Below are 57,671 nucleotides of genomic sequence, written 5' to 3'. Positions count from 1 at the left end.
CGGTGTGCTGACCAACCCGGAACTGCGTGCGATGTGGGAGCAGGAGCTGACCGAGATGCGCGAACGCATCCACGCGCTGCGCCAGGGCCTGGTCGAGAAGCTGGCGGCCGCCGGTGCCCCGCAGTTCGGCTTCATCAACGAGCAGGCGGGCATGTTCTCCTACTCCGGCCTGAGCCGTGAGCAGGTCGAGCGCCTGCGCGACGAGTTCGGCATCTACGCCGTCGGCACTGGCCGCATCTGCGTGGCCGCGCTGAACCAGAACAACCTGGAGTATGTCGCCAAGGCCGTGGCTACCGTCGCCAAGGGCTGAACCCACGCTCCAGTGGCTTGAAGACAAAGGCGCCGGAAGGCGCCTTTGTTTTTGCAGCGTGTCCTGCATCGCCTCCCCTTCCCACGAGCCTCGACAAAAGGAAGGCGCTACGAGCGCATCTGGAAACGATTACGCCTTCCCGCGCTCACGCACGCAGCGGCCAGACGGGCGACAATAGGCGTTTTCCCGCTGCCGAGACCTGTCCGCCCATGTCCCGTACCTCGTTGACCCGCTTCCTGATCCAGGAACAGCACGCCGGCCGCATCAATGCCGACCTGCGTCAGCTGATCGCGGTCGTCGCCCGCGCCTGCACCAGCATCTCCATCGCCGTCAGCAAGGGCGCCCTCGGCGGCGTGCTCGGCGACGCCGGTACCGGCAACGTGCAGGGCGAGGCGCAGAAGAAGCTGGATGTCATCAGCAACGAGATCCTGCTCGAAGCCAACGCCTGGGGTGGCCACCTCGCCGCCTGCGCCTCGGAGGAAATGGACCACAGCCAGCCGGTGCCGGACATCTACCCGCGTGGCGATTTCCTGCTGCTGTTCGATCCCCTCGATGGCAGCTCCAACATCGACGTCAACGTCTCCGTCGGCACCATCTTCTCGGTGCTGCGCTGCCCGACCAACGTCGAACTGCCGGGCGATGACGCGTTCCTGCAGCCGGGCAGCAAGCAGATCGCGGCCGGCTACTGCATCTACGGGCCGAGCACCCAGCTGGTGCTTACCGTGGGCCACGGAACGCATGCCTTCACCCTGGATCGCGAGAAGGGCGAGTTCGTGCTGACCACCGAGAACATGCAGATTCCGGCGGCCACCCAGGAATTCGCCATCAACATGTCCAACCAGCGCCACTGGGAAGCACCGATGCAGGCCTATGTCGGCGATCTGCTGGCCGGCAAGGAAGGTGCGCGTGGCAAGAACTTCAACATGCGCTGGATCGCCAGCATGGTGGCCGATGTGCATCGCATCCTGACGCGCGGTGGCATCTTCATCTATCCGTGGGACCGGAAGGATCCGTCCAAGGCCGGCAAGCTGCGCCTGATGTACGAAGCCAACCCGATGGGCCTGCTGGTCGAGCAGGCCGGCGGTGCCGCCTGGACCGGCCGCGAGCGCATTCTCGACATCCAGCCCGACCAGCTGCACCAGCGCGTGCCGGTGTTTCTCGGCTCGCGCGAGGAAGTGGCCGAGGCGGTGCGCTACCACCACCAGCACGACGCCGCACAGGCCTGAGCGGCGCACTGCGGACGCGCTCATGGCAGTTCGATGACATGACCGTGGGGTGACACCGACGGCGGCAAACGGCACCATCAAGCCCTTGCCGCCGAAGGAATGCACGCATGCACGAGCAGGGCCCGGTCGATTTCATCGAAGTCATCCACAACGCGGTCCCCACGGAGGTCTGCGCTGCCATCGTCGAGCGCCTCCGTGCCACCCGCGGGCTGATGCCAGGTGCCGTCGGCAGCGGCGTGTTCCCGGAACTCAAGCACAGCAAGGACCTGCGCATCAGCGGCCTGGAGGGCTGGCAGGACGTCGACGTACAGCTGCAGCAGGCCGTGTTCAAGGGCCTGCTGACTTATCTACGCCGTTATCCACAGGCGCTGATCGCACCGTTGATGTTGCAGATCCAGGACAGCGACGGCCAGCCGCGACGCTTGTCGGCCGAGGACTTCCCCGACATGCCGGAGCAGCAGCTGGCCGACCTGGCGCGCACCTGCCTGCGCCCGGGCGCGATCAACCTGCAGTGGTATGCCGCAGGCGAGGGCGGTTACCCGTACTGGCACTGCGAGCTGTACCCGAAGGATGCGCAGGCCGAAACGCTGCACCGGCATGTACTGTGGACGCTGTACCTCAACGATGGATTCGACGAAGGCGAAACCGAGTTCCTGTTCCAGGGCCGCAAGATCGCACCGCGTACCGGCAGCCTGCTGATCGCCCCGACCGCCTTCACCCACACCCATCGCGGCAATCGGCCGCAGGGCGGCGACAAGTTCATCGCGACGAGCTGGATCCTGTTCCAGAGTGCGCAGAAGTTGTTTGGGGGTGGGTGAGGCATCACTGATTTATTACCCCATCAGACGGTCATCCCACACCATATGGTGTGGAGTTCCAGTCGCAGCACCGACCGCAGTCCTGCCATGTTGGCAATCAATGCCCGGCGGCGGCAGATTCATCGCAACGAACTGGACCCCGCCCGGAATACGCAGAAGCTGTCAGTGGGGGGGCACCACCAGGAGCTACGTGCTTGGCGTGTGCGTTCGCCCATATCGCTCCGGTCGCCTGTCGGCGATGGGCACTTTGGCATTCCGCGAATGGAAAAGCATGGTCGGCGTCCAAATGAGGCTGGCAAGGATGAGTGCTGCAGCTACCCATAGCCACTGTGCGGTCAAAATTCCCGCAACAAGGACAATACCAATGGGCGCCACAGAAACCAAAGCGATTACGTAGCAGATTGCATATCTAACGTGGCCCAGCTCCGAAACGATTTCGGTTCCGCAGCTACTGCATTCGGTCCTTACCTTCTTCTCGATCGAACGGCGAAGCGGAAAGCCCTGCCTCGGAGCACCACAACTGGGGCATGAAAATTTGAATGGGGATTTCAATTGCATATCTCCTCTCCCACTACAGCCGCAGCCGCCAATGCGCCAGAATTGTTGTGTGCTGCTTTGATTGCAGATCCATATGCCGCAAGACCTGCGACCTTGAGTCCAGTTTGGCGACCGAACGCCGAACCAACAGCGTAGGCAACTGCAGTACGGGAAGCTAGCTGTAACGGGTATGCTCGCAACTGCAGCCGCCATGGCAGCGTGGAAGCAACAAGAACGTCAATGGTTTGCTGCGCCAGTCTCTGCCCAAGGGCGCGGATCTGTCCATGGCCAGCCAGGAATATCTCAACCTTGTAGCGTGGTTGATGAATACCCGACCGCGTCAGACGCTGGGCTGGAAGACACCTGCAGAGGCCATTAATACCGAACTGCAGGCATTCAGATCACCTGTTGCACTTAAAAGTTGAGACCGCCGATTTCGGTGCCGTATTTTCTATATTTGACCATTATCTTCTTCTCGATCGAACTGAAAGATTTGAAACTCGGGCAAAGAGTTAACAGTAACGGCACGGACTGCGAACTTCTGTTTACCTGCAACTCACAAGAAAATTATTTGCATTCAGAATTTTCTTCATCGGCTGGATATCGACGGCCATGAACATGACGTAACTCGGACCTTCAGGGTCACCGCGATTATATGCGTACAGCATTCTTTCCACGCCATCGCCGGACTCCTGGCCCAAAAGCTCGAATCCATCTGTAGCGGTTACGCCCCTCTTGATGACGCGATGAGAGAACTTCGGGTGACGTCCGATGAAGACTTCCGCGTAATGCCCCTCGGACTCTAGAACCCCAAGATCAAAGTCAGGTCCGGGTGGGACCTTTCGAAACTCAACACCGGCTGGGAGGTTGGCGCATATCCCATATCGTTGGCTGAGTGTGGTGTTACCTTCGGTCGCCTGACAGCCGAGCATCGCCATCAGAACCATGGAGAATGAAATTCTAGTTACTACATTGACAGACACGGATTATGGCCTCATTTGAAGGGTCGAGGAGATCCTGTATGTTCTGCTCGGACACCGGAACACTGAGATCTCTGCCCATGATTCCGGTCCCATAGTCAGCCAAACCCAACAAGTGACCTGCCTCGTGAGCCAATGTCGCGTCGCCCCACTGGCCGGGCATATACCAGACTCCCTCATTGGCCCAAGGCATCTGCACATACGACTCGCGTGTTCCGGATCGGATGGCGATTCCGTTAGTCGTGGCGGTGTGCCAAACCGGAATGGACTTCACTGTTGTCTTTACGTTGTAGGCCCCGATCTTGCCACTCCAGGCGCTTTCGATCGCCCTCGTTGCCTGCGATATCTGTGCGGAGTTTGCACCCTGGAAGTTGATTGGAATCGAGATACCGACATTGTTTCCCTTTTGACACAGGTACCCGATCAAACCAAGTGGATCGATCATGCTGATCGGGTTCCCCTCGACATAGGCATACGTATTGATCCCCCCCGCCAACCCAATCGGATCACTCTGCACATAACGCCCAGCGCTCGCGTCATAGTCACGGAATCCGTTGTACCAGAGCCCACTCTCACTGTCGTAGTACTGCCCCGGGAAACCAATGTTGAGCCCACCGATATCGTCCTTCAGGACGCTGCGCCCGTAGGCATAGTTGTACGCTTTCCACACCACCTGCTGCGCCTTGTTGGTCGCATATTCCGGCCGCCCCAGATGGTCGTTGTGAACGAAGTTCACCGACCCCTTCCTGTCGATGCCAACCAGCTCACCACCGAACCACAGGTAGTTCGTCCAGGTGTTCCCGGTCTGTTCGGCCAGAAGCTGGTTCTGACCTGCATAGAAGTAGCGACTGGTCGAGCTCGCGCTGCTCTTGCCCACGCGCTGCCCTTGGGCATTGAGCAGATAGTCCGTTCGTTGCCCGCCTACGTTGCTTTGAATCATCCGGTTGAACGGGCCGTAGGTGAACGTCGAGATGCGGCTGCCCGATGTTTCGCTGATCCTGTTGCCGAGCGCATCGTACTGATACGTACGGGTGCCATCCTGGTTGATGAACTGCAGCATCCGGTTGCTGCTTGCGTCGATGACGTAGCGGGTTGCCTCTGTTTTTGCGTTGAGCGCGGTGTAGTTCCCACCCGCGTCATGGGAAAGCGTATAGGCAATGCCAGCTCGTGTCAGCGTACTCAGGCGTCCCAGTGCGTCATAGCCCAGGACCTGGCTGAGGTTGCTCGTCACATCGTCGTTGATCTTGATGATCTCGTTGTCGCCGTTGTAGCGGTATGACGTGCGGCTGAGAGCGGTGGTCTGCTGATTCCGCACCGCCTGGGCCTCCAGGCGGCCGCCCTGATCGAACGCGTAGCTGCGCGCCAGGCCGTTGCCAAAGGGCATGCGTTGCCGCGCTCCCAGGGCCGAGTAGACGCTGGATCCAATAATCTGTTGCGTCACCGTGCCCTTGGTAAGGGTCATGGACTGCGGAAAGCCTCTACTGTTGTAGACGTACTTCGCGAGCGTGCCATCGGGATAGGTGACGGTGCTGTTCCTCCCGATACTGTCATAGGTGTAGCTGACAGTTCCCTCACTCAGGGTGTTCGCCTGCGAAAGCTGGTCAGTCCGGCTTACCAGCTGTCCTGCGGCGTTGTACGTGAAGCGCGCGCTTGCACCTGGAGCCGAATGGGCACACAGACGCCCCTTGCCGTTCACGCAGTTGTCGTACGTATAGGTCTGCTGCTGACCCTCAGCATTCTGGCTGGTCAAGCGGCCCAGCCCGTCGTACCCGTAACCGACGGTGCTGCCGTCGTTCAACACCGTCGCAATGCGCTGGCCCGCCGCGTTGTACTCGTGGTCTGTGCGACCCGTGTCCGGACTGGTCTGCGTCCATAGCTGTCCAAATCCATCGGTCTGGTAGGTCGTTACCAGGCCGCGGGGATCGGTCACAGATGCCAGCCGGTCACCCTTGTCGTAGGCAAAGCGTGTCGTTCCGCCATTCGCATCCGTCTGTACGAGCAATCGACCCAGCGGATCATAGGAGTATCGGCTCACCCGGTTCTGGGAATCGGTGGTCTGCACCAGCCGATCCTCCAGATCATAGGCATAGCGCACATTGCGCCCCTGATCATTCCGCTCGGCGACAAGCCTTCCCAGCTCGTCGTAGTCGTAGTTCACGGCCGAGACGATGGTGTTGAGCCCCATCATGGCCAAAGCAATTGTGGACATGGTCTTGGCTTTCCTTAGCGGGGTTGTTCACAGAAGATCAGGTTGCAGCTTCCTGTATGGTTCTCGGCTCTGATCGTTATCTGTCCCTTAGGTCCCCAGGCGGTTGCACCGGATGCGAGCTGCCCGAAGTACTGGAACTGGGCAACTCCGCTGCCACTGTTGACCGGCGAGACGTTGATGGTGAAGGTCGCGACGGCACCAGGAGCCACCGTATTGTTGAGCCCCACGGATTGACTCGTCCGCAACGTCGTCAGCGCCAAGTAGGTGTCACCGGGGTTCCAGACAACGTTGCCGGTGTTCCGGAACTGGAATGTCACCGTGGACGTTTCACCATTGAAGATGTGCTCTGGGCCGGCTGACGCCTGCACCAGCTCAGCAGTACGCGAGATGGTTGGAACGGTGAACGTGCCGGACCGATTGATGGCCAGGTTGGGGCCGCCCCAGGGAGAGATGCCATGAACATAAAGCGGCTTTCCGCCATGAACGCTTCGTGTATTTGCATCCAATGCAAGTCCGAACCAGTAAGAGCCTTGTGATTGGCAAGCCTCTTTCACATCGTCATTCGGGATCAACATACCGGTCACACTGCCGAGGTAGGTGCCGCTCCCTGCAGGTCCACCTGCGTAGACATGAACCGTGGTCGCGGCGTTGACTCCTACCGAGCAGGCCCATCCCTGCACGGAATAGTTCCAGTTCCCATCATTCATGATCCCTGCAACATCACCGATGATGTGCGCGGTGGGAATGGAGAAGGTGCTGGAGTTGTCCAGAGCTCGGTTGTACTGCGCGCCCAGCGGAGAGTGGCCGTAGAGCGTGATCTTTTTCCCACCCAGCTGCTGGCGCTGTTCCAGCGTGAGGGGGAGCTGGAATCGATATGCGTTTCCTGTTGCCTGGCACGCGGATGCTACCTGGCTCTCGCTGGCAAGGTTCGCCTGTGCGCTGCCGAGATAGGTTCCGCCCTCCGCATAGCCATCAACCTGGATGGACGACGCCGAACCCGAGGAGCAGGCCCAGCCTCGCACGAACCAGTTCCATTGTGCGTCGTGGGTGACCTCGTCGATTACACCCCTGACAACGCTCTCGCTGGAATAGTCCGTCTGCGCGATTTCAGTGCGTGTGCGATTGGATGCGGTGTCATACGTGTGACGCGTCCACAGCCAGTTGCCGTCCCCAATCGGCTGCACTTCGCTCATCAGGCGCCGGCCAGCGTCGTAGCTGTATAGCGTCTTGATTCCCACAGGTGTGGTGATGCTGGCAATGTCGCCCGTCGCGTTGTACGTCGTTGTGGTCGTTGCCCAACCGGACCCTGTGTTGATCCGGTCTACCAGAACACGGCCGCGAGCGTCATAGGTGATTTCACGGACATCGCCATTGGGTCCGGTGATACGGCCCGGCTGCCCCAGTTCGTTGTAGGCGGCGTACGTCACCCTGTGCCCCAACGCGTTGGTGACACTGGACAGATCTCCCTTCGCATTGAAGGTGGACGTGATGTCGTCCTGCGCCAAGGGGCCATCTTCCTTGACGGAAGCCGTCAGCCCATTGGCGTGGTAGGTATAGGTGTACTGAGTGGTTCTGGCCTGACCATTGACGCCGGCAGCACTGAGATTTCGTGTCGTGACCGAGCTGACGTTACCGCGGCTGTCATAGCTGAAGCTGGTCTCGCGATCACCAACCCGCGTTTCCTTCAGCAGATGCCGTCCCGCCGCATCCCACTGATAGAGCGTGACACGTTCCGCAGCGCTGCCAACGGCCTCGGCCTTCCTCAGCAGATTGCCATCAGGGCTGTAATCAAAATCAGTGACGTTGTCGACAAAGTCGTGAACAAGGTCAGGATTGCCATTGGCATCGTAGGTGCGTTCCTTGTAGCTGGCGGGACAGGTCGTTGATCGGTTGCCGGTCACCGACACCTGGCGTCCGTCCTCATAGGCATACGTTGTGGTGCGACCGAGTGGATTGGTCTCGCTGACCTTCAGTTTGACCGGACGGGTCCGCTCCCCGGCGGCGGCCAACAGCACGCCTTGGGCGCTCGGGTCGGCGGCGATTTGAACTGGGCCGCCGGGCAAGGACCGGGGCTGGATGCAGATATTGCCCTGGCCCGGTCTGTACTCACACCAGCCCGTCTCTTCGTTGCCCCGGATGCCGCCTGGATGCACTGGCGCTGGAGGGACCGCCACCGGCGCGCTGCTCTCGATGGCGTAACTGAAGGTGTGCCGCTCGATACCACCGGCATGTTCCGAGAGCGTTGCTCGCCTGTTGGCATCGTAGGCGAAAGTAGAGTAGCGCACGCCGTTGTAGGACTTGCCGGTGAAGCCACCTGGATATCGCGCGTCCTCGTAGTGGTAGCTGATCGTGGTCTGCGGCGAGCCCGGTAGGGTTGCGCTGGCAAGACGCGCACGTCCCGTGCCGAACGCATTCGGGGTATAGGTGTACTGGTAGACGTTGCCCGCAGGATCCTTGACCTGTGTCAGCGATCCGTTGGACCAGACGAACTGGATGCTGCGGCCGGAGGAATGCGTAACCTTCTGCAGATACTTGTCACTGTACGTGAATGTCCAGAAGACGCCCTGCTCATTGCGAAGCTCGGTAATGTATCCAGCAGCGTCGTACCGCTCGCTGCCCAGCTCCTCGTTGTACAGGGTGAAGCTGCCATCGCTGTTCTTTGTCAGGTAGGCGATCGGCTTGGCGCGATCCTCGTTCCAGCGCCCGTTCGCTTCGCTCCAGACGAACTTGAGCCTGCGTCCGTCCGGCCGCTGTGCCCAGGCCGTCTTCTGCGCGTTCGAGAATGCGATGCTGTAGTCGAAGTTGCTGATCCAGTGGTTGCCAAACAGGCCCGCAGCACTCCAGTGATGGTTGTAGGTGCGCTCCAGGTACAGGCCCATCTCCCCACCGACGGTGAAGTCCCGTTCGATTTCGACCTTGTTGCCGGTGTAGAGCACGACGGGGTTGCCCTTGCGCTCGCCGCAGTCATCACGACGATCGTCGGTTTCCTGTTCCACCGCTGTCCTGGCGGGCATCGACGCGTCCGAGTGGTAGGACACCCCTATGCCAATCGAGATGACACCTGAAGTGCCAACTGATGGACCACGCATACGGGTAACGGTGATCTTGTCCAGATCCTTGATTCCGGAGTCCCCGTTGTTGTTCTGATAGAAGATCCTGGTTGCCTTTTTCGCGGACGCAGGAGGTGCCAGGAGAAAGCCCGACATCAGCACGGGCAGCAGAAGTGCGGCGGTGGTAGACACGCCTTTCGTACGGAGCTTCATGCTCGCTTTTATTCCTTGTGTTGCCAGATCTGAAGTCGCTTTCGCCTGAACCGTGAGTTCAGGAGGAAGTGGATAGTAATCTGGAGTTCACACAGTTGAACAGAGCGATGTGCGCAGTCGCGATGTCGTATCCGTCGCCGAGGCGCAGATCGTGATCACGGTTTTCCATACGCGTTCCGCAGTAGCCAGTGCCACTACTTCAGAACAACGACCCCTGAGGCGAATCCACCTTCGGCGGCAGCGGCTTCTGGAAGCGGCTGCAATCCAGTTTCGGCCAGTGGCTGTTCTGGGCGTCGAAGCCCAGGCGCTTGCGCGCCAGCTTGAAGCGGTTGTTCAACAGATCCGCATAGACCCCCTGGCCACGCATGCGCGTGCCGAAGCGGCTGTCATAGTCCTTGCCACCGCGCAGCTGCTGGATGGTGCTCATAACGTGCGCCGCGCGATCCGGATGGTGGGCGTCCAGCCAGTCGCGGAACAGCGGTGCAACTTCCAGAGGCAGGCGCAGAAGCACATAGCCGGCAGTACGCGCACCCGCCTCGTGCGCCGCTTCGAGCACGCCTTCCAGTTCACTGTCGTTGATCCACGGAATCACCGGCGCGACCATCACGCCAACCGGAATGCCCGCCTCGTGCAGACGCTTCATCGCGCGCAGGCGCGCGTGCGGTGCAGAGGCGCGCGGCTCGAGCTTCGCCGACAGGCGTGGATCCAGCGAAGTCACCGAGAAATGCACGCTGACCAAGTTCTCTGCCGCCAGTGGCGCAAGCAGGTCGATATCGCGCTCGACCAGCGCGTTCTTGGTGATCAGCGAGAACGGATGCTTCGTCTCCAGCATCACCTCGATCAACTGACGGGTCAGCTTGAACTTGCGCTCGATCGGCTGGTACGCATCGGTGTTGATGCCGAGCGCGATCGGTTGCGGCGCGTAGCCTGGCCGGGACAGCTCCTTGCGCAGCAGCTGCGGCGCATTGGTCTTGGCAAACAGCTTGGTCTCGAAATCCAGGCCCGGCGACAGGTTCAGATAGGCATGCGACGGGCGCGCGAAGCAGTAGGAACAACCGTGCTCACAGCCACGATACGGATTGACCGACTGGCTGAAGCCTACGTCCGGGGACGTATTGCGGCTGATGATGCTGCGCGCGGTTTCAGCGCGTACCTCGGTGCGCAGGCGGGGGGCCGCGAACTCGTCGCTTTCATCCACGTCCCAGCCGTCGTCCACCGCCTCGCTGACGGTGCTCTCGAAGCGCCCGGCAAGGTGGGAGGTGGACCCTCGGCCTTTGATCGCGATACCCATGTGGGTAGCCTACGCCGCTGCCGTCTCAGCGGCTGCGACAACAGTATTGGCCCCGCCGGGCAGGGTCCGGCGCTACCTCAGAGCAGCGCCAGATAGCCCCGAACGGTCGCATCCAGCCCGTCATACAGGGCCTCGCCGATCAGCGCATGCCCGATCGAGACCTCCAGCACCTCCGGCACGTTCGCCAGGAAGTCACGCAGGTTGTCCTGCGACAGGTCATGGCCGGCATTCACGCCAAGCCCCACGGCCTGCGCGCGGCGCGCGGCCGTGGCGAACAACGCCAGCATCGCTGCGGCGTCGCCTGCGGCGTGCGCTTCGGCATAGGGTCCGGTGTACAGCTCGATGCGATCGGCGCCGACCTCGGCCGCCTGTTCCAGCAGCGGGTTGCCGGCATCGACGAACAGGCTGACCCGGCAGCCCATCGCCTTCAGCTCGGCCACCAGCGGACGCAGGCGCTCGCCGTCGCGCTCGAAGTCGAAACCGTGGTCGGAGGTGATCTGGCCATCGCCGTCCGGCACCAGGGTGGCCTGCGCCGGACGCGTCTGCGCGCACAGCGGCAGCAGCCCCGGGTAGCCGTCGCGTGGCGGTGCGAAGGGATTGCCTTCGATGTTGAATTCGACGCCACGGACGCGGGTCAGCGTGGACAGCGCCATTACGTCCTCGGCGGTGATATGACGTCGATCGGGTCGCGGATGCACGGTGATGCCATGGGCGCCGGCATCCAGGCAGGCCTGAGCGGCACGCACCACATCGGGTTCGGCACCACCGCGCGAATTGCGCAGGACGGCGATCTTGTTGACGTTGACACTGAGCTGGGTCATCGAACGGTACTACTTGGAAAGAGGGGACGGATCGTGTTCGTCGCGTTGATCCGCGCCACGGGCCTCGGCCTGCTCACGCAGGCGGCGCAGCTCGTCGGCATCGATCAGGGTTGAGGGATCACTCTGCAGATCACCGAACCGGGCCACGTAGCGGCCACGCACCCAGGCCAGCAGGAAGGCGAGGGCCGCCAGCAGCGCCAGCGCCATCAGCCCCGGGCTTGGGGTTTTCAGCGCGAAGGCGAAACAGCCCAGCGCCGGCAGCAGGTACAACCAGTACATAGTCAGGCTCCCCGGATGATCGCCGCAGTGTAGCGCCGCCTTACAGCAGCGGCGAGGCCAGGCGCGCGAAGGCCTCGGGCAGGCGTTGCAGCCACAGCGAGCGGGCCGCGGCCTGGTCGTGCACGCGGGTAGCGCGCTCGAACTCGGCCTCCAGCAGGCCCGCCAGGGCGGCCACCCGCTCGCGGTCGCTGATCATCATGGACAGCTCGAAGTTCAGGCGGAAACTGCGATGGTCGAAGTTGGCGCTGCCGACGATGCAGACGTCGTCGTCGGCGATGAAGGCCTTGGTATGCAGCATGCGGGGGCCGTACTCGTAGATCTTCACCCCGGCGTGCAGCAGCTCGTCGAAGTAGGACCGTGCGGCCTGGGTCACGAACCAGGAATCGCTCATCTTCGGCACCAGCAGGCGCACGTCCAGTCCCCCCAGCGCGGCCGAGGTCAGCGCCATCCGCGCGGCTTCGCCCGGCACGAAGTAGGGCGTGACCAGCCACACGCGCTCCTGCGCTTCCTGGATGGCCGCCACGTGGAGCCGGTGGATGGTCTCCCAGCCCGAGTCCGGGCCGGACACCAGCACCTGTGCGTTGATCGAGCCTTCGCCGCGGAGCGGCATGTCCGCCGGCCACATCCGCGCGATGTCGAAATGCGAGTGGTCCTGACCGCTGGCGTAGAGCCAGTCCTCGGCAAACACCAGTTGCAGGCTGCGGACCACGTGACCGCGGATGCGCATGTGCAGGTCGCGATAGGCGTTGGCGTTGCGGCTCTCATCCTCGTCATCGGTGATGTTGATGCCGCCGGTGAACGCGAGGCGGCCATCGACGATCACCAGCTTGCGGTGGGTGCGCAGGTTCAGCCACGGTCGCTTGAAGGGCTTCAGCAGCTGGCGGGGATGAAACCAGACCGCTTCACCGCCGGCGTCGAGCAGCGGCTGCAGGAAGCGTCGCGGCACCGCGGACGAGCCCACTGCATCGAGCAGCAGCCGCACCTGCACGCCGGCGCGGGCACGTTCGACCAGGGCATCACGCAGTGCGGTTCCGGCATGGTCGGGATTGAAGATGTAGTACTCCAGATGCACGTGGTCACGCGCCTGCGCCACCGCTTCCAGCAGCGCGGCATAGGTCGCCGCGCCATCGACCAGCCAGGTCACTTCGGTGGCACTGCTCGGCGCCAGTCCGGTGGTGGCCTGGGCGATCTTGGCCAGCTCGGTGCAATCGGCATCGGGCGGGCAGACGTCGCTGTAATGCTCCATCCCCGATCGCGCGCGGCCACGACGCAGGCGCTGCCGCTTCACCTTCTGCGGACCGAGCAGGTAATAGATGAAAAGGCCGAGGTAGGGCAGCAGGGCCAGCGACAGGATCCAGCTCAGCGTGGCTACCGGTTCGCGCTTCTGCAGCATGATCCAGCCCGCCAGCGCGAGCAGGTACAGCAGGTAGGCCACGGCCAGGATCGAACCCAGGTGGGCAATGCCATCAAGCCAGTGGCGGAGGGAGTCGAAGAGGGCGAGCATGCGCCGATCATAGCGGGCGCGTGAAGTCAGAGGGGGTCAGATCCCTTTTCCGCAGGGAAAGGGATCTGACCCCGTCGGGCTTCGCAGGCACAAAAAAAGACGCCCCTGTCTCCAGGGGCGTCTGCAGTCGCGTCATGACTGTTGTGTTGCGGTATTGCGTTTACTGCTGTACGAAGCCGATCTTCTTCATCTGAGCATTCTTCGCGGCAGCCAGAACCTTGGCCATCACGTCGTACTCGGAATCCGGGCTTGCATCGATCCGCAGTTCCGGCTGGTTGGTCGGGTCACGCTGGACCTCCTGTTCCATCCGCTGCTGCAGCTCGCTGGTACTGATCGGGCTGTTGTTCCACGAGACCTGGTTGCTGGCGTCGATCTTCAGTTCGATCGGCGGCGGCGGTTCGACCAGCTGCGGCGGTGGGTTGAGCACGCGCTGCGGCAGGTCCACGGCGATCGGGTAGGTCATGATCGGCGCGGTCACGATGAAGATGATCAGCAGCACCAGCATCACGTCCACGAGGGGCGTGACGTTGATGTCGGCCATGGGGCCCTTGCCACCACCACTACTGAATGCCATGGCTTATTGCCCCTTTTCTTTGGTCGCGACGAAGCCGACGTCCAGCATGCCCTGCTCCTGCGCGACCTTGGTCAGGTCGTTGATGACGCGCATCTTGGTGGTGCGGTCACCACGCAGGTTCAGCGGCGGCTGCGGGGTCTGCTGGGCGGCGGTCGCCAAGCGCGACTCGAGCGTCTGCTTGGTGATTTCTTCGTCGTTCCAGTAGATCGAGCCGTCTTCCTTGACTGCCAGGGTGATCGGACCGGAGCGCTTTTCGGCGTCATCCGGATTCTGGATCAGGTTGGCTTCCGGCAGATCCACCTTGACCTTGTGGGACATCAGGGGCGCCGTGATGATGAAGATGATCAGCAGCACCAGCATCACGTCCACGAGGGGCGTAACGTTGATGTCGGCCATGGGGCCGCCGCTGTTACCACTACTGAAAGCCATAACGGGCTCCGTCTAGATCTTGATGACTACTTGCTTCGTCGCGGGTGGAAGCGCGCCGCAATCAGCGGACGCGCGAACCGGTGGCGAAGAAGTCGTGCAGGTCGTGCGCGAAGGTATCGAACTTGCTGATGGTCGCGCTGTTGATCTTGCTGAAGAAGTTGAAGGCGAACACGGCCGGGATCGCGACGAACAGACCGATCGCGGTCATGATCAGCGCTTCACCCACCGGGCCGGCAACGGCGTCGATCGAAGCGGAGCCGGTGGCACCGATCTTGATCAGCGCGCCGTAGATGCCCCACACGGTACCCAGCAGACCGACGAACGGAGCGGTCGCGCCGACGGTGGCCAGCAGGGTCATGCCCGACTGCAGCTTGTTGCTTTCGCGGGTGACGGCCTGACGCAGGGCGCGGTCGACGAATTCCGAACGGCTCAGGTTCTCACCCAGGCCACCGGTACCGCCGCCTTCAGCGCGCTGGTGGTGGGCAGCTGCCTGGGCAGCGTCCAGGGCGATCTTCGAGAACGGCTCCGAAGCCGGCTGCTCTTCCATCGCACGGATGGCGTCCTGCGCGTTCGGGGTGTCCCAGAACAGGCTGACGACGCGATCGGCAGCGCTCTTCAGGCGGGTGGCGCGGAAGATGTTGATGACGGTCCAGTACCAGGACATGGCCGACATGATCACCAGGGTCAGCAGCACGACCCAGGAAACAGCGAAATCACCCGGCTTGGTGGTCATTTCGTGGATCAGGTGCTCGAAGCCCATCTGCGACAGGGCGTTGGACGGATTGCCCCCGGCAGCAGCGGCGATGAAAATTTCCTGCAGCATGACGCTTACCTTTGTTGTGTGTGGTGATAAAGGGTGTAGCTAAGCTAAACAATCGAACCGGAGCGGGGGTGGCCCGAAGCCACCCGAACGCATCAGTTCAGCGCAAAGTTGACCGGGACGCGAACGCGACCTGCCGTCTTCTTACCGCCAGATTCAGCGGCGTTGAAGCGCCACTTGCGTGCTGCTTCCATCGCAGCACGGTCCAGGTCGCGGTTACGGCTGGACTTTTCCACCGTGACATTGGTGACGTTGCCGCTGGCATCGACATCAATGATCAGGATCACTTCACCCTGGATACCAGCGCGGAATGCTGCCGGCGGATAACGCGGGGGATTCATCGCCTTGGACGAGATGTCCACGCTGGCCTCGATCGACGCCGGCGGGGTCGGCGGCGACGGCGGGGTCGGCGGAGTGACGATATCGTTCGGACGCGGTTCCGGCACGTCCACGACCGGCGCCTGCGGCGGCGGCGGGACCGGCGACGGCTTCGGCGGCGACAGATTCTTCACCGGCGGCGGCGGAGTATCTGTCGGCGGCGGCGGCGGCGGCGGCGGAGGCGGCGGCGGCGGTGCGTCGACGATGGTCACCATCACATTGCGTTCCTTCTCCGCAGCGGCCTTGGGAGCCACGGCAGGGATCAGAAGCATCATGAAGGCGGCCAGATGCAGGGCGATTACAAACGCGATGCCGACGATGCGAGGCCAGCTCAGCCCCTTGTCATCGGGTTGTTCGTACCGGTGAACGACTAGTTGTTCCGTCATGCGCCAAGAGCTCAATAGTGGGGCCGGGATGCCGGGGGCGGAATCCCTGATCAGCGGTGCATGACACCGCAGGAACCTCCAAGCTTATACCAATCCTGAGCGCCTGCGCATCAACTGAGCAGGCGTTCAGGCGTTATTCCTACTTACTTCAGGTTGATGATTTTCTTGGCATCAGCCTGGTTCTTCACGCCCTTCGCCAGCGCCTGCTGGGCGGCCTGCTTGGCCTCGGGGACGCGACCTTCGGCATGCAGGACGCGTGCCAGGTTCAGGTAGGTCTCACCGTCCTTGGACAGCGGGGCGGCCTTCTGCCACGCATCGATCGCCTGCGGCACCTGGTCGGAGTAGTAGTAGGACTGGGCCAGCGCCAGGTAGACCTGGTAATCCGGCTTCAGGATGCCCTTCTGCAACCCTTCGTTGATGACCGCGATGACGTCCTTTTCCTTGTTCTCGGTGTTGGCATAGATCGAGTACAGCTGCTTGTACTCGCGCTCTTCGGTGAGCTGGCCGCTGCTGCGCAGCTTGTCCATCACCGCGGCGGCCTTGGGCATCTGGTCGGCCTGCATGTACATGTTGGCCAGGTTCAGCTGCGCCTTCTTGTCGTTCGGGTTCTTCGCCGCCAGGGCCTCGGCGGCCTGCACGGCTTCACCGGTCTGGCCGGCCTCGGACAGGGCGGCCATCAGCAGCTGGTTCCAGCTGTCCTTCGGCTCGGTGGAGCCGGCGATGGCCTGCTTCAGCACCGGGATCGCTTCCTGGTAGCGCTCCAGCTGGTACAGCGCCTGGCCCTTGGCGATCAGCTCTTCCGGCTTGGTCGACTTGCTCTCGGCGAAGTACTTGTCCAGGGTGGCCAGGCCTTCGGCGGTCTGGTCTTCCTGCAGCTGCAGCTGGCCCAGCATCAGCATCGACTGGAAGTGGCCGTTGTTGTCCAGGCCGTTGAACTGCAGCACCTGCTTCAGGTAGGCGATGGCGGCGGCAACGTCGTCGGTCTGGTAGGCGGCCTGCGAAGCCAGCTGCGCGGCCAGCGACTTGTCGTACTCGTTCGCGGAGCTGTCAGCCAGGATCGCGTCGGCCTGGGTGCGGGTCTCCGGGAACTTTTCCTTGTTGTAGCTGTCTACCAGTTTCTGCAGCTTGCCACCCATCTTGGCCGAGGACTTGGCCGCCGGCTCCTGGCGGGTCGCATTGGGGTACAGCGGTTCGGCCTTGGCCTGCTTGCTGCTGCCGCCGCGGTTGCCACGGTCGGAGGAACGCGAGGACTGCGCGAGCGCATCGGTGACCACGGCGCCGGTCAGGGCGGTCGCGACGAGGACGGAAAGCACAGCTTTGTGTTTACGGAAAATCATCGTTCACCTCGATCGAACCGCCGGATAGCGGCAAAGTCGGACTGTCAGAAAAATCTGAGCCGCCAAACGTATCAGAAACAGATGGCGTGAGAAATCGTTTTATGTGCTGCAATACAGCATGAAACTGCGCACTCATCCGCACTTTGGTCGCAGTCCGGCCGCCTGCGCCTGCTGGTAGACCGGCATCAGGGCAGGGGAATCACGTCGCAGCTCCTGGATCCGGTTGGCCGGATCGGGGTGGGTGGACAGCCATTGCGGGCTGCGTCCGCCGCTGGCGGCCATCATGTTCTGCCACAGGTCCACCGCCTGCGCCGGGTTGAAGCCGGCCTGCGCCATCAGCCGCTGGCCGATCACGTCCGCCTCGCTTTCCTGGGTCCGCGAGCCCGGCAGCAGGAACGCCGTCTGTGCCCCCATGCCGCCGAGCTGGTTGACCGTGCTGGCCGCGCCTTCGCCGTAGGCAGCGCCGGCCAGTGCGCCGAGTACCGCCAGGCCGGTCTGCGCGCCCATCTGCCGGGTGATGCGCTCCTCGTGGTGGCGGGCGATGACATGGCCGATCTCGTGGCCGATCACGGCCGCCAGCTGGTCCTGGTTCCTGGCTACGGTGAAGATGCCGGTGTTCACGCCCACCTTGCCGCCAGGCAGGGCGAAAGCGTTGGGTTCCTTGTCGACGAACACGGCGGTTTCCCACCGTACGCCACGGTATTGTGGAGGCAGCTGGGCGACCAGCGCGTTGACCACGCACTGCACGTAGCCGTTCTGCCGGCCGTCCGTGCTGATCTTTTCCTTCTGCTTCGTCTCGGCGAACGCCTGCGCGCCGAGCTGGTCAAGCTGTGCCTGCGAGACGCCACCGATCATCTGCCGCCGTCCGGTCGGCGATGTGGTGGTCGCGCAGGCGCTGACCAGGGTGGTGATGACAAGGGCCAGCAGCAGTTGTTTCATGGGTCCACCCCCGTGTTCATGAGCGCAGTGTGTATCGTCGCTGCTTAATCTTTCGTCAAGCGGACAGCCGTTACGTCGCGCCGAAGAACACCAGCGCCACCAGTGCCACGGCATTGTTCAGGGCATGTGCGGCGATGGCCGCCCACAGCGTTCCGGTACGGCGGTACAGCCAGCAGAATGCAGCGCCCATGCCGCCGTAGACCAGCCACAGCTGGGCGATCTCGGCCGGGCCGTTGGCGCTGGTGCCGGGAATTTCATGGATCAGGGCGAAGGCAAGGCTGCTCAGTATCATGCCCAGCCAGGGGCGACCGGCCTGCCACAAGCGCCCGAACAGGACGCGCCGGAACAGCAGTTCCTCGTAGGCCGGCGCCAGCACCACCGCGAACAGCATCAGGAACAGCGGAAAGCGCGCGACCGCGTTCTGCATCAGTTCCACGTTGGTCGGCACCGGTTCGATGCCGAACTGCCGGGACAGGAAGGCGATGCCGTTGCTGCCCACTACGATCAACGTGGCCACCAGCAGCGTCCAGCCCCAGGTGGAGGGCCGGCGCAGCGCGTCACGCGACGCCTGGCGTTCGGCCGCATTGGCCGGTCGTCGCCAGAAATACAGCAGCAGGGCCGCGCCGCCGGTAGCGAACAGCGCCATCAGGATCTGCGCCAGGGCCCCCGGCTGGCCCAGTGCTTCGGTCAGGGTGCCGGGATCGGGTGCGGCGCCGTTGGCCTTCGCGTTTGCGTAGCCGACCATCATTCCGCGGTACAGGCCCCAGAACAGGCCACTGATCAGGCTCAGGCCGAACAGGGTGACGGCGGCGATGCCCAGATCGATGAAGAATCCCGCCAGCGGCGAAGCGGCGCGGGGGGCGGCGGTCGCCGGCGGAACCGGCGGCGGTGCGGAAACCGGAGCGGAAGCGGACATCAGATACCTGCGATCAAGGGGCAAGGGCCGGCGCGCCTCCCCGCGCACCGGCCACGTCCCGATTGTGTCAGATATCCAGGTTGGCGACCTTCAGTGCGTTGTCTTCGATGAAGTCGCGACGCGGCTCGACGACATCGCCCATCAGGGTGCTGAAGATCTGATCGGCGGCCACGGCGTCTTCGATGCGTACCTGCAGCAGGCGGCGGGTATCCGGATTCACGGTGGTATCCCACAGCTGTTCCGGGTTCATTTCACCCAGGCCCTTGAAGCGCTGGATCTGGCGACCGCGCTTGGCTTCATCCAGCAACCAGTTCTGCGCCTTGACGAACGAATCGACCTCGATCGACTTGGCACCGCGGGTGATGGTCGCCCCCTCGCGTACCAGGCCATGCAGCAGCTTGGCTGCCTGGTGGATCGCGCGCAGTTCGCCGGTTTCCAGGGCCGAAAGCGGCAGCACCTGGATGTGCTCCTCGCCCATGTGACGTCGGGTCACCAGCACGGCCGCGGGGCGCTGTTCATTGGCCTCCTGCAGTTCCAGGCTGAAACGCGGGCTGCCCAGGCTGCCCTGGTTCAGGCGCCTGGCCAGCGCGTCCAGGCCTTCGCCTTGTCCGGCATTGCGCAGGGTGTCCGGTTCCAGCGGCATGAAGTCGACCAGCGCTTCGAGCAGGTTGCGATCATAGCGATGCGCATTGCGTTCGATCGCGTCCTGCGCGGACGCGTAGGCCAGCAGCAGCTTCTCCAGGGCAACGCCTTCGATGCCGGGCTCGCCGGCGGCCGGCACCAGCGACGCGTTCTCCACCGCGCTGCTGGCCAGATAGCTGTCCAGCGCCGGATCATCCTTCAGGTACAGCTCCTGCTTGCCCTGCTTGATCTTGTACAGCGGCGGCAGGCCGATGTAGACGTAGCCGCGCTCGATCAGCTCCGGCATCTGACGGTAGAAGAACGTCAGCAGCAGCGTGCGGATATGGGCGCCGTCGACGTCGGCGTCGGTCATGATGATGATCTTGTGGTAGCGCAGCTTGTCCGGGTTGTACTCATCACGGCCGATGCCGGTACCGAGCGCGGTGATCAGCGTGCCGACCTGGTCGGACGACAGCATGCGGTCGAAGCGCGCACGTTCCACGTTGAGGATCTTGCCGCGCAGCGGCAGTACCGCCTGGTTCTTGCGGTTGCGACCCTGCTTGGCCGAACCACCTGCCGAGTCACCCTCGACGATGAACAGCTCGGACAGCGCCGGATCCTTCTCCTGGCAGTCGGCCAGCTTGCCCGGCAGGCCGGCGATATCCAACGCGCCCTTGCGGCGCGTCAGGTCACGGGCCTTGCGGGCCGCTTCGCGCGCGCGCGCGGCATCGACGATCTTGCCGGCGATCGCCTTCGCTTCGTTCGGATTCTCCTGCAGGAATTCTTCCAGACGCTGGCCGAAGGCACTTTCCACGGCCGGACGCACGTCCGAGCTGACCAGCTTTTCCTTGGTCTGGCTGGAGAAGCTGGGATCGGGCACCTTCACCGACAGCACCGCGATCATGCCCTCTCGCATGTCATCGCCGGTCAGGTTGATCTTTGCCTGCTTGGCGATGCCGTTCTGCTCGATGTAGTTGTTGAGCACACGGGTCAACGCACCGCGGAAACCGGCCAGATGGGTGCCGCCGTCCTTCTGCGGAATATTGTTGGTGAAGCAGTACATCGTTTCCTGGTAGGAATCGGTCCACTGCAGCGCCACTTCCACGGTGATGCCGTTGGATTCGCCGCTGACCGCGATGACGTTCGGATGCAGCGGCGTCTTCAGCTGGGCCAGATGCTCGACGAAACTGCGGATGCCGCCTTCATAGTGGAAGTCGTCGCGCCGGCCATCGCCGCGTTCGTCCGCCAGCACGATCTTGACGCCGGAGTTCAGGAACGACAGTTCACGCAGGCGACGGGCCAGGATGTCGTAGTGGAATTCGACGTTGTCGTGGAACGCGACGGTCGACGGCCAGAAGCGCACGGTCGTGCCGCGCTTGGTGGTGCTTTCCAGCTTGGCCAGCGGGCTGACGGCAGCGCCGTTGCTGAATTCCTGCTGGTAATGGAAGCCGCCCTGGAATACGTCCACCAGCAGCTTCTGCGACAGCGCATTGACCACGCTGACACCCACACCATGCAGGCCGCCGGAAACCTTGTAGCTGTTGTCGTCGAACTTGCCACCGGCGTGCAGGACCGTCATCACCACTTCGGCTGCCGAGACTTCGCGGCCCAGCTTGGCGCTCATCTGCTCATGCTTGCCGACCGGAATACCACGACCGTTGTCGGAGACCGACACCGAACCGTCGGCGTGGATCGTCACCGCGACATGGTCAGCATGACCGGCCAGCGCCTCATCGATGGAGTTGTCGACCACCTCGAACACCATGTGGTGCAGGCCGGTACCGTCATGGACGTCGCCGATGTACATACCGGGACGCTTGCGGACAGCCTCCAGGCCTTCCAGGGCGGTGATGCTGTTGGCGTCGTAGTTGCCATTGTTTACCGGGGTGTTCTGTTCGTCGCTCATTGCGCTTGCCGTAGGCTCCGCAGGTCGGGCACCACAGGAAGCGGTGCGCCGAGAATGAAAGGATTGCAACCCGAATTATACCAGCCAGGGTCGAGCGGCCCTGTTGTACGCACTATGGCACAGCCACGATCTGTCCATGTTCCACGTGGAACCGGGTGATGTCGGTCAGCGCCTGCAGCGCGGCCGGCGTTTCGGTTGCCGTGACGAAGATCTGCGCCGGGCCGGCAAGCAGGCGCTCCAGCACCCGCGCCTGGTGGGTGCGATCCAGTTCGGAGGCCAGATCGTCCAGAGCAATGACCGGCCATTCCCCGCGCTGTTCCGCATAGTCTTCGGCCTGGGCCAGCAGACACGCCAAGGCCGTGAGTTTGGCCTGGCCGCGCGACAGCGCGTCCCGCCCTGGAATATGGCTGAAGTCCACGCTCCAGTCCGCCCGATGGGGCCCAACGGATGTATAGCCCGCCTGCCGGTCCCGCTCGCGTGCCAACAGCAGTGCATCGGCCAGCGGCAGTTCGTGGCGGCGCCATCCCGGACTCAGGTCCAGCGCCTGGATACCCAGCTGGGGGGCAAGACTGGCCGCCAGCGCGATGGTGCGCTCCTGCAGCCGCTCCAGATAACGCTGACGTCGGCTGGTCAACGGTTCGCCGGCCTCAGCCAGTTCGTGATCCCACGTATCGAGCATCCTCGCCGGCCCTCCCTGCTTGAGCAGGGCGTTGCGCTGCTTGAGCGCCCGTGAGTAGCGGCGCCACAGGGACAGAAAATCCGGTTCCACGTGGAACAATCCCCAATCGAGGAAACGCCGACGGGGCTCACCACCACCGCTGACCAGAGCATGGCTGCCCGGCTCGAACGTCACCACCGCCAGTGCAGCACATAGATTGCCAAGCTGGCTGACATCTTCACCATCCAGACGCCCCTTCCAGTCCTGTCCGCTATGGCGGAGACCGGCCTTGCGGCGGTGCGGCGATGACTGGCCGCGCTGTTCGTCCCATTCCACAAAGATGTCCAGCGCATCCTGGCCCTGGCGCACCAGGCCGTCGCGCACCCGACCACGGAAGCTGCGCCCGTAAGCCATCAGATGCAACGCCTCCAGCACACTGGTCTTGCCGGCCCCATTGTCGCCCGTCAGCAAATTCAATCCCGGTTGTGGCGACAGATCCACCACGTCGAAGCGGCGCAGCTGGTGCAGGACGAGGCGACGGATCTGCATGGGGTGCGAAGGACCATCCGCACGAAGCGGTAGAGGGGCAGGGAATCCATCAGCTTACTGCATCGGTCAAGTCCGCCGTTGGCGTCAGGCTATCGCCCTGCAGACCATGGCGCGGTTGCGAACGTGTCCTGACCGGCTTACGGACGACGGCCCGCAAAAAACCTGCCGCATTTCCTTGAAATCTGCGCACCAACACCCGTGGCGGTTCCACAGATTTCAAGAATTTCAAGCCAGCGGTTTCGCGCTATGCACAGCGGCCCAGTATTACTTACACACAAGGTATGGGCAATCTGTGGATAAAAAAGCCGCTTTGGCCCTGCCTGAAATCTATCCACAGGTTCCCCCCCAGCCCCAGGCGCCGATATGCAGGGGGTTTCAGCACATTAAAAGCCAATAAAATCAATGAGATGACCCTGTTTTCCACGAAATCTGGCTCTACCATCACCACCAGGCTTTAGATTTATACCCAGATTTAGAAGCTAGGAAAGGCAGACAGCGCCTGCAACGACGTCTGTGGATAGTCGCGTCAGCAACAGGAGCAACCACGCGGATCCAGCACGATGGAGAAACGGGATGCTCCACGTGGAACCACCCAAAAAAAACGCCCGGAACGTTCCGGGCGTCTTCTGGTTCCACGTGGAACAGCGCAACCGTCAGAGACGCAGCGGCATCACCACATGGCGGGACTTCTCGCTGCTGGACTCGCGCACCAGCGCCGACGAATTGGAGTCGCGCAGCTGGATGATGACCTCTTCGTCGCGCAATGCGGACAGGGCGTCCAGCAGGTAATTCACATTGAAGCCGATGGCCAGATCGCTGACGGTGGTATCGGCTTCGATCTCTTCCTGCGCTTCTTCCTGTTCCGGGTTATGCGCGCTGATCTTCAGGTTGCCCGGCGAAACTTCCACGCGGATGCCGCGGTACTTCTCGTTGGACAGGATGGCCGCACGCTGCAGCGAGGCGCGCAGTGCCTCACGGTCGACCTTTACCTCGCGGTCGGCACCAATCGGAATCACGGCTTCATAGTCCGGGAAACGACCGTCAATCAGCTTCGAGGTGAACGTGACATCGTCCCGCTTCACGCGCACGTGGCTGCGGCCTACCTCCAGCTCGATCTCCCGGTCGCCGCTCTCCAGAAGGCGCTGCAGCTCGGTCACGCCCTTGCGCGGCACGATGATCTGTCGCTTGGAGCCGCTGGGCTTGGCCAGATCCGTTTCACACAGGGCGAGGCGGTGTCCGTCGGTGGCCACCGTACGCAGCGCATCGCCACGCAGGTCGAACAGCAGGCCGTTGAGGTAGTAGCGCACGTCCTGCTGGGCCATCGCGAACGCAGTGCGTTCAATCAGCTCCTTCAGGGTCGCTTCGCCGATCGCCACGCGCTCGGTGGCCTCCACCTCGTCTACCGACGGGAAGTCGTTGGACGGCAGCGTTGCCAGGGTGAAGCGGCTGCGACCCGCCTGCACGGTGATCTTGTCACCGGTCTGCGAGACGGTGATCCGGCTGCCATCGGGCAGGGCGCGGATGATCTCGAACAGCTTGCGCGCCGGAATGGTGGTTTCGCCGTCCTGGGCATCTTCAACCGCGATCCGCGACACCATCTCCACTTCCAGGTCGGTACCGGTCAGCGAAAGCTGGCCGTTCTGCACCTGGACCAGGAAATTGGCCAGAACCGGAAGGGTCTGGCGGCGTTCGACCACGTTGACGACCTGTGCCAACGGCTTGAGAAAGGCTTCGCGCTGCAGTGTGAAACGCATGTGGTTCCGTGCCCCTATGCTTTAAAAAATGTGGAATAAATCAAAAGCTTGGTGGTGCTGGTAGAGACAGAATCGCTGGAAAACAACGTTAAGTCTTTGTAATAAAAAGGATTTCTGGCCTCGAAACCCTCTGTATTACCGCCCCCCAGAGGGTGGGGAAAGCTGTGGATAAATTCCGCGCGTTGTCAGGCGCCTTTTTTATCCACAACTCATCCCGCGCTTGCTACCGGATTCTGCACCGTTTTGTGCGATGACGCCTCATCGGCGTCCGTGCATCATTCGCTCAGCTTCCGGATCAGCTTGTCCCAGTCTTCGCGGAGCTTGCCGTCGGTTTCCATCAACGTCCGGATCTGACGGCAGGCATGCAGCACCGTGGTGTGATCGCGACCGGCGAATGCGTCGCCGATCTCGGGCAGGCTGTGCTCGGTCAACTCCTTGGTCAGGGCCATGGCGACCTGGCGCGGACGGGCCAGCGAGCGGGTGCGGCGCTTGGACAGCAGATCCTTGATCTGCAGCCCGTAGTAGTCGGCAACGGTTTTCTGGATGTTGGGAATGCTGATCGCCTGCTGCTGGGCGCGCAGCAGGTCACGCAGGGTTTCCTGCGCGAACTCGGTGGTGATCGCACGGCCGGTGAAGTTGGCGCGGGCGGTCAGGGTATTCAGCGCGCCCTCGAGGTCGCGCACATTGGAGCGCATCTTCTTGGCGATCAGGAACGCAACATCATCGGGAATCTCCGCACCGCGTTCGCGCGCCTTGGCCAGCACGATCGCCGCACGGGTCTCGAAGTCAGGCGGTTCGATTGCGACCGACAGTCCCCAGGCAAGCCGCGACTTGAGGCGCGCTTCCAGCCCTTCGACCTCACGCGGGTACCGGTCACAGGTCAGGATGATCTGCTGCTTGCCGTCGAACAGGGCGTTGAAGGTGTGGAAGAACTCTTCCTGGGTGCGATCCTTGCCGGCGAAGAACTGGATGTCGTCGATCAGCAGCGCGTCGACCTGCTGGAACTGGCGCTTGAACTGATCCATGGTCTTTTCCTGCAAGGCCCGGATCATCGCGCTGAAGAACTGTTCCGAGCGCAGGTACAGCACCTTCGCACCCGGATTGGCCTGGCGCATGGCGTTGCCGGCGGCGAACATCAGGTGGGTCTTGCCCAGTCCGGTGCCTCCGTACAGCAGCAGCGGATTGTGTGCGCGATCGCCCGGTTTCTGCGCTGCCTGGAACGCAGCGGCGAGGCCGAGCTGGTTGCTGCGGCCTTCGACGAAGTTGGCGAAGGTGTAATGGCTGTCCAGATTGCCGGCGAACGGCACCTGGGGTTCGCTGGCTGCGTGCGCCGAATGCGTGGAAACCGGCGCGGTCTGCGCCTCTACCGGGCGCGGACGGGAGCCGATTTCAAGAAAAACGTCGCTGAAACCAGCGAAATGCGCCAGCAGCTCGCGGATGCGCGGCAGGTACAGCTCGCGCACCTGGTCGACGATGAAGGCATTCGGTGCATACAGCACCAGGCTGTCCACGCGCAGATCGGCCTGCAGCGGCTTCAACCAGGTGTGAACGTCTTCAGGCGGGAACTCCGCTTCGAGGCGTTCGAGACTACGGGACCAGGCATCCATCAGCAATAATCGTCCGATGGCCGGGGTGGGGGCGCGACAAGGCGCCCAAACACAGGCCGGAAAGGGGGGAAATGGATGGCTCAGACTACCACCGAGCGCCCGCCTTCGGAATGCTTGTCCCCTACTTATTCACAAAAACATCCACAGCTATTGCACAGGCCGGTGAATTCGCGTAGTCCCCAGGGCTTGACGCGGGGTGGGGTACCTCTCTAGAATTTCCGGTTCTTTCCGTCCCATTCATACGAGAGGCCCCAATGGCCACCAAGCGCACCTACCAGCCCAGCAACCTCAAGCGTAAGCGCGACCACGGCTTCCGTGCCCGTATGAAGACCGCTGACGGCCGCAAGATCCTGTCGCGTCGCCGCGCCAAGGGCCGCAAAGTCCTGAGCGCCTGATTGCCATGCCGCACATCGCGGCAGACGCAATCCCTTCGACAGTGAATACTGCAGACCCGCGCAAGCGATTCCCTCGCTCTGCGCGGGTTCGCACGCGTGCCGAATACTCAACGGTCTTCAACGGCGCCCGCCGTGTGTCCGATCCGCTGATGACCCTGCACTGGCTGCCGGCTGACCGGCCGGCCAGGCTGGGTCTGGCGGTTTCCCGCAAGGTCGATCCGAACGCCGTCGGGCGCAACCGGATCAAGCGCGTCCTGCGCGACATCCTGCGTCAGACACGAACCGATATCCAGCCAGGCGACTTTGTCGTCGTGGCCCGTAGTGCTGCGCGTCACGCCAGCAATGACGACATCCGCCAGGCCTTCCTGCGCCTGCTGCGCCGCCTGCGTGCATTGCCCGCGCCGGGCGTGGACGGCACAATGCCGCCGCCTGATGGCATCGCAACTCCCTCTTTGACCGAGCCGGCACCGCGTTCCGGCCCCGCCGAGCCTGTCCGCTGATGAACCAGACCCGCGTATTTCTCATTTTTGCCTGGCTGATGGTGGCCGTGCTGCTGTGGATGGAGTGGAGCCGCGAGCAGGCCGCTCCGACCCCTGCTCCGACGACCCGTTCTGCCCCGGCCGCGGCGCAGACCGTGCCGGGCGCCGCCGCAGGCAGCGTTCCCAGCGCCCAGGTGCCGGCGGCCCCGGGCCAGGCGCCCACGCAGGCCCAGGCCAGCGCGACCCCGGCCGCCCAGCGCGTGACCGTCACCACCGACGTCCTGCGCCTGGTACTGGACGGGGGCCGCGTGCTCGACGCCGAGCTGCTGCAGTTCCCGCAGACCAAGGATGAAGGCAGCCCGCCGGTCCGCCTGCTGACCGAAGATCCCGCGCATCCGTACAGCGCGATCAGCGGCTGGGCCAGCCAGGACAAGAACGCCCCGGTGCCCGGCGCCGACGGCTTCAAGCTGGTCGGTGACACCCGCGACTTCGTGCTGGCCAAGGGCCAGAACGAACTGCAGATCCCGTTCGTGTGGACCGCCGACAACGGCGTGACCATCAAGCGCACCCTCACCGTCTCGCGCAACGAGTACGCCGTGCGCTTCAAGGATGAAGTCAGCAATGCCGGCGCCACCACGTGGAACGGCTACGTCTACCGCACCCTGGATCGCACCCCGACCATCCTGTCGCGGAGCATGACCAACCCGGATTCCTTCAGCTTCAACGGTGCCACCTGGTACGACAACGACAAAAAGTACCAGCGTCGTGCGTTCAAGGATTACCTGGAGGACGGTGCCCTGAACCAGAACATCACCGGCGGCTGGCTGGCGATGCTGCAGCACCACTTCTTCACCGCGTGGATCCCGCAGAAGGACCAGGTCGCCCACTACGTGCTGTCGCAGGTGGACGGTCGTGACCTGATCGAAGCGCGCGGACCGGCCTTTACCCTGGCCCCGGGCCAGTCCACCAGCACCGAAGCGCGCCTGTGGGTCGGCCCCAAGCTGGTCAACCTGATCGCCAAGGAAGACGTGCCGGGCCTGGACCGCGTGGTCGACTACAGCCGTTTCTCGATGATGGCGGTGATCGGCCAGGGCCTGTTCTGGGTGCTCAACCAAGTGCACAAGCTGGTCGGCAACTGGGGCTGGGCGATCGTCGGCCTGGTGGTGCTGCTGAAGCTGGTGCTGTACCCGCTGTCGGCCGTGCAATACAAGAGTGGCGCCAAGATGCGCCGCTTCCAGCCGCGCATCCAGCAGCTGAAGGAACGCTATGGCGATGACCGCCAGAAGTTCCAGACCGCGATGATGGAGCTGTACAAGAAGGAGAAGATCAATCCGATGGGCGGCTGCCTGCCGATCCTCATCCAGATGCCGATCTTCTTCGCCCTGTACTGGGTGCTGGTGGAGTCGGTCGAACTGCGCCAGGCGCCGTGGCTGGGCTGGATCCAGGACCTGACCGCGCGTGACCCGTACTTCATCCTGCCGGTGATCAACGTGGCGGTGATGTGGTTCACCCAGAAGCTCACGCCTGCGCCGGGCATGGACCCGATGCAGCAGAAGATGATGCAGTTCATGCCGCTGGTGTTCGGCGTCATGATGGCCTTCATGCCGTCCGGCCTGGTCCTGTACTGGGTGGTCAACGGCGGCCTGGGCCTGCTGCAGCAGTGGTGGATGACCAAGCGCCATGGCGGCGACCCGGTCCCGGCCACCGCCGCGTCGGCTCCGGTCAAGAAGAAGTAATCGGTAGAGTCGGCCGCTGGCCGGCTGACCGCAGCAGAAGCCCGCCGCAAGGCGGGCTTTTCGCATGAGGCGGTAGAATTCCGCGCGTGCGCAACCGGAGACGTTCCAAGCGATGAATGAGGTAGCCCGCACCGACACCATTGTCGCCATCGCCAGCGCGCCAGGTGCAGGTGGCGTCGGCATCCTGCGCCTGTCCGGCCCGCGCGCTGCCGCCATCGCCAACGCACTGGGTGCAATCGGTCTGCGCCCACGTCACGCGCATTACGCGCGTCTGCGCGACGCCGACGGCGAGGTGATCGACGATGGCATCGTGCTGTGGTTCCCCGCACCGAACAGCTTCACCGGCGAAGAAGTGGTGGAACTGCAGGGCCATGGCAGCCCGGTGTTGCTGCAGCAACTGGTTGCACGCTGCATCGCGCTCGGCGCGCGGCAGGCGCGGCCCGGTGAGTTCAGCGAGCGCGCCTTCCTCAACGGCAAGCTCGATCTGGCTCAGGCCGAGGCCATCGCCGATCTGATCGCTGCGGGCGACAACCGCGCCGCGCGTGCTGCCCGTCGCTCGCTGGACGGGGTGTTCTCGCGCCGCATCGACACCGTGGTCGAGCAGCTGGTGCTGCTGCGCGTGCATGTGGAAGCGGCCATCGATTTTGCCGATGAGCCGCTGGATACGCTGGGCGGCGCGCAGGTGCGCCGCGGACTGGAACTGGCACGCAGCGAACTGGCCCTGCTGCGCCGCGATGCCGAGCGTGGCCGTCGCCTGCGCGATGGCCTGCACGCGGTGCTGATCGGCCCGCCCAACGCCGGCAAGAGTTCGTTGCTCAATGCGCTTGCCGGCAGCGAACGCGCCATCGTCACCGACATCGCCGGCACCACGCGCGACACGCTGCGCGAGACCATCCGCCTGGATGGACTGGAGCTGACCCTGGTCGATACCGCCGGCCTGCGCGACGGTGGCGACGCCATTGAACGCGAAGGCATGCGCCGCGCGCGCGTGGAGATCGAACGCACCGACCTGGCGCTGATCGTGCTGGATGCGCGCGATCCGGCGGCGGGCGAGGCGGCCATCGGCGAAGCGGTGCGGGCTGTGCCGCACAAGGTCTACATCCACAACAAGTCAGATCTGCTGCAGGCCGGCCCAACCGTGGACGATCCGGACCGTGTGTTCGTTTCGGCCGCCACCGGTGCAGGACTCGACGACCTCCACGCGCGCCTGCGCGCGATCGCGTCGGCAGGCGCGGGCGAACAGGTGGACGGCGAGTTCTCCGCGCGCACCCGCCACGTGGATGCAATCGAGCGTGCGCAGGAACATGCCCGTCGCGCTGATGGCGAGCTGGCCCACGAACACCTGGAACTGGCAGCCGAAGAGCTGCGGCTCGCACATGACGCGCTGGGCGAGATCACCGGGCAGATGAGCGCCGATGACCTGCTGGGACGGATCTTCTCCAGCTTCTGCATCGGCAAGTAAGCCGGGGTCAGATTCCCGCAGGGGCTCTGACCCCGTTTGCCACATGGGGTGACAGCCGCTGCGGGGATCCGACCCCAGGTCCCCCACCTGTCACATTGCCGCCGCATACTGCCGCCCATCACCTACCGTTGGGGGACGTTGCAGTGAAGTCGTGGGGTTGTGCGTTGCTGTTGTCGCTGGCCGTGGCACCATCGGTGGCCATGAGTGCTGAATCCTCTCTCCCGGCTGCGGCCAGGGCGTCGGTCTATGGTCATCGCGGCGCCAGCGCGCTGCTGCCGGAACACACCCTGGCTGCGTATGCACAGGCCATCGCCGACGGAGCCGACTACATCGAACCGGACCTGGTGATGACCAGGGACGGGGTGATGGTGGCCCGCCATGAGAACGAGATCGGGGGCACCACCGATGTCGCCTCGCATCCCGAATTCGCCAGCCGCCGCACCCGCAAGGTCATCGACGGGCAGACGGTGGACGGATGGTTCACCGAAGACTTCACCCTGGCCGAGCTGAAGACGCTGTACGCGCGCGAACGCCTGCCCGACCTGCGCAGCACCGCCTACGACGGCCAGTTCCGCATCGCCAGTCTCGATGAAATCCTCGCCTTCCTGGTCCAGCAGGCCGGCCGCGCCAATCGAGGCATCGGTCTGGTGCCGGAGATCAAGCATCCGACCTACTTCCAGTCCATCGGTCTGCCGATGGAAGACAAACTGTTGGCCGCGCTGCGTGGCAATGCCTACACCAACGTCGGCCCGGTCACCATCCAGTCCTTCGAGACCGCCAACCTGCGTTACCTGCGCAGCAAGATCCCGCAGGACAGCAACATCCGCCTGCTGCAGCTGTTGTGGAAGGGCGATACCCAGCCGGCCGACGTCGCCAAGGCCGGGGGCACGCTGACCTACGCACAGATGATGACTCCTGCGGGCCTGAAGGACATCGCGGCCTATGCCGATGGCATCGGTCCTGAACTGCGCTCGATCATTCCGCTGGACGCCAACGGTGCACTGGGAACGCCGACCGCGCTGGTGCGCGATGCGCACGCGGCCGGCCTGATGGTGATCCCGTATACCTTCCGCCCGGAGAATCAGTTCCAGCCCAGCAACCTGCGCAGGGGGGCGGACAACGCGCGCAATGCCGAAGGCTCGATCGCCGAGATGCGCGCCTATCTGGCCACCGGCATCGATGCGTTCTTCACCGATGACCCGGCGCTGGGCCGGCAGGCGGTGGATGGCACTGGCGCGGCGGGCAACGCGGCGAACTGACACGTCAACGCCGCCGGGCATGGCCCGGCGCTACCCGGGATGCCGGTGAACCGTAGCGCCGGGCGATGCCCGGCGGACCCATCCCACCTCAGCCGCGCGGTTCGTCCGGCCGCCGGAACGGGATGACCACGTAATCCTGCCCTTCGCGCGGCTGCCACAGGACCGGCACACGGTGTGGCGACGGCGGCTCCAGTTCATCGTCGGCCAGCGGTTCTGCGTTGTCTTCCTCGTCCTCCCAGCTGTAGCGCGGACGCGGTGGCAGCGGGTCGGCGGTGCGGAACAGCAGCGCTGCGATGATGCCGGCGAAGGCGCCGCCCATGTGCGATTGCCAGGACACGCCGTCGGCATGCGGCAGGATGGTCATCAGCATGCCACCGTAGAACAGCATGCCGATCAGGCCGGTGGCGATGGCGGCGCGGTCGCGGCGCAGCAGGCCGAGGCCGGCGAGCAGGAACATCAGGCCGTGGGTCACGCCACTGGCACCCAGATGGACGCTGCCGGGATTGCCCAGCATCCATGCGCCCACACCCGATCCCAGCCATAGCAGGGGCAGGGCGCGGACGGTGGCCCTGGGATAGACGCTTCCGGCCAGGGTGCCGAGGATCAGGATCGCGATGCTGTTGGCGGCGATGTGCTCGACCGAGGCATGCAGCAGCGGGCCGCCGAGCAGGCCGAGCAGGCCCTTGGCTTCCAGCGGCGCTACCGCCCAGGGGCGCCAGTCGAACGTGCCCTGCAGGGCGAACACGACCACCAGCACCAGCACGGCGGCCAGGCTGACATTGAACGCCCGCAGGATGCGGAGGCGGTCGTTGCGGGGGGCCGGCACGTCGCCGGCGGGCAGGGGCGCGTTGCTGTTCATACCTCAAGCAATGGCGGTGGCTGGTGCGAAACCAAGGCCACCGCTGCGGGAGAGTGGAAGCGGCCAGCGGGACAATCCCGCTGGCCATGTCTGCCAGCCGCGATCAGGCTTGGCCTTCGCCTTCCTTGGGCGGGTACTTCAGGCTCAGCACGACGGTGGCGGCAATGATCAGCGCGACCACGCCCAGCGAGACCGGGGTCGGGATCTTGAACAGGTCGATGATCATCATCTTGATGCCGATGAAACCCAGCACCAGTGCCAGGCCGTACGGCAGCAGGTGGAAGCGGTCGGCCATGCCGGCCAGCAGGAAGAACATCGCACGCAGGCCCAGTACCGCGAACACGTTGGAGGTCAGCACGATGAACGGATCGGTGGTGATCGCGAAGATCGCCGGGATGCTGTCCACCGCGAAGATCACGTCGGTGACGGCGATCAGGATCAGCACCGCGAACAACGGGGTGAACCAGCGCACGCCGTCGCGCTTCACGCTCAGGGCGTTGCCGGCGTACTCCGGCAGCAGGCGAAGGTGCTTGCGCATCCAGCGCAGGGCCGGGTTGCTCTCCAGGTCCGGCTCCTGTCCGGCGGCAAACCACATCTTCCAGCCGGTGAACAGCAGGAAGGCGCCGAACACGTAGAGCAGCCAATGGAACTGGCTGATCAGCACGCTGCCGGCGAAGATCATGATCGTACGCAGCACGATCGCGCCCAGGATGCCGATGATCAGCACCTTCTGGCGCTGTTCCTCCGGCACCGCGAAGTAGCTCATGATCATCAGGAAGACAAAGATGTTGTCCACCGCCAGCGCCTTCTCGACCAGGTAGCCGGTCAGGAACTCGAGACCGACCTTGTTGGCCACGACCTGGCCGGCCGTCTCATTCAGGTAGTACCAGAGGCCGGCGTTGAACAGCAGGGCCAGCGCGACCCAGCCGATGGACCACCACAGGGCCTCCTTGAAGGTGACCTTGTGCGGGCCACCATGGCGCATCAACACGAGGTCGACCAGCAGGGCGATGACCACCACCGCTGCGAAGCCGCCCCACAACCACATGTTACCGATCGTCTGCATTGGGAATGTCCGTTGGAAAGATGAATGCCAGGCCGGACGGCGAGGATCTGCAACGGAGGATCGGGAGGGGATCCAGGGACAGAGCTTCGCCAGTACGGCGAAGGTCTCGCTCGCAGTTCCAGTCGGCTGGAACTGCCGTTGCACCGGAGCCTGCGGGCTCGAAATGACGGCGACAACGTCTGGGAGCTACTCCCCTTCTGGCGCCGATTCTGCGGCCTGCCGCGTCCGCCGTCAAATGCCCGGGTACCGGCGGCGGATCCCCGCAGTGGGCCCGACCCATGTTCCGCCAGAGAGGGGTCAGAGCCCCTGCGGGGATCTGACTCCCGGCGGCCGGTTTACAATAGGTGGATGAATACCCCCCTTCCCGTTGTCCGCCTCAAGAACGCGTGGCGCTCCAGCCACCCGTGGATCTTCCAGAAACTGGTCGAGAAGCCGACCGTCCGGCCCAAGCCCGGCTCCCTCGTCGACGTGGTCGGGGTGGACGGGGAATTCATCGGGCGCGGGTTCTACAACGGGCACTCGCGCATCGCCGTGCGCATTCTTGAAACCCATCAGGCCGTTGCGGTTGATGCCGGCTGGTTCTCGCGCAAGATCGCCCAGGCGGTGTCGCTGCGCCGTGACGTGCTGAAGCTGGACGCCGTGTCCGACGCCTGGCGCGTGGTGCACAGCGAGGGCGATGGCCTGTCCGGCCTGGTGGTCGATCGCTACGGCGACCTGGTGGTGGTCGAGTTCTTTGCCGCCGGCATGTTCCGCCACCGCGAGTGGATCTACGATGCGCTGCGTGAGCAGTTCCCCGGCTGCCGCTTCCACAGCTTCGCCGACGAACACGTGCAGAAGCAGGAAAGCTTCGATTTCCACGGCAACACCACCACCGAAGCGTCGGTGATCACCGAGTACGGCATCAAGTTCCGCGCCGACCCGGCCGGTGCGCACAAGACTGGTTTCTTCGCCGACCAGCGCGAGAACCGTGAGTGGCTGAGCCAGCAGGTGGAAGGCAAGAGTGTGCTCGACCTGTGCTGCAACACCGGCGGTTTTGCCGTGTACGCGGCGGCGCGTGGTGCTTCGGAAGTGATCGGCATCGACATCGACGAGGACGTGATCCAGATCGCCAAGGGCAATTCGCGCCTGAACAACGTGCGCCCGAAGTTCATCCAGTCCGATATCTTCCCGTGGCTGCGCGACGCCGCCAACCGCGGTGAGCAGTACGACGTGGTGATCCTGGACCCGGCGAAGATGACCCGCGACCGCGACCAGGTCATCACCGCGCTGAAGAAGTACCTGGACATGAACAAGCTGGCGCTGGGCGTGGTCAAGCCGGGCGGCCTGTTCGCCACCTTCTCCTGCACCGGCCTGGTGGCCGAGGACCAGTTCCTCGACATGCTGCGTCGTGCGGCCTATTTCTCCGGCCGCACGATCCAGATCCTGAAGGTGGCCGGCGCTGGTCCGGACCATCCGTTCATGGCCCACGTGCAGGAATCGCGTTACCTGAAGGCCGTGTTCTGCCGCGTGGTGGATTGACCGCGTGGCGCTGTAGAGCCGAGCCCACGCTCGGCTGATCTGTCTGGCAGCCGAGCATGCGCTCGGCTCTACAAATTGGCCGGCCGCAGCGCTATGGTCGGGTTCTTCCCATTGCCGGTAGGAACCCCATGCCGTCGTTGCGCCGTCTGTCCGTGCTGCTTGCCCTGGCGCTGAGCGCGCCGCTGACCGCCCATGCCATCGAGTTCAGCGCGCAGGAGCTTGCGCGTGCCAAGACATTGCAGCAGCGCCTGCTGACGCTCGACAGCCACCTGGATACGCCGGCCAACTTTGGCCGCACCGGCTTCGATATCGAACAGCGCCATGATCGCAATGCGCTGTCACAGGTGGACTACCCGCGCATGGTCGAGGGAGCACTGGACGGCGGGTTCTGGGCGATCTACACCGACCAGGGCGACCGCAGCGCCGCCGCCCACCTGGCCGAGCGCGATCACGGCCTGCAGCGCCTGCTGGAAATCCGCGAAATGGTGGCGGCCAACGGCGATCGGTTCGCCCTGGCCCTGACCGCTGACGATGCGGCGCGGATCAAGGCCGCCGGCAAACGCGTGGTCTACATCAGCATGGAGAACGCCAGCCCGCTGGTGGCCGACCCCAGCCTGCTTTCGTTCTATCACCGTGCCGGCCTGCGCCTGCTGAGCACGGTGCATTTCGCCAACAACGAGTTCGCTGATTCTGCGACCGATCCGAAGGGACCGGAGTGGAAAGGCCTGAGCCCGGCCGGCAAGGCGCTGGTGCGCGAGGCGGTGAAGCTCGGCATCGTCATCGACCAGTCGCATGCCTCCGATGCCGTGTTCGACGATCTGCTGGCGATGATGCCGGTGCCGTTCGTGCTCTCGCACAGTTCAGCCAAGGCGGTCTACGACCATCCACGCAACCTCGACGACGCGCGGCTGAAGAAGCTGGCCAAGGCTGGTGGTGTGATCCAGGTCAACGCCTATGGCGGCTATCTGATCGACACCGGCAAGACGGCCGAGCGCAAACAGGCCGAAGAAGCACTCAGCCGGCAGCTGGGAGGCTGGGAAGGCATGGGCATCGAGCAGGGCGTGGCCTTGTTGAAGGCCGAACAGGCACTGGACCACGAACACCCCGTCCGGCACGCCAGCCTGGAGGACTTCTTCGCCCACTTCGAGCACATCCTCCAGGTGGTCGGGCCCGAACACGTGGGCATCGGCCTGGACTGGGACGGCGGCGGCGGCCTGAGTGACCTGCCCGATGTCAGCCAGCTGCCGAAGATCACCGCCTGGCTGCTGCGCAAGGGATACACGGAACAGCAGATCGCCGGCATCTGGGGCGGCAATCTGCTGCGGGTGATGCGGCAGGCGCAGGACTACGCCGCCAGGCAGGGCGGGTAACCGCCCCGCCCGGGCCGGATCTGCGCCGGGCCGTGCCCGGCGCGGTCTGGATCAGCGCGCGATCAGCGCATGGCGGCGGCTGTACAGGAAGTACAGCACCAGGCCCGCGACATTCCACAGCAGGAAGTACAGCTGCGTGGTGTGCGGCAGGCTGATGAACAGGTAGATGCAGCCCAGCGCGGCCAGTGGCCCGACGATGAAGGCCAGCGGCGTGCGGAAGGTTCGCTCGCGGTTCGGTTCACGCACGCGCAGCACGACCAGGCAGATGCCCACCGCGGTGAACGCCGCCAGGGTGCCGGCATTGGCCAATGCCGCGATCTCGTCCAGGCGTGCCACGCCGGCCAGGGCCGACACCACCAGCGCGGTGAACAGCGTGGTGGCCACCGGCGTACCGGTGCGCGCGCTGACCTTGGACAGGCCACGCGGCAGCAGGCCATCGCGGCTCATGACGAAGAAGATGCGGCTCTGCCCGTACAGGAAGGCCAGCAGCACGGTCGGCAGGGCGATGATCGCGATGACACCGATCACCATCGCCGCGGTCGGGTGGCCGAGCTGGCGCATGATCAGCGCCAGCGGCTCAGCACTGTGGCCGAACACCGCGTAGCTCATCGCACCCACGGCGGCCAGCGCCACCAGCACGTAGACGATGGTGCAGCCGATCATCGAACCGATGATGCCGATCGACAGGTCGCGGCCCGGGTTCTTGGTCTCCTCGGCAGCGGTGGAGATCGCGTCGAAACCGTAGAAGGCGAAGAAGATGATCGCGGCGGCCGCCATCACGCCTCGCTCGACACCATCCGGACCCAGTGATTTGGCGAAGCCATACGGCATGAACGGCTGCAGGTTGCTGCTGTCGAAGGCCGGCAGTGCCACTGCCACGAAGATGGCCAGCGCGATCAGCTTGAACACCACCAGGATCGCGTTGAGGGTCGCGCTCTCCTTGGTGCCGGCCATCAGCATCAGGGCCACCAGCCAGGTGATGACGATCGCCGGCAGATTGATCATGCCGCCTTCCACGTGCGGACCCGCGGCCAGCGCGGCCGGCAGGGTCACGTCCCAGCCGAACTGGGTGTGGACCCACTCCAGGAAGCCGACGAAGTACCCCGACCAGCCCACGGCCACCGTGCTGACCACCAGCGAGTACTCCAGGATCAGGCTCCAGCCCACCACCCAGGCGAACACCTCGCCCAACGCGCTGTAGCTGTAGGTGTAGGCACTGCCGGCGGCCGGCATCATCGTCGACAGCTCGGCGTAGGACAGGGCCGCGCAGGCGCAGACCGCACCGGCGATGGCGAAGGAGATCAGGACAGCCGGGCCGGCGAGATTGGCACCGACGCCGATCAGCGTGTAGATGCCGGTACCGACGATGGCGCCGATGCCCAGCGCGATCAGGTGCGGCCAGCTGAGTGTCGGGACCAGTCGCCTGCCGGCTTCATGGACGGTGACGGAATCTAGGGACTTGCGCCGGAGCAGGGACATGCAGGCCTCGGAAGGGGTGACTGATAACGACAAGTCTCCGAGTGTGACCGAATGCAGCGCAGCATTACCACTGACGGGGGTCATGCCTGGCGCAGCGCGCGCATGACCGCGACGACACTGCCGGAATCAGCACAAAGGTTGCGGAACGGGCCCGACAGCCGTCGCCGTGCCGGTCAGCCGTTCAGTCCCAGGCGGATGCCGAAGCCGACCAGGAACACCCCGGCCACGCGTCGCAGCGCGTCGCTGACGCGCGGATGCTGGATCAACCGGCGCCGCGCCAGGTTGCCGACCCAGATCAACAGCGAGCAGTAGGCGATGCTGACCACGAAGATGATCCCCGCCAGCGCGACGAAGGTGGCGATGCCCTGGTGCGCCCTGGGGTCGATGAACAGCGGCAGGAAGGCCATGTAGAACAGGATCGCCTTCGGATTGAGCAGGCTGACCAGGATCGCCTGCTGGAAGTAGCGGCCCGGCTGCATGCGGATCGGGCCGGCATCGCCGCCCTCCTGCCTGGGCGTGCGCAGCAGGCTGATGCCCACCCACACCAGATAGGCCGCGCCCAGGTACTGCACGGCGTGAAAGACCAGCGGGTTGGCCTTCAGCAGGGCCGCCACGCCGGCCAGGGCCAGCCACATCAGGATCTGGTCGCCGACCAGCAGGCCTGCCAGTGCGGTGTAACCACCGCGCACCCCGCCCCGGCCGGTGGCGGTCAACAGGGTGAACGTGCCAGGCCCGGGCAGGGCGAGGAACACCAGCACGGCGACCAGAAACGTCCACAGGTCCTGGATGCCCATCCACGGCATGGCGGTGTTCTCTCGCTACGGGGAGCCGGTATTGTCGGCCAGTGCCGCGCGCTGCGACAGGGGGCCGCCGCCGCCCTCGGGCATGCCCGACAGCAGCGGTTGCAGGTGCTGGCGCAGTTGCGCATGCAGCTGCCGCACCGCGGGCGAGAACTGCTTGCGGTGCGGGCAGACCAGCTGCAGTGGGATGTGGCTGCCCAGACCGCCAAGCAGCAGCTGCAGGCGCCCGGCGAGCACGTCCTCGCGCAGGTCCAGCCAGGACTTGTAGGTGATGCCCTCACCGGCCACCGCCCAGCGCCGTACCACATCGGCGTCGTCGCACACCAGCGGGCCCTGTACCGGGATCACCACGCGACGGCCGTCGACCTCGAAGGCCCAGCGGTCGTAGGCGCGACCACCGAGCTGGTAGGCCAGGCAGTCGTGCTCGCGCAGATCCTCCAGCCGCTGCGGCGTGCCGCGCCGCTGCAGGTAGCCGGGCGACGCCGCCAGCACGCGCCGGTTGCCTTCCAGCAGGGGCAGGGCGACATAGCTGGCATCATCGAAGTGCCCGATGCGGATCGCCACATCGACCGGATCGCGGAATACATCGGCCACTTCGTCGGACAGGCGCAGATGCAGCCGCAATCGCGGATGCATCGCACGGAACCGGGTCAGCCACGGCAGCAGCAGGTTGCGTCCGAAGTCCGACGGGGCAGAGAGCCGCAGCGTGCCATGCAGCTCGGCATCCTCGCCCTGCACCCGGGCCTGGCCTTCGCGCAGGGTCGCCAGCACCTCCTGCGCGTAAGGCAGGTACAGCGCGCCTTCGGCGGTCAGCCGCAGGCTGCGGGTGGTGCGCACGAACAGGCGCAGGTCCAGTTCGCGCTCGAGCCGGGCCACGGCGGCGGCGACCTGTCCGGGCAGCAGGTCGGCCTCGCGCGCGGCCTGCGAGAAGCTGCCCAGTGCGGCGGTACGGACGAACAGCTGCAGGTCGTCGAAGCGGATCATTTTCATTGCAGGAGTGAAAGTCCTGCCCGATTGTGCGCCTTTCCGGCGGACCGTGCGCGGCGCACGCTGTGGCCTCCTTCCCCACTGGACCGCTGCCATGCGCGCCATTGCCTATTCCCATGCCGGCCTGCCGATCGACGATGCGCAGGCCCTGATCGATATCGACCTGCCGCTTCCCCAGCCGGGCCCGCGCGACCTCCGGGTGGCGGTGCGCGCGGTGGCGGTGAACCCGGTCGACACCAAGGTCCGCCGCAACATGGCCACCGATGGCCCGCGCGTGCTCGGCTGGGATGCCGTCGGCATCGTCGATGCGGTGGGCAGTGAGGTGACCCTGTTCCAGCCGGGCGACGCGGTGTACTACGCAGGCGTGATCGACCGGTCCGGCAGCAATGCCGAGTACCAGCTGGTGGACGAGCGCAGCGTGGGCCGCAAGCCGGCCAGCCTCGACGATGCGGCCGCCGCAGCCCTGCCGCTGACGGCGATCACGGCCTGGGAGCTGCTGTTTGATCGCCTGCGCATCGCCGAGGGCGCAGGCGAGGGCCAGACCCTGCTGGTGATCGGCGCGGCCGGTGGCGTCGGCTCGATCCTGGTGCAGCTTGCGCGTCGCCTGACCCGCTTGACCGTGATCGGCACCGCCTCGCGCCCGGAGACGCAGGACTGGGTGTACGCGATGGGCGCGCACCATGTGATCGACCACGGCCAGCCACTGGCCGAAGGGCTGGCACGGCTGGGCATCGCGCAGGTGGAGCATGTCGCCAGCCTGACCCACACCGACCAGCATTTCGCGCAGATCGTGGAGGTGCTGGCGCCACAGGGCCAGTTGGGGCTGATCGACGATCCTGGCCAGCTGGATGTGATGGCGCTCAAGCGCAAGGCGCTGTCGCTGCATTGGGAATCGATGTTCACCCGCCCGCTGTACCGGACGCCGGACATGCAGCAGCAGCACGTGCTGTTGAACCGCGTCGCGGACCTGGTCGATGCCGGCGTGCTGCAGACCACGCTGGGCGAGCATTTCGGCCGCATTGAAGCGGCGAGCCTGCGTCGCGCGCATGCCGTGCTGGAGAGTCACCGCGCCAAGGGCAAGATCGTTCTCGAGGGCTGGTAGAGGCCTGTCTGCCTCCTGCAGAGCAAAGCATGACCCGGCCCTGCAGGAGGCCTCGCGGTACGTGCCGCTGCCTCAGGGGTCACCGTTGTCGACGTGTTCGGCGAACCCGGGTCGCGACCGCAGGCGGTCAAACCAGGCGTCAAGGCAGGGCAGCGCGGGCCTGGCGCCGGGGGTGCTGCGCCAGCGCTGGGTGGACAGGCCCAGCGCGATGTCAGCCAGGGTGAAGTCGTCGCCGGTGACATACGCTCCCGTGCCGGCCAGCTGGGCATCCAGCAGACCCATGAGCTCATTCCAGCGGGCCAGGCCGGTCTCGGCGCGGCCGTCGTCGGGATAGTCAGGATGCTGCCGCACGCGCGCCATGAACACGTGGCGCCAGGCGCTGTTGAGGTCGGTCGCCTGCCAGTCCATCCATTGCTCGACCTTCGCACGCGCCTGCGCATCTGCCGGCAGCAGGTCAGCGCGTCCGGCGCGGGAGGCCAGGTAACGGCAGATGCTGTTCGATTCCCACAGCACGAAGCCGCCGTCGCGCAGCACCGGCACCTGCAGGTTCGGATTCAGCCCGGCCAGCTGCCGTGCCGACGGTGCCGGGTCGTGCTCGATGGCCAGCCTGAGCTCGGCGCACAGCCACAGCACCTTGCGTACGTTGATCGACGTGGGCTTTCCGAACAGCGCGAGCATGACCGGGGCGGGACGCAGCAGTTGAGACTGGCCCAGCCTACACTGGTGCCATGCAAACCGAATCCCTGCTCATCGCCGGCCTCCTGTTGGTCGTACTCATCCTGCAGCTGGTCGCCCTGCTGCGCCGCCCACCGCATGATCGGCTGGAGCAGGCCGTACGCGAGGAGGCACGGACGGGCCGCAGTGAACTGCGCGAACAGTTGGATGGCTTTGCCCGGGCGCTGACCGACCTGTCGACCCGCACCGACCAGCGCCTGGACCTGCTGCGCGAGGCGCTGGGCGAGGATGCACGCAAGGCACGCGCCGAAGCCGCCGACAGCCAGCAGCGCAGCGGCGCCCTGCTGGCGCAGCGGCTGCAGGAACTGCGAGGCCAGCTGGAGAGCTTCGGCCAGCAGCAGGAGGCGCGCATCCATGCCTTCGGCCAGCAGCTGCAGGAACTCACCGGCCGCACCGATGCCCAGCTCGGCGCGCTGCGCCAGACCCTGGTGGACGATGCACGCAAGGGCCGCGAGGAAGGGGCGCTGTCCCAGCAGCGCCTGACCGAGAGCCTGGGCCTGCGGCTGCAGGAGCTGACCCAGCGCAATGAACAGCGCATCGCCGAGATGCGCGCCACTCTGGAAGAACAGCTGCGCGCGCTGCAGAACGACAACGCCCAGAAGCTGGAGCAGATGCGCCACACCGTCGATGAGAAGCTGCAGTCGACGCTGGAAACACGACTGGGCCAGTCGTTCACCCTGGTCTCCGAACGCCTGGAACAGGTGCAGCGCGGGCTGGGCGAGATGCAGCAGCTGGCCACCGGCGTCGGCGACCTCAAGCGCGTGCTGACCAACGTCAAGAACCGCGGCAGCTGGGGCGAAGTGCAGCTGGAGAACATTCTCGAGCAGACCCTGACCCAGGAGCAGTACGCGCGGGGCGTCAAGGTCCGTCCAGACAGTGGCGAGATGGTCGACATCGCCGTGCGCCTGCCGGGCCGCAGGAACGACGACACGCCGGTATGGCTGCCGATCGACTCCAAGTTCCCGCGTGAGGACTATGAGCGCCTGCTCGATGCGCAGGAGCAGGGCGATGCCGAGGGCGTGCGCCTGCAGGGCATCCAGCTTGAGCGCGCGGTGCGGGTGCAGGCCAAGTCGATCTGCGAGAAGTACATCGTGCCGCCGCACACCACGGATTTCGCAGTGATGTTCCTGCCTACCGAGGGCCTGTATGCCGAAGTGATCCGGCGTCCGGGCCTGGTCGACGGCCTGCAGCGCGATCACCGCGTGGTCGTGGCCGGGCCGACCACGGTCACCGCTCTGCTCAACAGCCTGCAGATGGGTTTCCGCACGCTGGCCATCGAACAGCGGTCCAGCGAGGTGTGGAGCCTGCTGGGGGCGGTGAAGAGCGAATTCGGCAAGTTCGCCGGCATCCTCGAGAAGGCCGAGAAGCAGATCAGCACCGTGGGCCGCAGCATCGGCGACGCCAGCCGCAAGACGCGCACCATCGAGCGCAGGCTGCGCGGAGTGGAATCGCTGGCCACCGAGCAGGCGCAATCGCTGCTCGGCGACCTGGGCGAAGGGGATGCGGAAGGCAGCGGCGAGGATGACGGAAGTGAAGGCGGGACCGACGCCCGCTGAGCGACGCAGACACCCTGCCGACGGGGGCGATGCGTATGCTGGCGGCCTGTCCATCGCCAACAGGTACCGCCATGCGTTTCCACCTTGCCGCCAGTGCCGCCCTGGCCGCAGTGCTTGCTGCATGCAGCAGTACACCGCCTGCCACGCAGGCCGGTGATGCCCAGCCAGGCCCGGAGGCCACGCAGGCCTACCAGGACGCGCGTGATGTGGACTGCCAGGCCGCCGGCGGCACCCTGCAGCCGCTGGGACGCCTGCAGCGCCTGCAGTGCGTGATTCCATACGCCGACGCAGGAAAGACCTGCAGCAGCAAGCGTGACTGCACCGGCCAATGCCTGGCCAGCGACGGCATCGCCGCCGGCACGGCAGCCACCGGCACCTGCCAGCGTGACGTCAGCCAGAACTTCGGCTGTCGTCAGCGCATCGACGACGGCAAGGCACAGGGCACGCTCTGCGTGGATTGAGGCGTTCCGGCGCAGCCACGTGGCGCTATGCTGATGGGCCATTCCCCGCTGTTGCCGGAGCACCCCGCGTGAGCACCCCGATCCAGGACATTCCCCTCACCACCATCGACGGCCAGCCGTCCAGTCTTGCCGATTACCAGGGCAAGGTGCTGCTGCTGGTCAACGTCGCCTCCAAGTGCGGCCTGACCCCGCAGTACGAGGGCCTGCAGGCGCTGTATGCGCAGAAGCAGGCACAGGGGCTGGAAGTGCTCGGTTTCCCGGCCAACAATTTCCTTGGCCAGGAGCCGGGCAGCGAGGCGGAGATCCAGCAGTTCTGCCAGCTGACCTACGATGTCACATTCCCGATGTTCGCCAAGATCAGCGTGGCCGGCGATGACACGCACCCGCTCTACCAGCAGCTGATCGCCGCGCAGCCGCAGGCCATCGGCGAAGGCCCGCTGCGCGAGCGACTGTCCAGCAAGGAGATTCCGATCCACCCGGCGCCGGCGGTGTTGTGGAACTTCGAGAAGTTCCTGGTGGGCCGCGACGGCGCGGTCATCGCCCGCTTCGCGCCGGATGTGGCCGCCGATGATGCGCGTCTGCGCGAGGCCGTCGACGCCGCACTGGGCGCCTGATCGCCCGCAATGAAAAACCCCGCCGAGGCGGGGTTTTTCATGGGGTGCCGGCAGGACTCAGTTGCCCCACTGCGGCATCGGCATCGCATCGATCGGGATCGGCGAATTGGGATCGTCCTGGCCGCGGTTGCGCTTGCCACGCAGATCGTTCTCGATCTGGTAGTTGCGACGCTGCAGCCACGCATCACGGACCAGCGCGTACTCGTCCACCGCCGAACTGCGCAGATCGTCCACCGCCAGCAGCTGCGCGCGGCTGTCGACCAGCTGCAGGCCCTGCAGGCCGATGCGGACCTTGTCCTCTTCGATGTTGCGGATCGGCGAGAGCGGCATGTCGCCGGCCAGGCCGAACACATCACGCACGGTGCGGGGACCGAAGAACGGCAGCTCGACGTAGCGCGAGCGACGCCAGCCCCATGCACCCAGCGTCTGGCCGAAGTCTTCCTTGCGGTTGGCGACCATCGCCTTGCTGGCCGGATCGAACAGGCCACCGATACCCAGCGTCGAGTTCATCAGGAAGCGACCCAGCGTGTCCCAGGCATCATCCGGACGGCCCTGCAGCAGCTGGTTGACGATCGTTACCGGCGAGCGCAGGTTGCTGAAGAAGTTGCTCACACCGGTGCGGGCAAAGCGTGGCACCACGTGGGTGTAAGCCGTCGCCAGCGGTCGCGCGACGGCATTGTCGACCGCCACGTTGAACCGGTGCACCTTGCGGTTGAACGGTTCCCACGGGTCGTAGGCCACCGCGTTGCCGGCCGCACCGTCGGCGCCGTACAGCGCGTCGAAATCATCGTCGCCGCCGGGCTGCGCAGCGGCAGCCGAGGCACTGGTTCCAGCAGACGCGTCCGTGGCCGGAGGCGTATTGGCCGTGGCCGTTTCGCCGCTGGCCACGGGGGTGGGCTCCGCTGCCGGTGCGGGGGCATCGGTGGCGGTATCGGTGGCGGCGGTCGGGCTGGCCGGAACCAGCGTATCGGCAACCGGCGCATCGCTGCGCGCGGGCTTGCCGGCACAGGCGCTGAGCGCGGCGGCCAGGACGATCAGGGGGAGAGCGCGTACGACGTTCATGTCAGCTCGCAGCAGAAGTAGCGTTGAAATCCAGGTCGGGCGACAGCCGGTAGGCTGCGCTCAGTTCGTTGTAGCCGGCGGGCATGCCGGAGATCACCAGGGGGTGGCCGGCCTTGCGCGCGCGCGCGGCCAGCTCGGCCAGCAGGGCCAGGCCGGCGCTGTCCACGCGCTCGACCTCGCCCAGTTCCAGCCGTGCCAGCTGCGCCGGCAACGCCTGCAGCTGCGGCCACAGGGCAATCACTGCGGCACGATCCAGCGCCCCGCGCAGGCGCAGGGTACCGCCTTCCAGCAGTGCCAGCGCGTTACTTGCCATTGCCGGCCGGTCCGGCCTGGATGCTGCCGCTGTGCAGTTCGTTGGCCACCTGTCGGATGCCCTTCTGGCGCAGGGGACTGTCGAACTGGTTGCGGAAGGTCTGCACGTAGGAGATGCCCTCGATGTTGACGTCGAAGATCTTCCACTGGCCGTTCACGTTGCGCATCCAGTACTCGACGGGCGTCGGTTCGTTGCCCGCACGCACCAGCTCGGTGCTCACGCGCACGCCGCGGTTGCCGGGCAGCGGGCTTTCACCCTTCAGGCGGAAGCTCGGCCTGCCCTGGATGTTCAGCAGGGCCGAACCGTAGCGCTGCATCAGGCTGTCGGCCATCGCATCGGCGAACAGCTTGATGTCCGCATCCGACGCGCCGCGTGCATGCGTGCCCAGCACCAGGCGCGCCGCGTAGTCGCGGTCGAAGGTGCGGTTCAGTTCGCTGTCGATGTAGGAGCGCAGGCTGGACGGATTGCTGCTGAACTCGCTCTTGCGCTGCTGCAGGGTGGACAGGATGCGGCTGCTGGCATCGATCACCACTTTGCCGGCCTGGGCCTGCGGAGCGGCGGCAGCGGGGGCCGCGGCCTGCGCCTGGGCGAGCAACGGGGTCGCCAGCAGCAGCGAGGACGCGAGCAGGGCCGGGATCAGTTTCATCTTCATGGTTGCGGTTCCTTTGCAGGCGCCTGTGCGCCATCGTTGGGCTTCGGGTCTGCGCCGCCGCCGGCGCCGCCACTGAACATGTACTTGCCGACCAGCTGGATCAGGTCCACTGCCGGCTGGGTGAAGACGATCTCCTCACCGGGCTTGAGCACTTCCGGATCACCACCGGGCTGAAGACCGATATAGCTCTCGCCCAGCAAACCACTGGTGAAGATGCCGGCCGAGGTATCCGCCGGCAGGTCCTTGACCTTGCTGTCCATGCGCAGGGTCACGATGGATTCGAACTTGACCGGGTCCAGGTCGATCGCGGCAACCTGGCCGACGGTAACGCCGCCGATCTTGACCGGCGCCTGCTTGCGCAGCTGGCCGACCTGGGAGAAGCGCGCCTTCAGCTCGTAGCCGTCACCGCCCCAGCTCCAGCGCTGGTTGGTGGAAGCCACGGCCAGCACCAGCAGCGACGCCAGGGCCAGCAGCAGGAATGCGCCGACGGAGAATTCGAGTCTGGGACCGCGGATGGCCATGGGGAGTACCTGATCGAGTCGTTGTGGCCGCGCGCACCGCGCACCGCCGATGGAAGGGTTAGGTGAACAGCATTGCCGACAGCACGAAGTTGAACATCAGCACCAGCAGGGAGGCATTGACCACCGCACGGGTGGTGGCCACCGAAGTGCCTTCGATGGTCGGCTCGGCGTGGAAACCGACATAGGCGGCGACCAGGGCTGCAGTGCCGCCGAAGATCGCCGACTTCAGCATCGCCACGCCGAAATCGTCCCAGAAGTCGACACTGTTGCGCAGCGCCGACCAGAACACGCCATTGTCCAGGCCGAGCACGTGCACCGCTTCGAAGTAGCTGGCGCTGATCGCCAGCGAACAGAAGATGCCGGTCAGCAGCGGCACGGTCAGCACGGCTGCCCAGAAGCGCGGCGCCACGGCCTTGGCCACCGGGTCGATCGCCATCAGCTCCAGTGCCTTGATCTGGTCGGTGGCGCGCATCAGGCCCAGTTCGGCGGCGATCGAGCTGCCGGCACGGCCGATGAACAGCAGCGCGGTCAGCACCGGGGCCAGTTCACGGTAGAGCGACAAGCCGAGCAGGGTCGACAGGGCATCGGCCGCGCCGAAGGTGGTCAGCGTGCGGTAGCCCTGCAGGGTCAACACCAGACCGACGAAGGCGCCGCCGACAGCGATGATCGGCAGCGAGCGCGCGCCGATCTTGTAGATCTCGCGGGTCAGTTCGCTCAGGAAATCACGGGTCGGCAGCGAACCGCGCAGCACGGTCAGCGAGAACAGGCCGGCGCGGCCCAGCGAGCGGGTGGCTTGGATGAAGGGCATCAGGCGACCCTCGCGCGCGGCTCGGCGTCGAACGGGATGGGGCCATCGGGCTGGCCGTGCAGGAACTGACGCAGCAACGGGTCCTGGCTGGACTGCAGCGCGTCGGGCGTGCCCTGGAAGACGATGCCGCCGTTGGCGATGGCGATCACCTGGTCGCAGATCGGCAGCGTCTCGTGCACGTGGTGGCTGACGATGATGCTGGTCAGTCCCAGGCTGTGGTTGAGACGCTGGATCAGGCTCATGATCACCCCGGACGCGATCGGGTCCAGCCCGGTCAGCGGCTCGTCATAGATCATCAGCGGCGGATCCAGCGCCAGCGCACGGGCCAGCGCCACGCGGCGCGCCATGCCGCCGGACAGCTCGCGCGGCCAAGCATCGGCCGCGGCCAGCAATCCCACCGCGTGCAGCTTCATCTGCACCAGCCGGCGCAGCACCGCCGCCGGCAGGCGGGTGTGGGTGCGCAGCGGCAGGGCGACGTTCTCTGCCACGGTGAGGTCGGTCAGCAGGCCATTGCCCTGCAGCAGGACGCCGACGCTCTTGCGCATCTCCAGCAGCTCGGCGCTGCGGTGCGGGATCGGCTTGCCGAACAGGGTGATATCGCCGGCCGCTGGGCGCAGTTCGCCGGTCAGCGCGGCCAGCAGGGTCGACTTGCCGCTGCCGGAGGGACCGAGCACGGCGGTGATGCTGCCCTTCGGCACCTGCAGGGAAACGTCGCGCAGGATCGTGCGTCCGCTCCGGTCGATGCGGACGTTGGACAACTGCACCAGACTGGAGGTGGAAGCCGACATGGGCACCATTAACATTTTTTCGACATCGAAGGATCGGGTCAGCCGGCTGAACATAAGCAGACTGGACGGTGCAGTATTGTGGCACGGCAGGGCCCCGGGCAGGTCGGGACAATCGCCGGGCGACCCGGAACAATCCGTGCCGGTGACAGGTTTGACCATTGAATACTGCCAGCCGTGCTGCACACTGTGCATGATGAGTGACCCGGGCAGCGACTTCCGCCTCTACCATTCCAACTCGCTGGATGTGCTGGCCGCGCTGCTGGCACGCAACGTCCGTGCGCCGATGCCAGGGCAGCCGCTGCTCGCACCGGACGTGGTGCTGATCCCGCAGGTGGCGATGCGGCGCTGGCTGCAGGCGACATTGGCCGCCGAATACGGTGTCGCCGCCAACCTCGAATTCCTCACCCCGGGTGAGTTCGTCGCCCGTGCGCTCAACGCCAACGTCGATGGCGAAGCCGACGATCTCGATGCTGCCGGCCTGCACTGGCGGCTGTACCGGGCGCTGCGCGATCCGGCGCTGCTCGGGCAACCACCGATGCGCGCGCTGCAGTCCTATCTTGCCGGCAGCGATGGGCTGAAACCCTGGGCCCTGGCCGGCGAGCTGGCGTCGGTGTTCGAGAAATACCAGGCCTGGCGGCGCGACTGGCTGCTGCGCTGGGAGGCCGGGGCCGACCCGGCCGATCCCCAGGCGATCCTGTGGCGCGCCGTTGCCGGTGGGCATGGCTACCGCGCGCGCCGCATCCAGACCTACCTGGACCGCTTCGAGGGTGCCGGCCAGCCATTGCCGCAGGGGTTGCCGCCGCGCATGTCCGCATTCGCGACGCTCAACATCTCCCCGGACGTGCTGCGGGTCATGGCGACCCAGGCGCGGGTGGGCGAACTGCATTTCTACCTGCCCACCCCGGTGCAGTCGTACTGGGGCGACCTGCAGACCCTGGCCGAGCGGCTGCGCAGCGGCGCTCCCGATCCCTTCGGCGAAGCGGCGGGAGAAAACCGCCTGCTGGAAGCCTGGGGCGCAGCCGGCCGCGACTTCATGGCGGTGCTGGGCAGCTATGAAGTGGTACACCCGGCCGGTGAGATCGCCGCCTACATCGACCCGGAAGACGACGCGCGGCCGACGATGGCCGACGGCGGCCTGTCCGACAGCCTGCTGCACCGCCTGCAGCGCGATCTGTTCCACCGTCGGGCGCTGCCGTCCGGCGAACTGCGTGATGGCCTGGCCGGCGATGATCCCAGCCTGCAGGTGCACGCCTGCCACACCCGCCTGCGCGAACTGCAGGTCCTGCACGACCAGCTGCGTGGCCTGCTTGAGGATGACCGCTTCGACCCGCCGCTGCAGGCCCGCGAGATCGCCGTGCTGGCGCCGGACATCGATCCCTACGTGCCCTACCTGGAGGCCGTGTTCGGTGGCCGCGGTGGCGAGGACGACCACATTCCCTACGCGTTGGCCGACAGCAGTCCGCTGGCGGGCGAACCGCTGGCCGATGTGTTCGTGCACCTGATTGGCCTGCCGGTCTCGCGGTTCGGGCTGAATGAAATGCTGGACCTGCTGGCCAGCGCGCCCCTGGCCGAGGCAGCCGGACTGGACGCGACCGACTTCGACCGCCTGCATGGCTGGCTGCAGCAGGCGGGCGCACGCTGGGGGCTGGATGCGGACCATCGCGCCCGGCACGGCGCGCCGCCGGATGATGCCTACACCTGGCAGTTCGCGCTGGATCGTCTGCTGCTGGGCCATGCCACCGGCAGCGATGCCGACCTGGCCGGCGTCGCGCCGTGGACCGGGCTGGAAGGTGGCGCGCTGGATGCGCTGGACCGCCTGCTGCGCCTGCTGCGGGTACTGGCCGTCTACCAGCGCCGTCTTGGCGAGACGTTGACTCCGGCGCAGTGGCGGCAGCGCCTGCTGTCGCTGCTGGATGCGCTGCTGCCGACCCCGCCCGGCTCACCCAACAGCCAGCGCGCGCTGGAGCGGCTGCGCAAACTGCTCAACCAGTTCGCCGAAGACGCGGACAAGGCCGGCTTCAGCGACGGGGTGCCTCCCGAAGTGATACGTGCGCATTTCGCCTCCGCCCTGGCCGAAGCCGACACGCGTGCACCGCTGCTGACCGGCGGCATCAGCTTCGGCCGCATGGTGCCGATGCGATTGCTGCCGTTCCGGGTGATCTGCGTACTCGGCCTCAATGATGGCGATTTCCCGCGTCGCGATCCGGCGGCCGGCCTGAACCAGCTCACCGCCGAACTGGACACGCCCCGACGCCGCCCGGGCGACCGTTCCACCCGCGAGGACGATCGCTTCCTGTTCCTGCAGCTGTTCGCCGCCGCACAGGACGTGTTCTACCTCAGTTACCTCGGCGCCGATCCGCGCGATGGCAGCGTGCGGGAACCGTCGGTGCTGGTCAGCGAGCTGATCGACGCCGTGGCGGCCTACCACCTCGATCCAGCCGCCGCCGCCGCGGCATTCACGGTCCGCCACGCGCTGCAGCCGTTCTCCCCCGCCGCGTTCGGCGATGGCGACCCGCGTCGCTTCAGCTACCGCCGGCAATGGCATCCCGCAGCCGGTCGCCTGGCCGGGCAGCGTGGCGGGCTGTCGCCGTGGTTCGACGCGGCGGCGCTGCCGCCGCCGGTCGAAGCTGCGGTGGAAGAGGAACTGTCTCTGGAAAGCCTGCGCCGTTTTCTGTGCGATCCGGCTGGGCAGTTCCTGTCGCAGTCTCTGGGCCTTCGACTGGCCGATGAGGTCGAGGACGTCGTCGATCTGGAGCCGCTGGTGCTGTCCGCGCGAGGGCCGGACACGCGCAGTGTGCAGGCCGCGGTGGTGCGTGCCACCCTCACCGGCGATGACGACCCGCTCTACCCGAGGCTGCGCGCACGCGCGCTGGTGCCATCCGGCGCGCTGGGCGAGCGGCAGTTTGAGGTGGAACAATCGAAGACCCGCCCCTATGCCGACGCAATGCTGGGCTGGATGCAGGGCGTACAGCCGGAAAGCCGCCGCTATGAGGTCCAGATCGACGGCGTGCGCCTGCACGGCCGGGTTGCCGATCGCCATCCCGGTGGTCTGGTGCGGCTGCGCGCGGGCACGCTCAACGGCAACGCGGTGATCCGCCAGGGGCTGGACTGGCTGCTGGCCAATGCGGCAGGCGACGCGTTGCCGCTGGTCCAGTTCCACGACGGTGGTGACGCCGGTCAGGGTCCGCACGTCCTGCCGGCACTGTCCGTGCCCGCGGCGCGGGCCGCCCTGCGCGCGCTGCTGCAGCTGCGCCGGCGTGGCCTGCGTGAGCCGTTGTGGTTCGCTCCCTACACCGGCTGGGTGCTGTATACGACCAGCGGTGAGAAACAGCGCAGCGAGGGCTGGAAGCAGTGGCATGGCAGCGACCGCAGCTGGGGCGAATCCCGCAGTGACGCCTGGCAGTTGCTGATGCGCGGTGCCGATCCCTTCGCAGACGATGCCCGGTATGCCGAGCTGCTGCACAACAGCCAGGTGGTGTTCGGCGCGCTGCGCGAAGGCCGCGTGCCCGGCGCCGGTTCACATACAGAGGTCACCGGATGAACGCTACCGTGGCAGGCAGCCCCATCGAACATCCCGGTATCGACCCGTATCTCGCACTGCCCCTGGATGGCGTCCGCCTGATCGAAGCCAGTGCCGGCACCGGCAAGACCTTCACCCTGGCCACGCTGTTCACCCGGCTCGTGGTCGAGCAGGGCCTGCGTATCGGCCAGATCCTGGCGGTGACCTTCACCGATGCCGCGACCCAGGAACTGCGCAAGCGCATCCGTGAGCGACTGGCGCTGGCCGCGCGGATGGTTGACCTGCCTCCGGGCGACGGCGAGGCACCCGACATGCGGTTGACCCGGCAGATCCTGTGGCGCCATCTCGATGCCGGCAATGAGAGCGCGGCGGCGCTGAAGCGTCGCCTGCAGGTCGCTGCCGACGAAATCGATCTGGCCGCGATCTTCACCATCCACGGCTTCTGCACCCGCGTGCTGCGCGAGCACGCACTGGAGAGCGGCCACACCTTCGATCCTCCGGAGCTGCTGACCAGCGACCGCGAGCTGATGGAGGAACTGGCGGCTGACCTGTGGCGCGTGCACGCCAACGATCCGGCCACACTGGAGCCGCTGACCTTGTTGTGGTCGAGCCCGGACGCACTGGCAGGCGACCTGCGCGCGCTGCTGGCCGCACCGCCGCTGCATCCATTGCCATTGCCGACGCTGCCGGACGATCCGCGGCCGCGGATGCTGCAGGCCGCGCAGGTCCTCGCGTCCGCCATCGACTCCGGTCTTGATGCGGCCCGTGGGCAGATCGCCACGGCGTTCGAGAAGAAGGTCTTCGATGGACGTCGTGCCAAGCGGCCGAGCTTCGACAAGGCATTCTCCACCCTGGTCGCCGGGCAGGCCGGCGCGGACTGGTCACGCGATGGAAAACTCCATCTGGAGAAGCTGCTGCCCACTTCGATGCAGGCGCTCTGCCGGGACGATCAGCAGGGCGCATGCCCGGATGCACCCCTCTTCGACGCATTGCAGGCCTGGTGGGATGCCGCCGACGTGGTCATGTCGTGGCTTCGCCAGCGCGCGATCCGCTTCCTGCACGCCCTGCGCGCCGAAGCCGCGCAGCGACTGGCCCTGTTGAAACAGACGCGACGGGTGCAGACCTACGATGACCTGATCGACGGCGTGGCGCTTGCCCTGCAGGGGCCGCAACGGCTGACGCTGGTGCAACGGCTGCGCGCGCAGTACCGCATTGCCCTGGTCGATGAATTCCAGGATACCGATGACCGTCAATGGGGCATCTTCCACACCCTGTTCGGCGATTCGCCGGAGGTGCGCGAACTGGGACTGGCGCCAGCGCTGTTCCTGATCGGCGATCCGAAGCAGGCGATCTATGGCTTCCGCGGCGGCGACATCCATACCTACCTCAAGGCCAGGCAGGTTGCGCAGCCTGCGCCGGCACTGGACCAGAATTTCCGCTCGCGGCCTGCGCTGCTGCGCGTGCTGCAGATGCTGTACGACAACGGTGAGGACGCCTTCCTCGAGCGTGACATCCGCTTCGAGCCGGTGCGGCCGGGCGGCGTACGTGCAGATGCGGATTACCAGCGTGATGGCCATGCCGCCGCAGCCCTGACCCTGCGCGTGCTGCGCAGCGGCGGTGACAGGCCGCTGGCTGCCGATGCCTCCCGCGAGGCAGCGACGCGGGCCTGTGTGGCCGCCATTCACCAGGTGCTGGTGGACGCGCGCGCCGGCAGGGCCCTGCTGCGTGGTCGCCCGGTGCAGCCGGCTGACATCGCCGTGCTGGTGCGTTCGCATCGCGAGGCCACGCTTGTACAGCGTGCGCTGGCGGCTGTTGGAATTCCCGCGGTGGCAGCCGGCAGGCAGAGCCTGTTCGCCACCAGCGAAGCCCGCGACCTGCGCGCGCTGCTGCTGGCCCTGCTGCAACCGGCCGACGAAGGCCGCCTGCGTACCGCGCTGGCCACCGTGCTGCTCGGCCAGCCTGCCAGTGCGATCGCAGCGATGGAACACGAAGGCGACCTGCAGCGGGGATTCCAGGCGCAGCTGCTGCACTGGCGCGAACGATGGCAGCGCGGCGGCCCGTTCGCGGTGATCGCCGACGTCTGCGCCGCACAGGGCGAACGCCTGCTGGCGCTGATCGATGGCGAGCGCCGGCTGACCAATTACCTCCAGCTCGGCGAGCTGCTGCAGGAGGCGTCGGCACAGGCGCTGGGCATGCATGGCCTGCTGGACTGGCTGCAGGGCCGGATGGCCAGCGCCGACCAGGACGATGAGCAGCAGCTGCTGCGCCTGGAATCGGACGCGCGCCGTGTGCAGATCATCACCCTGCACAAGAGCAAGGGCCTGGAATACCCCTTGGTGTTCCTGCCGTTCGTGGGCATCGAGCGCGGCGCGAACAACAGCGCTGCACACTGCACCGTGCATCTGGACGGCGAGCGCCAGCTGCACTGGAAGCTCGACAGGGACGAGGTGTGGGACGCCGTCAGCCGCCAGGCGCGGCACGAACAGCAGGCAGAGGACGCGCGCCTGCTGTACGTCGGCATGACCCGAGCCGAGCACGCGCTGTGGATCGCCATCGGTGACCTGGCCGGTCTTGCCAGGACCCCACTGGCGCCGTTGCTGGGCGACCTGCAGGCCCTGCGTGGGTGCGCCGATGTGCAGGTCGACGACAGCGAGCCGGTGGCGCAGCTGCCGCAGCTGGCGGTGGAAATGGACGGCGAACTTCCGGCAGTGCGCACGCAGGCGCGTCGCGTGCCCCACGACTGGTGGGTATACAGCTTCACCCAGCTGGCCCATGCCGATGCCGGCAGTGGCAGTGACATCGAGGCGGCCGCCACCGAACTTCCGGCGCCGGCGGCCGACGAACCGGTTGGCGCAGAGCTGCCCCTGGAGCCCGCGCTGCCGGATCCTGCCGCGACCGAAGAGGCCGCGCCGGTCGACCCGCGTTTCATGGGCAGCCGCTTCGGCAACGTGCTGCACGAAGCGATGGAGAACGTCGACTTCGCCGCATGGGGCGCCTGGCAGCCTGGCCAGGAAGCGCCGGAAGGCCAGGCCGCCGTGCTGCGCAAGGCATTGCGCGAAGAGGGCTATGCAGATGCGGACCTGGATGACGGCATCGCGGTGCTGGTGCCACTGGTCGGCCAGACCCTCATCGCGGAGCTGCCGGAGGGCGGCGCGCTGTACAGCGTGCCCGCGCAGGATCGTCGTGCCGAGATCGACTTCCACTTCGCCATCGAGCCGACCGCTGTGCCGGCGCTGCTGGATGTACTGCATGCCCATGGCATCGCCAGCGCGCGCCGGGGCTTCGGCCAGCGCCGCCGGCTGGAAGGACTGATGACCGGCATGATCGACCTCACCTACGTGCGCGATGGCCGCTGGTACGTGCTCGATTACAAATCCAACCGGCTGCCGGGCTACAGCCCCGACCTGCTGGCCATCGCCATGCGCCACAGCGAGTACGACCTGCAGGCCCTGATCTATACCGTCGCGCTGCATCGCTGGCTGCGCTTCCGGCTGGGGGCGGCCTACCGCTACGAACGCGACATGGGCGGCATCCGCTATCTGTTCTGCCGCGGCCTGGATGGCACTGGCAATGGTGTCTACACCGATCGTTTCCCGCTCGAACTGGTGGACGCGCTCGATGCGTTGTTCGCCGGAGGCAGGCAGGCCCAGGCCGAGCTGGCGGCACGCGCGCTTGGAGCCAGCGCATGAGCCTGCTCAGGGATCTGTACCGCAATGGCCAGCTGCGGACGATCGACCACGCCTTGGCCACCGGCCTGCAGCGCCTGCGCACGGACACCCCGGAGGACGTGGCCCTGGCGGCGGCCCTGGCCTCGCTGGCGGTATCGCTGGGGCATGCCGGTTTCGATCCGGCGCAGCCGCACCGGCTGCTGGAAGGCGTATCCGCCTGGCCGGCGCCGCAATCCTGGATCGAGCAGCTGCGCGCCTCGCCCTGGGTCGCGACCCCCGGGCGCGCCGATGCTGTCGCAGATGACGCCCCGCTGGTGATGGAGAATGGCCTGCTGTACCTGCGCCGCTATCGCGAGTACGAGCGGCAGCTGGCGGCAGGCCTGCAGCGCATCGGCGGCCATCCGCTGCCGGCGCCGGATCTGCCCGCGTTGGCGCCTCTGTTCGCACGGCTGTTCCCGCAGGCCCGGGATGCCGAGGATCATCAGGCGCGCGCGGCAGGCGTGACCCTGCGTCATCCCTTGGCGCTGGTGACCGGAGGACCCGGCACCGGCAAGACCACCACCATCGCGCGCCTGCTGCTGTTGCTGGCTGCGCAGGCAGCGCATGCCGGCCAGCCACCGCCGAAGGTGGCCTTGGCCGCACCGACCGGCCGCGCCGCAGAGCGGATGGCTGAAAGCCTGCGTCTGGCCGTGCAGCGGTTGCAGGAGGAGGGCCTGGACCCGGCGCTGTGCGCCGCATTGCCTACCACCGGTACCACCCTGCATCGCCTGCTGGGCGTCATTCCCGACTCGCCCCGTTTCCGCCACCACGCCGATAATCCGCTGCCGCTGGATGTGGTGGTGATCGACGAAGCGTCGATGATCGATCTGCCGATGATGGCCAAGCTGGTCGATGCCATCGCCAGCGGCACCCGCCTGATCCTGCTCGGTGATCCTGACCAGCTGCCCTCGGTCGAAGCCGGCGACGTGCTGGGCGCGATCCTGCGAGCCAGCGGTGATGGCATGGGCACGCGCGTCGATGATGCACTGGCGTTGCAGGGGATGTTGGCGGCACCAGCATTGCAGCCGCCGGCGCCGGTCCATGCATTCACCGGTCGGCGGGTGCAGCTGCAGCGCGGTTACCGGCAGAGCGACGCATTGGATCTGGCACCGTTGGCGCGTGCCGTCCGCGATGGCGACAGCGTCACCACGCTGCGACTGCTGCGCAGTGGCGAACTGTCGGGAGTCCGCTTCCACGAAGGGGAGCCGGATCCGCTGCGTGACCAGCGTGAGCATCTGCTGGGCCGCTGGCGTGCATTGGCCGATATCCGGGACCCGGTCCTGGCACTGCAGCAGGCCGGCCGCCTGCGCGTGCTGACCGCGCTGCGTGAAGGGCCGCAGGGAGCCCGTGGCCTCAACGAGCGGATCGAACAGCTGCTGGCCGGCACCACCCCGGGCTACTTCCAGGGGCGCCTGCTGCTGGTAACCGAGAACAGCTATCGGCATCGCTTGTTCAACGGCGATGTCGGCATCTGCCTGCGCGACAGCACGGGCGCGATGGTGGCGTGGTTCCCCGGCGACACCGCCGATCAGCCGCGCGCCTTCCATCCGGCCGCATTGCCGGCGCACGAGAGCGCGTTCGCAATGACCGTGCACAAGGCACAGGGCTCGGAGTTCGATGAGGTCTGGCTGCAACTGCCACGGCAGGACAGTCGCGTGCTGTCGCGCGAGCTGATCTACACCGGGCTGACCCGTGCCCGCCAGGTCCTGCATGTGGCGGCCAGTGCCGATGTGCTGCAGGCCGCGCTCAAGCGCCATGCCAGTCGAATCGGCGGCCTGGCCTGGCGGCTGGGTGCAGAAGAGGTGGCCGAACAACCAGCGGGCATGGAACAGCCCACGGTGCAGGGCCAGTTGTTCTGAACCGGGGTCGGATCCCCTTCCCAACGGGAACGGGATCCGACCCGGCGTCATTCCGCGATCAGCACCAGGCCATCGGGGAAGACGATGGCCGCTTCATCCGCGCTGACATCAAAGAAGCCCACCCCGTGCTCCTCCGCAAGGTCCTGTACCCGGCCGTGCGCACGCTCGGCCACGGAGTAGGCAAACGCACCGTAGATGACGTGCCGGCCGATGCTGTAGTCGGTGACCTCGGCGCGATCGTCCCCATCGTTGCTCAGCGGACCATTCAAGGGCGGGAACTCCTGTGCCATCGCGGCGAACCAGCCCTGCAGTGCCGGACTGCTGACCACCGGATCGTCGTACTCGTGGTTCTCGCCCCAGGCGGTCTGCTTCTCGAACCAGGCGATGAACGCTGCCGCCTCACGCGGGGCGACGCTGGCCTCGAACACCATCATGTCGTAACTCATTGAAC

Annotated in this window: 48 protein-coding genes and 1 pseudogene (1 of these 49 running past the window's edge); 18 read left to right on the top strand and 31 right to left on the bottom strand. The window is 65.7% G+C overall.

Annotation, left to right across the window (positions count from 1 at the left end; translation table 11 throughout):
• The 4 genes and pseudogenes from N5J29_RS04590 to N5J29_RS04575 form a co-directional block, all read left to right on the top strand.
• A protein-coding gene (locus N5J29_RS04590) for an amino acid aminotransferase (RefSeq protein ID WP_053516086.1) crosses the window boundary here: on the top strand, positions 1–310 show its 3' end. Its footprint begins 893 nt before the window's first position; the window shows 310 of its 1,203 coding nt (coding positions 894–1,203); its start codon lies off the left edge, out of view; its stop codon occupies positions 308–310.
• Between the two features lie 209 nt (positions 311–519).
• Entirely contained in the window at positions 520–1,536 is a 1,017-nt protein-coding gene (locus tag N5J29_RS04585) for a class 1 fructose-bisphosphatase (protein WP_053516088.1), read from the top strand.
• A gap of 107 nt (positions 1,537–1,643) precedes the next feature.
• Positions 1,644–2,354, top strand: a complete 711-nt coding sequence (locus tag N5J29_RS04580; protein WP_074902476.1) for a 2OG-Fe(II) oxygenase — start codon at positions 1,644–1,646, stop codon at positions 2,352–2,354.
• Between the two features lie 746 nt (positions 2,355–3,100).
• Positions 3,101–3,316: pseudogene (locus N5J29_RS04575) on the top strand (IS30 family transposase); the annotation flags it as partial.
• Between the two features lie 120 nt (positions 3,317–3,436).
• On the opposite strand, the gene N5J29_RS04570 reads toward N5J29_RS04575, so the two are convergent.
• The 18 genes from N5J29_RS04570 to dnaA all read right to left on the bottom strand — a co-directional run bounded on the left by N5J29_RS04570 (position 3,437) and on the right by dnaA (position 26,112).
• Positions 3,437–3,874 carry a hypothetical protein gene (locus N5J29_RS04570; protein WP_279924100.1) on the bottom strand — a complete coding sequence of 146 codons (438 nt, stop codon included), beginning with the start codon at positions 3,872–3,874 and terminating at the stop codon, positions 3,437–3,439.
• Positions 3,852–6,080, bottom strand: coding sequence for an RHS repeat-associated core domain-containing protein (locus N5J29_RS04565; protein WP_279924099.1), 2,229 nt, complete (start codon positions 6,078–6,080; stop codon positions 3,852–3,854). Before N5J29_RS04565 ends, N5J29_RS04570 begins: the two co-directional genes overlap by 23 nt.
• Before the next feature lie 14 nt (positions 6,081–6,094).
• Positions 6,095–9,343 carry a DUF6531 domain-containing protein gene (locus N5J29_RS04560; RefSeq protein ID WP_164151468.1) on the bottom strand — a complete coding sequence of 1,083 codons (3,249 nt, stop codon included), beginning with the start codon at positions 9,341–9,343 and terminating at the stop codon, positions 6,095–6,097.
• A gap of 199 nt (positions 9,344–9,542) precedes the next feature.
• Positions 9,543–10,634 (bottom strand): PA0069 family radical SAM protein, encoded by a 1,092-nt coding sequence (locus N5J29_RS04555; protein WP_164151466.1) that lies wholly within the window; start codon positions 10,632–10,634, stop codon positions 9,543–9,545.
• Between the two features lie 77 nt (positions 10,635–10,711).
• Positions 10,712–11,455, bottom strand: a complete 744-nt coding sequence (locus tag N5J29_RS04550; RefSeq protein WP_111187091.1) for a pyridoxine 5'-phosphate synthase — start codon at positions 11,453–11,455, stop codon at positions 10,712–10,714.
• 9 nt (positions 11,456–11,464) lie between these two features.
• Positions 11,465–11,734, bottom strand: coding sequence for a hypothetical protein (locus N5J29_RS04545; protein WP_053517208.1), 270 nt, complete (start codon positions 11,732–11,734; stop codon positions 11,465–11,467).
• 40 nt (positions 11,735–11,774) lie between these two features.
• Positions 11,775–13,238, bottom strand: a complete 1,464-nt coding sequence (gene cls / locus N5J29_RS04540) for a cardiolipin synthase (RefSeq protein WP_065182132.1) — start codon at positions 13,236–13,238, stop codon at positions 11,775–11,777.
• Between the two features lie 160 nt (positions 13,239–13,398).
• Entirely contained in the window at positions 13,399–13,812 is a 414-nt protein-coding gene (locus N5J29_RS04535; protein WP_053517211.1) for a biopolymer transporter ExbD, read from the bottom strand.
• 3 nt (positions 13,813–13,815) lie between these two features.
• Positions 13,816–14,241 (bottom strand): biopolymer transporter ExbD, encoded by a 426-nt coding sequence (locus N5J29_RS04530; RefSeq protein WP_053517212.1) that lies wholly within the window; start codon positions 14,239–14,241, stop codon positions 13,816–13,818.
• 61 nt (positions 14,242–14,302) lie between these two features.
• Entirely contained in the window at positions 14,303–15,064 is a 762-nt protein-coding gene (gene exbB, locus N5J29_RS04525) for a TonB-system energizer ExbB (protein WP_053517213.1), read from the bottom strand.
• Between the two features lie 92 nt (positions 15,065–15,156).
• The gene (locus N5J29_RS04520) at positions 15,157–15,714 is read right to left on the bottom strand and encodes an energy transducer TonB (protein WP_204313624.1); all 558 of its coding nucleotides are present in this window, start codon (positions 15,712–15,714) and stop codon (positions 15,157–15,159) included.
• 254 nt (positions 15,715–15,968) lie between these two features.
• Positions 15,969–17,162: a tetratricopeptide repeat protein gene (locus N5J29_RS04515; RefSeq protein WP_164151462.1), complete on the bottom strand. Its 1,194-nt coding sequence runs from the start codon at positions 17,160–17,162 to the stop codon at positions 15,969–15,971.
• A gap of 132 nt (positions 17,163–17,294) precedes the next feature.
• Complete coding sequence (locus N5J29_RS04510) at positions 17,295–18,101, bottom strand: M48 family metallopeptidase (RefSeq protein ID WP_053517217.1); 807 nt, start codon at positions 18,099–18,101, stop codon at positions 17,295–17,297.
• 70 nt (positions 18,102–18,171) lie between these two features.
• A complete protein-coding gene (locus N5J29_RS04505; RefSeq protein ID WP_053517218.1) occupies positions 18,172–19,017 on the bottom strand; it encodes a CPBP family intramembrane glutamic endopeptidase in 846 nt (281 codons plus the stop codon).
• Between the two features lie 67 nt (positions 19,018–19,084).
• Positions 19,085–21,544 carry a DNA topoisomerase (ATP-hydrolyzing) subunit B gene (gyrB, locus tag N5J29_RS04500; protein WP_164151460.1) on the bottom strand — a complete coding sequence of 820 codons (2,460 nt, stop codon included), beginning with the start codon at positions 21,542–21,544 and terminating at the stop codon, positions 19,085–19,087.
• A gap of 112 nt (positions 21,545–21,656) precedes the next feature.
• The gene (gene recF / locus N5J29_RS04495) at positions 21,657–22,751 is read right to left on the bottom strand and encodes a DNA replication/repair protein RecF (RefSeq protein ID WP_164151459.1); all 1,095 of its coding nucleotides are present in this window, start codon (positions 22,749–22,751) and stop codon (positions 21,657–21,659) included.
• A 653-nt stretch (positions 22,752–23,404) separates the two neighbouring features.
• On the bottom strand, positions 23,405–24,505 hold the full coding sequence (gene dnaN / locus N5J29_RS04490; RefSeq protein ID WP_005411731.1) for a DNA polymerase III subunit beta: 1,101 nt from the start codon (positions 24,503–24,505) through the stop codon (positions 23,405–23,407).
• 275 nt (positions 24,506–24,780) lie between these two features.
• Entirely contained in the window at positions 24,781–26,112 is a 1,332-nt protein-coding gene (dnaA, locus tag N5J29_RS04485; protein ID WP_065174068.1) for a chromosomal replication initiator protein DnaA, read from the bottom strand.
• Between the two features lie 254 nt (positions 26,113–26,366).
• On the opposite strand from dnaA, the gene rpmH reads away from it, so the two are divergent.
• From rpmH to N5J29_RS04460, 5 genes are all read left to right on the top strand, one after another.
• Positions 26,367–26,507, top strand: a complete 141-nt coding sequence (gene rpmH, locus N5J29_RS04480) for a 50S ribosomal protein L34 (protein WP_005411729.1) — start codon at positions 26,367–26,369, stop codon at positions 26,505–26,507.
• A gap of 5 nt (positions 26,508–26,512) precedes the next feature.
• On the top strand, positions 26,513–27,007 hold the full coding sequence (gene rnpA, locus N5J29_RS04475) for a ribonuclease P protein component (RefSeq protein ID WP_080375251.1): 495 nt from the start codon (positions 26,513–26,515) through the stop codon (positions 27,005–27,007).
• Positions 27,007–28,722, top strand: coding sequence for a membrane protein insertase YidC (yidC, locus tag N5J29_RS04470; protein ID WP_065174067.1), 1,716 nt, complete (start codon positions 27,007–27,009; stop codon positions 28,720–28,722). Before rnpA ends, yidC begins: the two co-directional genes overlap by 1 nt.
• A gap of 112 nt (positions 28,723–28,834) precedes the next feature.
• Positions 28,835–30,184: a tRNA uridine-5-carboxymethylaminomethyl(34) synthesis GTPase MnmE gene (gene mnmE / locus N5J29_RS04465; protein ID WP_164151457.1), complete on the top strand. Its 1,350-nt coding sequence runs from the start codon at positions 28,835–28,837 to the stop codon at positions 30,182–30,184.
• Between the two features lie 143 nt (positions 30,185–30,327).
• Entirely contained in the window at positions 30,328–31,443 is a 1,116-nt protein-coding gene (locus tag N5J29_RS04460) for a glycerophosphodiester phosphodiesterase (RefSeq protein ID WP_065182139.1), read from the top strand.
• A gap of 88 nt (positions 31,444–31,531) precedes the next feature.
• On the opposite strand, the gene N5J29_RS04455 is transcribed toward N5J29_RS04460, so the two are convergent.
• Together N5J29_RS04455 and N5J29_RS04450 are read right to left on the bottom strand one after the other, a co-directional pair.
• A complete protein-coding gene (locus tag N5J29_RS04455) occupies positions 31,532–32,302 on the bottom strand; it encodes a rhomboid family intramembrane serine protease (RefSeq protein ID WP_053517228.1) in 771 nt (256 codons plus the stop codon).
• Positions 32,303–32,405: 103 nt separating this feature from the next.
• Positions 32,406–33,368, bottom strand: a complete 963-nt coding sequence (locus tag N5J29_RS04450) for a TerC family protein (protein ID WP_053517229.1) — start codon at positions 33,366–33,368, stop codon at positions 32,406–32,408.
• A 348-nt stretch (positions 33,369–33,716) separates the two neighbouring features.
• Here N5J29_RS04450 and N5J29_RS04445 point away from each other — a divergent pair, with 348 nt between their 5' ends.
• Positions 33,717–34,886, top strand: a complete 1,170-nt coding sequence (locus N5J29_RS04445) for a class I SAM-dependent rRNA methyltransferase (protein WP_164151455.1) — start codon at positions 33,717–33,719, stop codon at positions 34,884–34,886.
• Positions 34,887–35,014: 128 nt separating this feature from the next.
• On the top strand, positions 35,015–36,256 hold the full coding sequence (locus N5J29_RS04440) for a dipeptidase (protein WP_053517232.1): 1,242 nt from the start codon (positions 35,015–35,017) through the stop codon (positions 36,254–36,256).
• A gap of 51 nt (positions 36,257–36,307) precedes the next feature.
• On the opposite strand, the gene N5J29_RS04435 is transcribed toward N5J29_RS04440, so the two are convergent.
• From N5J29_RS04435 to N5J29_RS04425, 3 genes are all read right to left on the bottom strand, one after another.
• Positions 36,308–37,735 carry an amino acid permease gene (locus N5J29_RS04435; RefSeq protein ID WP_053517233.1) on the bottom strand — a complete coding sequence of 476 codons (1,428 nt, stop codon included), beginning with the start codon at positions 37,733–37,735 and terminating at the stop codon, positions 36,308–36,310.
• 173 nt (positions 37,736–37,908) lie between these two features.
• Positions 37,909–38,538, bottom strand: coding sequence for a leucine efflux protein LeuE (leuE, locus tag N5J29_RS04430; protein ID WP_053517234.1), 630 nt, complete (start codon positions 38,536–38,538; stop codon positions 37,909–37,911).
• 15 nt (positions 38,539–38,553) lie between these two features.
• On the bottom strand, positions 38,554–39,525 hold the full coding sequence (locus N5J29_RS04425) for a LysR family transcriptional regulator (protein ID WP_164151452.1): 972 nt from the start codon (positions 39,523–39,525) through the stop codon (positions 38,554–38,556).
• Between the two features lie 91 nt (positions 39,526–39,616).
• Between N5J29_RS04425 and N5J29_RS04420 the strand changes: the two genes are divergently transcribed.
• A complete protein-coding gene (locus N5J29_RS04420) occupies positions 39,617–40,624 on the top strand; it encodes a zinc-binding alcohol dehydrogenase family protein (protein ID WP_164151451.1) in 1,008 nt (335 codons plus the stop codon).
• 72 nt (positions 40,625–40,696) lie between these two features.
• On the opposite strand, the gene N5J29_RS04415 is transcribed toward N5J29_RS04420, so the two are convergent.
• The gene (locus N5J29_RS04415) at positions 40,697–41,302 is read right to left on the bottom strand and encodes a glutathione S-transferase N-terminal domain-containing protein (protein WP_164151449.1); all 606 of its coding nucleotides are present in this window, start codon (positions 41,300–41,302) and stop codon (positions 40,697–40,699) included.
• Positions 41,303–41,352: 50 nt separating this feature from the next.
• Between N5J29_RS04415 and rmuC the strand changes: the two genes are divergently transcribed.
• The 3 genes from rmuC (at position 41,353) to N5J29_RS04400 (ending at position 43,990) form a co-directional block, all read left to right on the top strand.
• The gene (gene rmuC / locus N5J29_RS04410; protein WP_164151447.1) at positions 41,353–42,915 is read left to right on the top strand and encodes a DNA recombination protein RmuC; all 1,563 of its coding nucleotides are present in this window, start codon (positions 41,353–41,355) and stop codon (positions 42,913–42,915) included.
• Between the two features lie 71 nt (positions 42,916–42,986).
• Positions 42,987–43,376, top strand: a complete 390-nt coding sequence (locus N5J29_RS04405; RefSeq protein ID WP_111187105.1) for a hypothetical protein — start codon at positions 42,987–42,989, stop codon at positions 43,374–43,376.
• Between the two features lie 68 nt (positions 43,377–43,444).
• The gene (locus tag N5J29_RS04400) at positions 43,445–43,990 is read left to right on the top strand and encodes a glutathione peroxidase (RefSeq protein WP_065174060.1); all 546 of its coding nucleotides are present in this window, start codon (positions 43,445–43,447) and stop codon (positions 43,988–43,990) included.
• A gap of 57 nt (positions 43,991–44,047) precedes the next feature.
• On the opposite strand, the gene N5J29_RS04395 is transcribed toward N5J29_RS04400, so the two are convergent.
• Genes N5J29_RS04395 through N5J29_RS04370 form a run of 6 tightly spaced genes read right to left on the bottom strand, consistent with a single transcriptional unit; the run spans position 44,048 to position 48,134 of the window.
• The gene (locus N5J29_RS04395) at positions 44,048–45,052 is read right to left on the bottom strand and encodes a VacJ family lipoprotein (RefSeq protein WP_065174059.1); all 1,005 of its coding nucleotides are present in this window, start codon (positions 45,050–45,052) and stop codon (positions 44,048–44,050) included.
• Position 45,053: 1 nt separating this feature from the next.
• Complete coding sequence (locus N5J29_RS04390; RefSeq protein WP_053517244.1) at positions 45,054–45,365, bottom strand: STAS domain-containing protein; 312 nt, start codon at positions 45,363–45,365, stop codon at positions 45,054–45,056.
• Positions 45,355–46,017, bottom strand: a complete 663-nt coding sequence (locus N5J29_RS04385; protein WP_053517245.1) for an ABC transporter substrate-binding protein — start codon at positions 46,015–46,017, stop codon at positions 45,355–45,357. Before N5J29_RS04385 ends, N5J29_RS04390 begins: the two co-directional genes overlap by 11 nt.
• Positions 46,014–46,538, bottom strand: a complete 525-nt coding sequence (gene mlaD / locus N5J29_RS04380) for an outer membrane lipid asymmetry maintenance protein MlaD (protein WP_053517247.1) — start codon at positions 46,536–46,538, stop codon at positions 46,014–46,016. Before mlaD ends, N5J29_RS04385 begins: the two co-directional genes overlap by 4 nt.
• A gap of 58 nt (positions 46,539–46,596) precedes the next feature.
• Positions 46,597–47,346 (bottom strand): MlaE family lipid ABC transporter permease subunit, encoded by a 750-nt coding sequence (locus tag N5J29_RS04375; RefSeq protein WP_053517248.1) that lies wholly within the window; start codon positions 47,344–47,346, stop codon positions 46,597–46,599.
• On the bottom strand, positions 47,346–48,134 hold the full coding sequence (locus tag N5J29_RS04370) for an ATP-binding cassette domain-containing protein (RefSeq protein WP_065174056.1): 789 nt from the start codon (positions 48,132–48,134) through the stop codon (positions 47,346–47,348). Before N5J29_RS04370 ends, N5J29_RS04375 begins: the two co-directional genes overlap by 1 nt.
• 190 nt (positions 48,135–48,324) lie before the next feature.
• Here N5J29_RS04370 and recC point away from each other — a divergent pair, with 190 nt between their 5' ends.
• From recC to recD, 3 genes are read left to right on the top strand one after another with little or no spacing between them, the layout of a single operon-like run.
• Positions 48,325–51,675, top strand: coding sequence for an exodeoxyribonuclease V subunit gamma (gene recC, locus N5J29_RS04365; protein WP_164151445.1), 3,351 nt, complete (start codon positions 48,325–48,327; stop codon positions 51,673–51,675).
• On the top strand, positions 51,672–55,343 hold the full coding sequence (recB, locus tag N5J29_RS04360; RefSeq protein ID WP_164151443.1) for an exodeoxyribonuclease V subunit beta: 3,672 nt from the start codon (positions 51,672–51,674) through the stop codon (positions 55,341–55,343). The genes recC and recB overlap by 4 nt, the downstream gene beginning before the upstream one ends.
• Positions 55,340–57,220 carry an exodeoxyribonuclease V subunit alpha gene (gene recD / locus N5J29_RS04355; RefSeq protein ID WP_164151441.1) on the top strand — a complete coding sequence of 627 codons (1,881 nt, stop codon included), beginning with the start codon at positions 55,340–55,342 and terminating at the stop codon, positions 57,218–57,220. Before recB ends, recD begins: the two co-directional genes overlap by 4 nt.
• Before the next feature lie 47 nt (positions 57,221–57,267).
• Here the strand turns inward: recD and N5J29_RS04350 are convergent, their stop codons facing one another.
• Positions 57,268–57,666, bottom strand: a complete 399-nt coding sequence (locus N5J29_RS04350) for a hypothetical protein (RefSeq protein WP_164151439.1) — start codon at positions 57,664–57,666, stop codon at positions 57,268–57,270.
• Positions 57,667–57,671: the final 5 nt, after the last annotated feature.

The organism is Stenotrophomonas sp. GD03680, assembly GCF_029844625.1.
Classification (GTDB): domain Bacteria; phylum Pseudomonadota; class Gammaproteobacteria; order Xanthomonadales; family Xanthomonadaceae; genus Stenotrophomonas; species Stenotrophomonas maltophilia_P.
This window is presented reverse-complemented; position numbering and strand designations above follow the sequence as displayed.

What these genes read in the sequence shown, in the direction of transcription:
- recF (WP_164151459.1), bottom strand. Translation starts at nt 22,751, where the DNA reads ATGCAGATCCGTCGCCTCGTCCTGCACCAGCTGCGCCGCTTCGACGTG.
- dnaA (WP_065174068.1), bottom strand. Translation starts at nt 26,112, where the DNA reads ATGGATGCCTGGTCCCGTAGTCTCGAACGCCTCGAAGCGGAGTTCCCG.
- N5J29_RS04450 (WP_053517229.1), bottom strand. Translation starts at nt 33,368, where the DNA reads ATGCAGACGATCGGTAACATGTGGTTGTGGGGCGGCTTCGCAGCGGTG.
- N5J29_RS04580 (WP_074902476.1), top strand. Translation starts at nt 1,644, where the DNA reads ATGCACGAGCAGGGCCCGGTCGATTTCATCGAAGTCATCCACAACGCG.
- N5J29_RS04585 (WP_053516088.1), top strand. Translation starts at nt 520, where the DNA reads ATGTCCCGTACCTCGTTGACCCGCTTCCTGATCCAGGAACAGCACGCC.
- cls (WP_065182132.1), bottom strand. Translation starts at nt 13,238, where the DNA reads ATGCTCGCCCTCTTCGACTCCCTCCGCCACTGGCTTGATGGCATTGCC.
- N5J29_RS04510 (WP_053517217.1), bottom strand. Translation starts at nt 18,101, where the DNA reads ATGAAACAACTGCTGCTGGCCCTTGTCATCACCACCCTGGTCAGCGCC.
- N5J29_RS04565 (WP_279924099.1), bottom strand. Translation starts at nt 6,080, where the DNA reads ATGTCCACAATTGCTTTGGCCATGATGGGGCTCAACACCATCGTCTCG.
- N5J29_RS04505 (WP_053517218.1), bottom strand. Translation starts at nt 19,017, where the DNA reads ATGTCCGCTTCCGCTCCGGTTTCCGCACCGCCGCCGGTTCCGCCGGCG.
- N5J29_RS04560 (WP_164151468.1), bottom strand. Translation starts at nt 9,343, where the DNA reads ATGAAGCTCCGTACGAAAGGCGTGTCTACCACCGCCGCACTTCTGCTG.
- dnaN (WP_005411731.1), bottom strand. Translation starts at nt 24,505, where the DNA reads ATGCGTTTCACACTGCAGCGCGAAGCCTTTCTCAAGCCGTTGGCACAG.
- N5J29_RS04440 (WP_053517232.1), top strand. Translation starts at nt 35,015, where the DNA reads ATGCCGTCGTTGCGCCGTCTGTCCGTGCTGCTTGCCCTGGCGCTGAGC.
- N5J29_RS04555 (WP_164151466.1), bottom strand. Translation starts at nt 10,634, where the DNA reads ATGGGTATCGCGATCAAAGGCCGAGGGTCCACCTCCCACCTTGCCGGG.
- N5J29_RS04535 (WP_053517211.1), bottom strand. Translation starts at nt 13,812, where the DNA reads ATGGCATTCAGTAGTGGTGGTGGCAAGGGCCCCATGGCCGACATCAAC.
- rpmH (WP_005411729.1), top strand. Translation starts at nt 26,367, where the DNA reads ATGGCCACCAAGCGCACCTACCAGCCCAGCAACCTCAAGCGTAAGCGC.
- N5J29_RS04530 (WP_053517212.1), bottom strand. Translation starts at nt 14,241, where the DNA reads ATGGCTTTCAGTAGTGGTAACAGCGGCGGCCCCATGGCCGACATCAAC.
- N5J29_RS04550 (WP_111187091.1), bottom strand. Translation starts at nt 11,455, where the DNA reads ATGACCCAGCTCAGTGTCAACGTCAACAAGATCGCCGTCCTGCGCAAT.
- N5J29_RS04405 (WP_111187105.1), top strand. Translation starts at nt 42,987, where the DNA reads ATGCGTTTCCACCTTGCCGCCAGTGCCGCCCTGGCCGCAGTGCTTGCT.
- N5J29_RS04390 (WP_053517244.1), bottom strand. Translation starts at nt 45,365, where the DNA reads ATGGCAAGTAACGCGCTGGCACTGCTGGAAGGCGGTACCCTGCGCCTG.
- N5J29_RS04520 (WP_204313624.1), bottom strand. Translation starts at nt 15,714, where the DNA reads ATGATGCTTCTGATCCCTGCCGTGGCTCCCAAGGCCGCTGCGGAGAAG.
- N5J29_RS04395 (WP_065174059.1), bottom strand. Translation starts at nt 45,052, where the DNA reads ATGAACGTCGTACGCGCTCTCCCCCTGATCGTCCTGGCCGCCGCGCTC.
- N5J29_RS04420 (WP_164151451.1), top strand. Translation starts at nt 39,617, where the DNA reads ATGCGCGCCATTGCCTATTCCCATGCCGGCCTGCCGATCGACGATGCG.
- rnpA (WP_080375251.1), top strand. Translation starts at nt 26,513, where the DNA reads ATGCCGCACATCGCGGCAGACGCAATCCCTTCGACAGTGAATACTGCA.
- mlaD (WP_053517247.1), bottom strand. Translation starts at nt 46,538, where the DNA reads ATGGCCATCCGCGGTCCCAGACTCGAATTCTCCGTCGGCGCATTCCTG.
- N5J29_RS04435 (WP_053517233.1), bottom strand. Translation starts at nt 37,735, where the DNA reads ATGTCCCTGCTCCGGCGCAAGTCCCTAGATTCCGTCACCGTCCATGAA.
- recD (WP_164151441.1), top strand. Translation starts at nt 55,340, where the DNA reads ATGAGCCTGCTCAGGGATCTGTACCGCAATGGCCAGCTGCGGACGATC.
- N5J29_RS04545 (WP_053517208.1), bottom strand. Translation starts at nt 11,734, where the DNA reads ATGTACTGGTTGTACCTGCTGCCGGCGCTGGGCTGTTTCGCCTTCGCG.
- N5J29_RS04445 (WP_164151455.1), top strand. Translation starts at nt 33,717, where the DNA reads ATGAATACCCCCCTTCCCGTTGTCCGCCTCAAGAACGCGTGGCGCTCC.
- exbB (WP_053517213.1), bottom strand. Translation starts at nt 15,064, where the DNA reads ATGCTGCAGGAAATTTTCATCGCCGCTGCTGCCGGGGGCAATCCGTCC.
- N5J29_RS04425 (WP_164151452.1), bottom strand. Translation starts at nt 39,525, where the DNA reads ATGAAAATGATCCGCTTCGACGACCTGCAGCTGTTCGTCCGTACCGCC.
- N5J29_RS04370 (WP_065174056.1), bottom strand. Translation starts at nt 48,134, where the DNA reads ATGTCGGCTTCCACCTCCAGTCTGGTGCAGTTGTCCAACGTCCGCATC.
- gyrB (WP_164151460.1), bottom strand. Translation starts at nt 21,544, where the DNA reads ATGAGCGACGAACAGAACACCCCGGTAAACAATGGCAACTACGACGCC.
- N5J29_RS04375 (WP_053517248.1), bottom strand. Translation starts at nt 47,346, where the DNA reads ATGCCCTTCATCCAAGCCACCCGCTCGCTGGGCCGCGCCGGCCTGTTC.
- N5J29_RS04385 (WP_053517245.1), bottom strand. Translation starts at nt 46,017, where the DNA reads ATGAAGATGAAACTGATCCCGGCCCTGCTCGCGTCCTCGCTGCTGCTG.
- yidC (WP_065174067.1), top strand. Translation starts at nt 27,007, where the DNA reads ATGAACCAGACCCGCGTATTTCTCATTTTTGCCTGGCTGATGGTGGCC.
- recC (WP_164151445.1), top strand. Translation starts at nt 48,325, where the DNA reads ATGATGAGTGACCCGGGCAGCGACTTCCGCCTCTACCATTCCAACTCG.
- leuE (WP_053517234.1), bottom strand. Translation starts at nt 38,538, where the DNA reads ATGCCGTGGATGGGCATCCAGGACCTGTGGACGTTTCTGGTCGCCGTG.
- N5J29_RS04455 (WP_053517228.1), bottom strand. Translation starts at nt 32,302, where the DNA reads ATGAACAGCAACGCGCCCCTGCCCGCCGGCGACGTGCCGGCCCCCCGC.
- rmuC (WP_164151447.1), top strand. Translation starts at nt 41,353, where the DNA reads ATGCAAACCGAATCCCTGCTCATCGCCGGCCTCCTGTTGGTCGTACTC.
- N5J29_RS04415 (WP_164151449.1), bottom strand. Translation starts at nt 41,302, where the DNA reads ATGCTCGCGCTGTTCGGAAAGCCCACGTCGATCAACGTACGCAAGGTG.
- recB (WP_164151443.1), top strand. Translation starts at nt 51,672, where the DNA reads ATGAACGCTACCGTGGCAGGCAGCCCCATCGAACATCCCGGTATCGAC.
- mnmE (WP_164151457.1), top strand. Translation starts at nt 28,835, where the DNA reads ATGAATGAGGTAGCCCGCACCGACACCATTGTCGCCATCGCCAGCGCG.
- N5J29_RS04515 (WP_164151462.1), bottom strand. Translation starts at nt 17,162, where the DNA reads ATGATTTTCCGTAAACACAAAGCTGTGCTTTCCGTCCTCGTCGCGACC.
- N5J29_RS04350 (WP_164151439.1), bottom strand. Translation starts at nt 57,666, where the DNA reads ATGAGTTACGACATGATGGTGTTCGAGGCCAGCGTCGCCCCGCGTGAG.